Genomic DNA, 57,671 nt, shown 5'->3' on the forward strand with positions numbered 1-57,671 from the left:
GTGACGATATCGAGACGAAGACCTTCCATAGCGGTCTCCTCTTATGCCTGCTGACGCTTGTTGTACTTTTCAATGGCCATGTCGATGCTGCCCACGTTGAACACGTCGGTCTCGGAGAGATAGTCGTATTCGCCTTCAAGCAGACCCTTGAAGCCCTTGATGGTGTCTTCCAGTTTCACATACACGCCGGGAATGCCGGAGAACACTTCTGCCACATGGAAAGGCTGCGACAGGAAGCGCTGAATGCGGCGGGCGCGGGCCACGGTCATCTTGTCCTCGTCGGAAAGTTCGTCCATGCCGAGGATGGCGATGATGTCCTGAAGGTCCTTGTACTTCTGCAGCACCTGCTGAACGCGGCGGGCCACGGAGTAGTGTTCTTCGCCGACCACGTTCGGATCAAGGATGCGCGAGGTGGAGTCAAGCGGGTCCACGGCCGGGTAAATGCCCAGTTCGGCGATGGAACGGTTGAGCACCAGCGTACCGTCGAGGTGAGCGAAGGTGGTGGCGGGAGCCGGGTCGGTAAGGTCGTCGGCGGGAACGTACACGGCCTGCACGGAGGTGATGGAGCCTGCGGAGGTGGAGGTGATGCGTTCCTGGAGACCGCCGAGGTCGGTGCCGAGGGTGGGCTGATAGCCCACGGCCGAAGGCATGCGGCCGAGCAGTGCGGACACTTCGGAGCCGGCCTGCGTGAAGCGGAAGATGTTGTCGATGAAGAGCAGCACGTCCTGATGTTCTTCGTCACGGAAGTACTCGGCGCAGGCAAGGGCGGTGAGGGCCACGCGGGCACGGGCTCCCGGGGGTTCGTTCATCTGGCCGTAAACAAGCACGGCGCGTTCCAGAACTCCGGCTTCCTTGAGTTCGCCGTAGAGGTCGTTGCCCTCACGGGTACGTTCGCCAACACCCGCGAACACGGAGTTGCCGCCGTGCTGCTTGGCGATGTTGTTGATCATTTCCATGAGGATAACGGTCTTGCCCACGCCGGCGCCGCCGAACAGACCGATCTTGCCGCCCTTGGGGAACGGAATGAGCAGGTCCACGACCTTGATGCCGGTTTCCAGCAGTTCCACCTTGGTGTTCAGTTCGGTGAACGCCGGGGCAGGACGATGGATGGGGAAGTACTTGTCCGTTTCGATCGGGCCGAGACCGTCCACGGGACGACCGACCACGTTCAGAATGCGGCCGATGGCAGCCTTGCCCACAGGGGTCATGATGGGCTTGCCGGTATCGACCACTTCCATGCCGCGAACCAGACCGTCGGTGCTGTCCATGGCGATGGTGCGCACCACGTTGTTGCCCAGGTGCTGGGCGACTTCGCAGACGAGGTCCGTGGCGTTGGGGTTGTTGATATTATTGATCTCAAGCGCGTTGAGGATGTTCGGCAGCTGTCCCTCGGGGAAAGCTACGTCCACAACAGCGCCGATGACCTGCACAATATGGCCTTTGTTTGCTGTCATGCCCTAATGCTCCTACTGGCTTTGCTGCGCATTTGCGCCGCCAACGATATCGATAAGTTCGTTGGTGATGGCAGCCTGACGGGTCTTGTTGTAAAGAAGCGTCAGAGAATTGGTCAGTTCGTCGCAGTTGCGCGTGGCGTTGTCCATGGCGGCCATGCGCGCTGCGTTCTCGCTGGCGGAGTTGTCGAGAAGTCCGCGGTAGATCTGAACGTTCACATAGCGGGGCAGCAGTTCCGCCAGCAGAACTCCGACTTCGGGTTCGTACAGGCATTCGGCCGCCGGCTTGTTGCCGTCCTCTTCCTTGGCGGCTGCGGTCACGGGCAGAAGCTCCATCTTCGTGGGAATCTGGCGCGTCATGCCCGCAAACTCGCTGTACACGAGGTACACTTCATCGGCCTCGCCGCTTTCATAAAGCTGCGACACCTTTCCGCCCAGACGGGCCGCCAGGCGAAAATCAAAGGAACCCATGACGTCTCCGTACGATTCGATGATCTCGTAGGAGGTCTTGCGCACCGCGTCGCGGCCCTTCCGGCCCACGCAGATGAACCGGACGCTCAGCCCCTCGTCGGTCTTGGCGCGGGCCAGATCGAGAGCGGTAGATATCAGATTGACGTTGAAGCCCCCGCACAGGCCGCGATCGGAGGAAAGAAGCACGACCACCGCCGACTTCACCTCCTTGTGGACCTGAAGCAGCGGATGAGCCGCTTCTTCCGTTCTGGCGGCAAGGTCGCCCAGCATCTCGCCGAACTTTTCCGCGTAGGGGCGGAACCGTTCGATGCGGTTCTGGGCGCCGCGCAGCTTCGCCGAGGCGACCATGCCCATGGCCCTCGTGATCTGCTTGGTCTTGCCGACGCCAGCTATCTGGAGTTTTACATCTTTCAACGAAGGCATGAGTTACCCCCGCGCCTTGAAGGATACCTTGAACTCTTTGATGGCCGCGGAAAGACGGGCTTCCAGATCGTCGTCCAGCTTCTTGCGATCGCGGATATCGGCGAGGATATCGGGCTTTTCGGTGCGAAGCATTTCCAGCATGCCGCCTTCAAACGGCAGCACGTCTTTCACCTCGATGTCGTCCAAGAAGCCGCGGGAAGCCGCAAAGATGGAAGCCACCTGCTCTTCCGTGGGCATGGGATGATACTGAGGCTGCTTGAGCAGCTCCGTCATGCGGGCGCCGCGATCGAGAATGGCCTTGGTGTCCTTGTCCAGATCGGAACCGAACTGGGCGAAGGCGGCCATTTCGCGGTAGTGGGCGAGGTCCAGACGCAGCGAGCCTGCAACCTGCTTCATGGCCTTGATCTGGGCGGCGCCGCCCACGCGGGACACGGAGATGCCCACGTTGATGGCGGGACGGATACCGGCGTTGAACAGGTTCGTTTCCAGGAACACCTGACCGTCGGTGATGGAGATCACGTTGGTGGGGATGTAGGCGGAAACGTCGCCGGCCTGCGTTTCGATGACGGGCAGAGCCGTCAGGGAACCGGCGCCCAGCTCGTCGCTGAGCTTGGCCGCGCGTTCGAGCAGACGGGAGTGCAGATAGAACACGTCGCCGGGGAAGGCTTCACGTCCCGGAGGACGACGGAGCAGCAGGGACATCTGGCGATAGGCCACGGCCTGCTTGGAAAGGTCGTCGTAAATGATGAGCGCGTGTTCGCCGTTGTCGCGGTAGAATTCGGCCATGGTGCAGCCGGAATACGGCGCGATGTACTGCAGAGGCGCGGATTCCGAAGCCGAGGCGGACACGATGGTGGTGTATTCCATGGCGCCGTGCTGGCGGAGGGTTTCCGCCACCAGAGCCACGGTGGACTTCTTCTGACCGATGGCCACGTAGAAGCAGTGAACGCCGGTGCCCTTCTGGGCAAGGATGGCGTCCACGCAGATGGCGGTCTTGCCCACCTGACGGTCGCCGATGATGAGTTCGCGCTGACCGCGGCCGATGGGCGTAATGGCGTCGATGGCCTTGATGCCCGTCACCATGGGTTCATGAACGCTCTTGCGCTGCATGATGCCGGGAGCTTTAAGTTCCACGGGACGGATTTCCGTGCTTTCCACGGGTCCCAGACCGTCGATGGGCTGACCCAGCGGGTTCAGCACGCGTCCGGCGACGGCGGGTCCCACCGGCACAGAGAAGATGCGGCCGGTACGCTTGACCGGGTCGCCTTCCTTGATGCCGGTGTCGTCGCCGAGCAGGGCGACGCCGACGTTGTCTTCTTCGAGGTTGAGCACCATGCCCATGAGTCCGCCGGGAAACTCCAGCAGCTCCATCGACATGGCATTCCGCACACCGTACACGCGGGCGATGCCGTCGCCCACGTACATGACGGTGCCGGTCTCGCTCATTTCCACATGCTGGTCGTAGTTGCGGATCTGCTCCTCGATGATCTTTCCGATCTCTTCAGCCTTGATGTGCATGGCCTACTCACCCCTCTTGATGGATTCCCTGAGGTTGTCGAGCTGCGCGCGCAGGCTTGCGTCGTACACCTTGTCTCCCACGCGGAAGACGATGCCTCCGATGATGGAGGGATCGATGACGTATTCAAGCTCAAGCTTGCGCTCTGTCTGCGATTCCAACTTGTTCTTGATGCTGTCCTTGCGCGCGTCGTCCAGCTCCACGGCCGTGGTCACGACCCCGCGGGAGATGCCGCGGGCCTCGTCGAGCATGGCCGAAAAATCCGCCGCGATGGCGGGAATGAGCGGCAGCCGGTCCTTGTCGGCCAGCAGCGCGCAAAAACGTTGTTCCACGGCGCCGCCGCCCGCCACATCCAGCAGGGACAGCACCACTTTCTTCTTCTCCTCCGTGGAGAGGACGGGATTGCGAAAAGCCTCGGCCAGTTGAGGAGTCTTTTCCACAGCCTCGCCCAGAGCACTCAGAGACGCTCCATAGCGTTCCAATTCCGCCATGCCCGCCTCTTTTCCGATGGAAAAGAGCGCCGAGGCATAACGCCGGGACACGACATTGCCAATCACTGCAGCACCACCTTGGTCAACGATTTGTCGATCAGTTTCTGATGCGTCGTGGCATCCAGCCTGTCGCGAAGGCTCTTTTCCACCTCCGCAACGATGGTGTCGGCCATACGTTCGCGAATGGCTTCAAGCTCGGCCTTGCCTTCCTGCTCCGCGCCCTTCTTCGCCTGCTCCACAATGTGGGCGGCCTGAGCCTCGGCCTCGGACACGATGGCGGCCTTGATGCGTTCCGCCTGCGCGCGGCCTTCTTCCAGAAGCTTTGCGCATTCCGCTTCCACGTCGGCTATCTGACGCTCGACCTCGGCAAGCCGGGCCTCGGCCTCCTGCTTGCGTTTGGCCAGATCGTCCATTTCCTGAACGATTTCCTCACGGCGACCCGTGAAAAACTTTTTGATGAGCTTGCCTGCCGCGTACCAGATGATGCCGACAAAGATGGCGGCATTGATCACGCGCAGCAGAAAGTCTCCCCACGGCAGGGAATGCCCGTCGCTCGCGGACGCAACCTGGCAGGAAATCAGGACCAGAGCGCAGGCCGTCACTATACCATAGATTCTTTGCACGCCGTTCTCCTTGCTGCGATGATGCTATCCGAGCATGGCCTTGAGAGCCACCTGAACAAAATCGCCCACCCTGCCGTCGAGCTCGCGCCTGGCTTCCGCGCTCTCCGTGCGGACGCGCTCGGCGGCGGCTCTGTGGATGGCGCGGGCCTCGTCGCCCGCCTCGTTCAGACGGGCCTGAGCGGTTTGTTCCGCGGCAGCCTTCATGCTCTTGCGCACAGCCGCCACTTCCGCGCGGGCCTTTTCGATGCGGGCGTTGTAACCTTCCATCTTGAGCCCGGCCTCGCCTTCCAAGGAGGCGGCGGCTCCTCTCAGTTCATCGTTCTGCGAGTTGCGGCGGGCAATGATGCCGCGCACCGGACGCACGATAAGGTAATTTATGATCGCCAGGGCGATCAAAAAGTTCACCAACTGAATCAGGAGGGTTATGTCGATGTTGATCATTCCGAGAACCTCCAACCGAAGCTGTAAAAAGGGGCCACTCTACCATTGCATTCTAAGCCCCCAAAGTTCTGCGCTCCTGAATTATTGGGAGTAGAATCATTTTTTTTAGCTACCCCGTTTTTCGCACTTTGTCAAAGCCGAACGGCTTTTTTTTCAAGAAATAAACAGGTTCCGCCATGTCTTTTGCACAAAAAATTACAAAATATGCAGACAGGGCATATCATATTGGAAAGCCTCTTTCTTTTGTCTTTGACGGGGCTGCGCGTCTTCCGAAACGGGAACAAAAGCCGTTTGCATTTCATAATCCCCCCGCTTTTCGCCCCGGGAAAAAATAAATAAAATTCTTATCGAGCTTTTTTTCACGATTCAAAAAACGTCCCTGCTTTTCGTTGATACGCCTTGTTTTCACAGGAAAAGTCGTCGAAAACGCCTGTATTTTTCCTCAGTCGGGAAAAAACTCTCACGGCCGGGCAATTGTCACAGAACTGACACAATTCTCTCCGGGGTCACGCTGCACTTCGGCAACCGACCGTACCGAAAAGACCGACGTACGGGACTGCGGACGCCAAAAAGCGACGTCTGGACGTCCGCGACGGGCCGCCGCGACCTGCGGCTTTTGCGTGGGGCCATCCCCCTGCCCTGCGCGGAGGAACGAAGGTATGCGGGAAGCGTGGAAAACGACCGATGCGCCTCCGTCGGCAGAAGTCCCTGCCTTGCACGCAAAACGACGAACGCCTGCACCGCGGCTTTCCCGGTAGCTCTCAACAAACAGGAACAGCACCACACTCCCGGACAGGCCCGCATCCCGCACTTCTGCTCTTTGATTTTTGCAGGAACTTCTGCGCAAGACAGGTCCGACCGGACACCGCTCTGTCCGGGCGCACTGCCCGGAACAGGCAAAGTGCAGCACACCTGAACGGGCACTCCGCGCCGCCTGACCGGCCCCTTGGCTGCTCGCTCCTGCAACTAGCTCTTGAACACGAAACGGCGCATGGAAATGCTGAGCACGATGCCCACAAGGGCGCAGTTCACCACCAGCGCCGTGCCGCCGTAGCTGATGAACGGCAGCGGCATGCCCACCACGGGCATGAGTCCCACCACCATGCCGATGTTCACGATGATCTGCCAGAAGAAGTAGAAGAATATGCCCGCGGCCAGCGTGCTTCCGAAGCGGTCCTTGGCGTCGCGCACCGTGCTGTACATGGCCATGAGGAACAGACAGAACAGCGTGACCAGCGTCATGCATCCCGCGAATCCCCATTCCTCGCCGAACACGGCAATGGCGAAGTCGGTGTGCTTTTCCGGCAGGAAGCGCAGCTGGCTCTGCGTGCCCGCCAGAAAGCCCTTGCCGAACATCTCGCCCGAACCGATGGCTATCTGCGACTGAATGATGTGATATCCCGCGCCGCGCGGATCGCGCGTGGGGTCGAGGAACGTCAGAATACGCTCCTGCTGATAGTCGTGCAGCACGAACCAGCCGAGCGGCATGAGCAGAGGAATGACCACGAGGCACACGCGCAGCACCTTCCACTTCACGCCGTGAAAGAGCACCATGCCGCCGAGCAGCACCAGCACGGTGAGCCCGGAGCCGAGGTCGGGCTGCTTGGCGATGAACAGAAAGGGAACCACGCCGATGGCGAGCACCTGCCCGAGTCTTTTCCAGCCCAGCGATTCGCCGTCGCGGCAGAGTGCCTTGGCGCCCATCATGAGCACGGCGAACTTGGCCAGCTCGCTCGGCTGAAGGTTCATGACGCCGAGATCTATCCAGCGCTTGGCGCCGTACACGGTTTTGCCCACAATGGGCACCAGCATGAGCAGAATGAGCACAATGACGTAGCACGGCACCGCCAGCCGCTCGATGCGCCGGTAGTCGATGAGCATGCACGTCACCATGACAAAGAGCCCTATCAGCCCCCATACGAGCTGACGCTGATAAAAGGGCGAAAGCACGAAGCCGCCTTCGATGCGGGAGCCGCTCGCGGAATACAGGTTCACCATGCCCACGGCGAACAGCAGGATGGTGATGAAGACAAGCCCCCAGTTTATCTGGAAGAACATTCTTCTGTCGGGCATCTGCATGGGGAACCTCGGCGAAAAACGCCGGGAAAATCCCGGCGCTGAGAAAAAAGATGAGGGCGCAGGATGCGGCACGGCGCGTTTTCGCGTCGGCCGCGTTTCTCCGGTCCGCGCCCGGCAGACCGGAGAAATCAGCATAAGAACGTTATTTGCCCGCGGCCATTTCCTGATCGCGTTTCAGGGCTTCGAGCACGGCGTCGGTCACGTGACCGGGCACGGCGCAGCGTTCCATGTGGTTCACGCCGCGGATCGTGGTTCCGGAGGGCGAGCACACCTTCACACGCAGATCGGCGAAGCTTTCGCCGCTCTCCAGGGCAAGGCGGGCCGTGCCTTCCACCATGGCCGCGATGAGCTCGCGGGAGACGCCGGCCTTGAGGCCCATGGTGATGCCCGCATTGAGCAGGCCTTCCATGAACAGCAGCACGAAGGCCGGACCGCAGCCCACCAGCGAGGAGAACGCCGGGAACTGCGCTTCGGGCAGCACCACGGCAATGCCCATGAGCCGGAACATGGTCAGCAGCTCGTCGGCCGCGGCCTTGTCCAGCGAGGGATCGTCGAAGCAGAGGGCGAACACGCCCTTCCCCACGACCACGGGCAGATTGGGCATGCAGCGCACCACGGGGCAGCGGTTTTCCACGCCCAGACGCAGCTTTTCCTGCGAGAAGGCGGCCGCAAGCGACACCACCACCTTGGATTCATCCAGCGCGGGGCGGATTTCTTCCAGCATGGCTTCCATCTGATAGGGCTTCACCGCAAGAATGACGATGTCGGAACGCTGCGCGAGTTCCAGCGGCGTTTCCACGAAGGTCACGCGGCCTTCGGGCCCTATGCCTTCCACCTTGGCGCGGGTGTGATCGTGGCCGAGCAGTTCAAAGTCGTGCGGGACAAGTCCCTTGAGCACGCCTCCGCCCATGTTGCCGCAGCCTATGCAACCGATTTTCTTCATGGCTCAGCCTACGATTTCCGTCCGGCTGAAGAAGAAGGCGATTTCCCGAGCGGCGGTTTCGGGAGCGTCGGAGCCGTGAACGGCGTTGGCCTGAACGCTCTGGGCGTAGAGCTTGCGGATGGTGCCTTCCGCCGCGGCGGCGGGATTGGTGGCTCCCATGAGCGCGCGATAGGAGGCAATGGCGTCTTCCCCTTCCAGCACCGAGCAGACCACGGGGCCGGAAATCATGTATTCCACGAGATCCGCGTAGAAGGGACGTTCCTTGTGTACTTCGTAAAAGGCTTCCGCCTGAGCGCGGGTGAGCCGGATCATCTTCATGGCCACGATGCGCAGGCCGCTCTTCTGGATCATGGCCAGAATCTCGCCCTGCAGGTTGCGGGACACGGCGTCGGGCTTGATGATGGAAAGGGTTTGCTGAAGCATGAATTCCTCCGTCCTGACGTTGCGGGGCGGATGCACAACCGCCCCCGGGGAAAAAACGGGCACGCGGCCCTTTCGGAGCGCCGCGCCGGGCGGTCGCGCCGATACGTCCGCGGGCCGGAGCGCAGACCCGTCGAACGAAACATGTCATGCGCGCCCGACATGACGGCAGGCGCGCATCGCATCCCCGGGAACGCGGTCAAAAGCCCTTCCCCTGTTCCGGCCGAAGCGGCCCGGGGCAGAAAAAGCCTCCGCCTTCCCGCGCGGGGAGACGGAGGCGAAACGCTAATTTTTGAGCGTCTTCAGCACCGGCAGGGTCTTCACGAACTGAAGAGCCAGACGAAGCTGATTGTCTTTCGCGAGCATGGCGCTCATGTCTTCGGCGTCGCCCGTCTTTTCCTCGTCCTTGCGGGGTTCCGCCTTTTCGTCCTTCTGTTCCAGATGGCCGCGCAGATCCTTTTCGCGCAGGAGCAGCGCGGGTTCTGCGGCATCCTCGCGGGGGGCCTCCCAGGCCACCTCGAAGTCGGGCGTGATGCCCTCGGCCTGAATGGACTTGCCCGAAGGCGTGTAGTAGCGGGCCACGGTGAGCTTGAGGCCCGCGCCGTCGGCCAGCGGAATGAGATTCTGCACCGAGCCCTTGCCGAACGTGCGCTCGCCGAGAATAAGGGCCCGCTTCTGATCGCGCAGCGCGCCGGCCACGATTTCGGAAGCCGAGGCGGAACCGGAATTCACCAGCACCACGAGCGGACAATCCACGTCGTCGGGCTGGGCGTGCGCCTTGAAGGTGCGTTCGGAAGACGGATCGCGGCCGCGCATGGACACGATGACGCCGTCCTTGAGGAACTGATCGGCCACCTCGACGCTCTGATCGAGAAGTCCGCCGGGGTTGTTGCGCAAATCGAGCACCACGCCCTTGAGCGCGCCCCTGGCTCTGGCCTTGGACACGGCTTCGGCAAGTTCCTGCGCGGTGTGACCGCTGAAGCGCGTGAGACGAATCCACCAGTAGCCGGGCTCAAGCTCGCGCGACTTCACGCTGATGAGCGGAATGGCGTCGCGCTTGATCTTCATGGTCACGGGGCGGGAGCTGTTCTTGTGCAGCACCTGCAGTTCCACCGTGGTGCCGCGCTTGCCGCGCATTTTGGAAACCACTTCGGTGAGCGACATTTCCATGGTGTACTGACCGTCCACGGCAATGATGGAGTCGCCCGCGCGCAGACCGGCCTTGTAGCCGGGCGTGTCCTCGATGGGGCTCACCACCATGACCTGACCGTTCTCCATGGTGATTTCCACGCCCACGCCGAAGAATTCGCCGCTGGTGTTCTCCTGCATTTCCTGAAATTCCTTTTCCGACATGAGCGTGGAATGAGGATCCAGGTTCTGCAGCATGCCCTTGAGCGCGCCGTCGAGCAGTTCCTTCTGCGAAACATCATTAACATAGTACTGCTCCACCATGTCCAGAATCTGGCTGAAACGGCGCAGGGAATCGTAGTCGTTTTCCGCGCTGACGGCCTTCATCACGCCGCCGCCGGACAAAAATGTGACAAGGGCGAGCGCCGCCGTGGTCAGCACACGAATCTTTTGCATGGGAGCCTCCGATTGGGATGGAACATGCGGAACACGATAGAGCCGATCCCACCAAAACGCAACGTATTTCCTTCCCGTCCGGACGGGCGGCGGGCAAAGCGCCCCCGTTTTCCTTTATTTTTCCGCGAAGGCGCACGCCCGAGCCGCCCCAACATTTCATTTGACGAGCGCGTGAGAGAAACGTACCCCTTAAAGGAAAGGGAGATTGCACATGAGCCCCATTACCGACCTTCCCGCCTGGCTGGAGAGCTTCCGGCCGGACGACGACCTGTACGCCGACGCCTACGAAGGCACGCCCGCCCATCTTCGGGCGCTGCTCAAGACGGCCATCGCCTTTGCCTTCCACCGCTGGAAGCCGGATCAGGGCGAACGCTCCGTAACCGTGGAAAGTCCGCGCGCGGGATTTGCCCGCACCGAGCGCTCGCGTCCGGCCTCGTGGGTTCTGGCCGTGGCGGCGGAAGGCTTCGCCTCGCCGGCTCGTCTTCTTGCCGCGCTTGTTCCGGCAATCATCGCGGGCGTTGACCGCATCATCGTCGTTTCGCCCGCGCCCTTTGCTCCGGCCGTGGCCACGGCGCTGGAACTTTCCGGCATCGAGGACTCCTTCGTGCTCGACGACGACTGCGCCGCCGATCTCTACGAAGATCTGCGCGCAGCTTCGCCCGACGGCCGCGTGGCGATGTTTCCGGGAAGCGGCCCGCTCACCCCGGGGCAGAAGGATCTGCTGCACCGCGCCGCGGCCGACGGACTGCGCACGTTCCGCGACGCTCCGGCTCCGCGCATTCTCGCCCTCGGCGCCGAAGAAGGCCCGCTGCCGGAAGAGACCAGAAAACGACTTCTCTGGCTGCATCCCGACGCCGAACTCATCGACGCTCCCGCGCCGGAACTTCGCGCCGTGTTCACGCAGGGCGACGTTCCTTCAGGCTGCGCCGCGCCCCTTGTCGCAGGGCCGGGCATGGAAGCCTGCTGGCCCGGGCCCTCTCCCGAATTTTTCCGAACCCGCACCCTTTCCGCCTTTCTTGTCCAGGAGAACCAGTCATGAGGCAGGACACCATGAAAAACCTGCGCAACATCGGCATCATCGCCCACATCGACGCAGGCAAGACCACGCTCAGCGAACGCATTCTGTTTTACACGCGCAAGATTCACCGCATGGGTGAAGTGCATGACGGCACGGCCACCATGGACTTCATGCCCGAAGAGCAGGAACGCGGCATCACCATTGCGGCGGCCGCCTCGACCTGTCACTGGAAGGACTGGACCCTGAACCTCATCGACACGCCAGGACACGTGGACTTCACCATTGAAGTGGAACGTTCGCTGCGCGTGCTCGACGGCGCGGTGGGCGTATTCTGCGCGGTGGGCGGCGTGGAGCCGCAGTCGGAAACGGTGTGGCGTCAGTCGGAGTCGTTCGGCGTGCCCAAGATCGCCTTCGTGAACAAGATGGACCGCGTGGGCGCGAACTTTGCCGCCGTGCTCGACGCGCTGCACGCGAGGCTCGGGGCGAATCCCGCGCCCGTGACCGTGCCGCTCGGCGAAGGCCCGGACTTCTACGCCGTGGCCGACGTGATCGCCATGAAGAAGCTTGTGTTCGACGAAGACTCGCAGGGGCAGAACATGGAAGTGCTGCCGCTTGAGGAAAGCGAAAAGGAAGAGGCGCTTCTGTGGCGGGACAAGCTGCTGGAAACGCTGGGCGAGAACGACGATGCGTTCATGGAGCTCTACCTTGAGGAACGCTTTTCCGAGGACGACATTCATGCGGCGCTCAAGCGGGCGACGCTCGCGCGCAAGGTGACGCCCGTGCTGGCTGGCTCGGCCCTGAAGAACGCGGGCGTGCAGCCGCTGCTCGACGCCGTGGGCCGCTACCTGCCCTCGCCGCTGGACGTGCCCGCCCCGCGAGGCACCACCGTGGACGGCAAGGAGGAAAAGGTGCTCGACGTGAGCCCCGACGCGCCCTTCTGCGGACTGGTGTTCAAGGTGCTCATGGAAAGCGGCCGCAAGACCGCGCTCGTGCGCGTGTATTCGGGCCGACTGAAGGACGGCGACGTGGTGCGCAACACGGCCCTGAACAAGGAAGAACGCGTATCACGCATGTTCCGCATGGACGCCGATCAGCAGGAACAGCTTGCCGAAGCCTCGTCGGGCGACATCATTGCCGTGCTCGGTCTGCGCTCCGCGCGCACGGGCGACACCATGGCCGCGCCGGGCCTCGACATTCTGCTGGAGAATCTGGAAGAGGTGAAGCCCGTCATTTCCATGGCGCTCGAACCGCGCAACGCCGACGAAGGCAAAACGCTGGACGAAGCGCTCGCCCGCTACTGCGCGGAAGATCCCACGCTCGGCGTGACGCAGGACGAAGGCTCGGGCGACCGCATCATTTCGGGCATGGGCGAACTGCATCTCGACGTGGTGATGGAGCGCATGCGCCGCGAATACGGTATCAGCCCGCGCGCCGGACAGCCGCAGGTGGTGGCGCGCGAAACCGTGCGCGCCGAAGGCGAGGGCCGCGGCCTGTTCGACCGCGAACTCGGCACGGTGCATCACATAGGCGAAGTCGTGCTCACCATGTCTCCGGCCGGACGCGACAAGGGCAATTCCCTCTCGCTTGCCGAGAACGTCGCGCATCCCGCCGACCCGAAGGACGCGATTCCCAAAGTTCTCGTCGATGAAGTGCTTCAGGGCATTTCCGACAGCCTGCTCTCCGGCCCCCAGACCGGCTATCCGGTGCAGGACGTCAACATCGTCGTGACCTTCATCCGCAAGGAAGGAGCCACCGCGGCGGGCTGCCGCATGGCCGCCGCCATGGCCGTGCGCGACGCCATGGAAAAGGCCCGTCCCACGGTGCTCGAACCCATCATGAGCGTGGAAATCGTGGCGCCGGAAGAGGCGCTCGGCGCGTCCATCAGCCTGTTCCAGAACTGCGGCGGCAAGGTCGAGGAACTCGGCGAACGGGGCGGCATGCGCTATCTCGCGGGCATGGCTCCCATGCGCAAGCTCTTCGGCTTCTCCACCGCGCTGCGCTCCGCCACCCAGGGCCGCGCCGGATTCACGCTGCGCTTCAAGCATTACGACTCCATGTAGGAGCACGGCTCCCGGGCCGCCGCGAAAACCGCGCTTCTTCCGGCGGCCCGAGGCAGCGCGGAGCCTGGGCGTCGGCCGTTCCGCAAAAAAGGCTTCTTCCGAAAGCCCGCCGCGAGCTCCGGAGGTACCCTTTTGAGGAACATGCGCGACACTTCGCCCGGGCCCCCGCCGCGGAACGAAAACACGCTTCGGCGTTTGCAACAAAGCGCGAGCCGGAAGAACACGACGTTTCTCCGGAGCGTTGACACAAAACATCGGCATTCCGCCCCGCGCCCGACGCGAGCGCCAGCGTTCCGTTCACGGGCCCGTTCCGCAGAGAGCGTCCCCGCCCGGCGAGTCTTTGAAGAGCCTCAGCGACGCTTCGCCCGGAATACTGCCACGGAGCGGGAAATCTCATGGAGCGTTCACAACAAGGATGCGACGCCGCCCGCGCGCTTTCGACGAAGAAAGGGCAGGTCACCGACGCGCCCGCTTCCGGCAAGGCGTCCTTCCCCGGCTGCGGTTCCGGGGCTTGACCGTCCGCTCTTTTGCGGCATACTCTCGGCCCCGCGTCCGGTTCGGACGCCTTTTGCCAACCTTTCACGCAGGACAACATGAGCGACATCAATCTCTTCACCGCGGCCAGAGCCAAAAAAAGCCTCGGGCAGCACTTTCTGCGCGACGAACGCGTGGTTCAGCGCATCGTGGATCTGCTGCGCCCGGAAGAGGGCGATCAGATCATGGAAATCGGTCCCGGCCCCGGCGCGCTCACCGCGCTGCTGCGCCCCCTGCCGTGGAGCAGGCTTCTGCTGCTCGAAAAGGACGATCACTACGCCGCCGAACACGCGGCAAGGCCCCTGCCCGGCCTTGAGGTGGTGGCGGGCGACGCCCTGACCTATCCGTGGGAATCGCTGGAAGGCCCGTGGAAAATCGCGGGGAATCTCCCTTACAACGTGGCTTCGCCGCTCATGTGGGACATCGTCAGCCGCACGCCCCGCCTCGCCCGCGCCGTGTTCATGGTGCAGAAGGAAGTCGGCGACCGGCTCACCGCCAAGCCCGGCTCCAGGGACTACGGCGCGCTCAGCGTGTGGATTCAGAGCTTTGTCGCCGCGCGCAAAGGCTTCGTCATCGGGCCCGCGGCCTTTTCCCCGCCGCCCAAGGTCGATTCCGCAGTGGTGGTCTTCGAACCTCTGCCCGAGGAGAACAGGCCCCGCCATCCCGAAGAGCTCTCCCGCCTCATCAAGCTGTGCTTCCAGCAGCGGAGAAAACAGCTTCAGGGCATACTGCGCCGCGCCCTGCCGCAGCCCTTCGTACTCGAAGCGCTCGCAACTCTCGGCATCGATCCCGCCCAGCGGCCGGAAACGCTCTCCGTCCCGCAGTTCCAGGCGTTGGCGGACGCGCTTTTTTCAGGAAAAAATCACGCCTGAGCGCCCCGCCTCTCTTGACGATGGGCAGGAAACGTGTACCAAAAAGAAAACCGCATCCCTCATTTTCCTCTCACCTCTGCCGCACGGCAGAAAGGAGCAATCATGACCAAGGCCGAACTCATCGCCAAGATCGCCGAACAGGCCTCCATCAGCAAGAGCAGCGCGGAACAGTCCCTGAACGCCCTGCTCGAAGCCATTCAGGAAGCGCTCGCTTCCGACGGCAAGCTCTCCCTCCCGGGCTTCGGCTCGCTTGTGGTGGAAGAACGCAAGGAACGCAAGGGCCACAATCCCCGCACCGGCGAAACCATCACCATTCCCGCCGGCAAGGTCGTGAAATTCAGGGCTGGCATTAATCTGAAAAAGCAGATACAGTAGTCGGACGGTCCGTATCCCGGCCCTCGGGATATCCGACCGCCAGCCGTTCAAGGAGTCTTCATGCTTATTCATGGTGAAAATGGACATGGCCCCTTCCCCTGGGATCTGCCCCTGTGGCAGCCCGACTACGCCATCTTTTTCGGCGTGCTCTACTCGGTGATCCTCATTCTTGCCATCGGCATCACGCTGGCTTTCGCCCGCGCGATCAGAGATGCCAGAAACGGCGAGCACAAGGGGCACTAAACCGGCTCTTCATCGAAGAGCGCGCCCGTGCGGCAGCCTTCCCCTCAGGGAGGATGTTCCGCAATCTGCGGCGCTCTCTTCGGTCTGCCCTCTGCGGATCATCCCGCCCTGCGGCAGAAAAAACCGGCATCTCTGGAAAGAGCCGCGGCGCTTCGCCCTTCTCTTCCGGAAGGCGCATGCGTCAAAAACGCTCTCCGCGGGGAGGTTCCGAGGCAGGTGCAGCGTTAATTTTTTACTTTTTTTGCAGGTTTCCCCGGAGTGAGGCACCCCGGGGGCTTGCTTTTTGTCGCAAACTGTTTTAGTCTGCATCTCTCCCTGCGCTGAGGAGACCTGTCTGCGGCATGCCCCGCAGGCCTGTTTCCCGCAAGGGACACATTTCCGTTTTTCCCTTCGGTTCACTCCCTGAGAACTGGCGGATCGGACGGAACAAGAGATTCGCTGAAAAGGGGGTGATTTCTGTGCCCGGAGTTTTTCTCAACGAAGACGATTACAATTTCGACATTGCCCTGCGTCGCTTCAAGAAGCAGGTGGAAAAGGCCGGCGTTCTTTCTGAAATGAAGAAGCGTCAGCATTATGAAAAGCCCAGCGTCATGCGCAAGAAGAAGAAGGCCGCTGCCCGCAAGCGCCTCATGAAGAAGATGCGCAAGGTGAACATGGGTTAATCTTCGACGACAACGGTTCGCATGGGTTCTGAACCGTATGCAAGCCGGTACGGAGCCGGAAATTGGACCTTTCAGCAGGCTGATTTCCGGCTCTTTTGCCATTTCATGACGGTGCGGCCGCAAGGCTTCGCCGTCGTCCTTCTTTCCGCGAAGTTCCCTTCGCGACGGATGAAGATGACTGCTATGAGTATCGCTGAACAGATAGACAAGGACTATATCCAGGCCTACAAGGCCAAGGATCAGGTTAAGCTCGGCACGCTGCGCCTGCTGAAAACCGCGGCCAAGAACCGTCAGGTCGAGCTCATGCGTCCCCTTGAGGACGACGACTACATGGACGTGCTTCTGCGCGAGGTCAAGCAGCGTCAGGATTCCATCGAGCAGTACAACGCCGCCGGTCGCGCCGATCTGGCCGACAAGGAAGCCGCCGAAGCCGCGGTGCTTCAGTCCTACCTGCCCGCGCAGCTCTCCGACGAGGAACTTGCCGAAGTGGTGGAAAAAACCGTGGCTCCGCTGCTTGAAGGCGGCATGAAGAACATGGGCCGCGCCATCAGCGCCATCATGGCCGAATACAAGGGCCGTGTGGACGGCAAGGCCGTGAGCGCCGCCGTGAAGGCCCGTCTCCAGCAGGCCCGCTGATCGTATGGACGAAAGGACTCTTCACGCTCTCGAATTTCCCCGCGTGCTTGAACGACTTTCCGACTTCTGCCTCTCCGAGGCGGGAAAGGAAGCCGCTCTTCTCCTGCGCCCCATGAACGACGCGCAGACCGTGCGCGACGCCCAGCTTCGCTACGACGAAACGCGCTCCTGGCTGGCCGAAGGGGAATTTTCTCCGGTGTCGTTTCCCGACATTTCCGGTCTTCTCGCGCACGTGCGCACGCATGCCGATCCTATGCTCGACATGGACGGCCTGTGGGCCCTCAAGGAAACGCTCGGACTCGCGCGCCGCGCCGCCGAAAGCATTCACGCGGGAGCGTCCAGACGCCCCCTGCTCGACGCCCTCGCCTGCGAGCTCCCCATGCCGGAACTTTCCCTTTCCGCGCTGATGCGCTGCGTGAGCGACGACGGCTACCTTAAAGATGAAAGCTCTCCCGGACTTCTGCTCGTGCGCGGAGAGCTGCGCGGCATCCATCAGAACTGTCTGCGCCGCGTCAAGGAGTTCGCCGAAAAGTACAACATCGGCCGCTACCTTCAGGACGACTACATGACCCTCTCGTCCGACCGCTACGTGCTGCCGCTCAAGGCCAACTTCAAGGGACGCATTCAGGGCATCATTCACGACTATTCCAACACCGGCGAAACGCTCTACTTCGAGCCCATGTTCCTGGTGGAGCAGAACAACCGCCTTCAGGAACTCAAGCAGCAGGAACGCGAGGAAGAGCGCAAGGTCATGCGCATGATCGCCGACCTGCTCGTTCAGGAAATGCCGCAGGTCGAAGCCGCGTGGAAGCTGCTCGTGAAAATCGATCTCGGTCAGGCGAAGTGCGCCCTCGGCGCGGCCCTCAGCGGTCGCTGCGTGCCGCTGGAGGAAGACGCCCTGCTCAGTCTCCCGGGCGCAAGGCATCCGCTGCTCGTGCTTGAGGCCGCCCGCCACGCCGCAGACAAGAATTATGCCGGTCCGCGCCGCATCGAGCCCGCCGACCTCACGCTTCGCGAAGGCGACCGCGTGCTCGTCATCAGCGGCGGCAACGCCGGCGGCAAGACCGTGGCGCTCAAGACCCTCGGACTCATCACGCTCATGACCCTTGCCGGTCTCCCGGTTCCCGTGGACGGCGGAGCCACCCTCCCCTACTGGAACCGCGTCTACGCCTTCATCGGCGACGAGCAGAGTCTCGACGATCACGTGTCCACCTTCACCGGTCAGATTCACCATCTCGCCTCCATCTGGGAAAGCCTCGACCGCCATTCCCTGGTGCTGCTCGACGAATTCGGTTCCGGCACCGATCCCTCGCAGGGCGCGGCCCTTGCGCAGGCCGTGCTCGACGGCATGCTCGAAAAGGGCGCCTACACCGTGACGGCCACGCACTTTCCCGCGCTCAAGAGCTACGCGCTCACCCACGACGGCGTGCGCGCGGCCTCCGTGCTGTTCGATCCGTCCACCAAGAAGCCGCTCTTCCACCTGGCCTACGATCAGGTGGGCGCCAGCCAGGCCCTCGACGTGGCCCGCGAACACGGTCTGCCCGAATCCGTGCTCAAGCGCGCGGAGCACTATCTGCTCATGGACGGCGACGACGCAAGCGCCGTCATGGACAGGCTCAACGAGCTCGCCCGTCAGCGGGAAGAGGAACTCGCCCGTCTCAGGGACGAGGAACGCCGCATGCGCGACAAGCGCGAGTCTCTCCAGCAGAAGCTGGAAAAGGAACGTCAGAGACTCGACGAGGAAGTGCGCAAGATGTCGCAGGAGCTCATGCGCGACTACAAGAGCGGCAAGGCCACGGCCAAGCAGGCCCAGAAGGAGATGTCGAAGCTCCGGGCCGATCTCGCCCGTTCCGCGCGCGACATGGAGGAGGAAAAGCCTGCGGCCGATCCTTCGGCCTTCACCGTGGGCGGCGAAGTGCTGCACCGCATGTGGAACCGCAAGGCCGTGCTGCGCGAACTCGACGAAAAGAACGGCAAGGGCAAGATAGACCTGAACGGCGTGACCATGTGGGCCCCGCTTTCCGATCTTCAGCCCGCCTCCGGCGCGCCTTCCGCGCCCAGGGGAACCGTGACCGCCAGAGTTTCGAGACCAGTTTCCTTCCTGCGTCTTGACTTGAGGGGGAAACGTGCTGATTTAGCTTTAGCGGAACTCGAACAGTTTCTCGACCGCTCCCTGCTTTCCGGCGTGGAAGGCGTGGAAATCGTTCACGGACGCGGAACCGGCGCGCTGCGCAAGGCCGTGCATGAACTTCTGCGCACCTTCCCCGGCGTGGCCTCCTACCACACTGCGCCCGAAGATCAGGGCGGCGACGGCATGACTCAGGTTCTGTTCCGCTAAGACACGGGCTTATCGTCATGAAAAACAACGATGTGATACAGGCAATCAAGTCGCGCCTCAGCCTCGCCGACATGGCAAGGCGATATGTGGAGCTGCGTCCCGCAGGCTCCCGTCTTGTCGCGCCCTGCCCGTTCCATCAGGAGACCAAGCCCTCCTTCTCCATCAACGAGGAACAGGGAACCTTCTACTGCTTCGGCTGCCAGGCCTCCGGCGACATCTTCGATTTCTACGGACGCCTCAACGGCCTCGACTTCAAGGAAACCCTCGCCGCCCTCGCCGAAGAGGCGGGCGTGCGTCTCGACTCCTACCGCGCCGATCCCAAGGCCCGGGAACAGCGCTCCCAGAAGCGCGACATGCTCAAGATGCACGAACTCGCCGCCTCGCATTTTCACAGCAATCTGTCCTCGCCGACCGCCGCGGCCTGCCGCGACTACATCGGCGAGCGGGGCATCTCGCCCGAGCTCGTGGAAAAGTTCGGCCTCGGCTGGAGCATGGATTCGTGGCAGGATCTCGGCGACACGCTGCGCCGTGCGGGCTTCAATCTGAGCACCGCCGCGGAATGCGGCCTGCAATCCAAGAGTCAGGGCGGACGCACCTTCGACCGCTTCCGCAACCGGCTCATGTTCCCCATCCGCAACCTTTCCGGACAGGCCATAGCCTTCGGCGGACGCATTCTTCCCGCGCTCGCCAGAGACGACGACGCCAAGTACATCAACAGCAGCGATTCGCCCATCTACAAGAAGGGCGAACATCTGTTCGGCCTCTTTCAGGCCCGGCCCTCCATTGCCGTGAAGAAGAGCGTCATTCTCACCGAGGGCTACATGGACGTCATCACCCTGCACCAGTACGGCTACACGCAGGCCGTGGGCGTGCTCGGCACCGCGCTCACCCCGGATCAGATCAAGCGGCTTTCCGGCTTCAGCTCAAGCCTCGAACTCATGTTCGACGGCGACAACGCCGGACGCAAGGCGGCCTTCCGCTCCTGCGAAATGCTGCTCTCGCGCGGGCTTTCGTGCAAAGTAGTTCTGTTCCCCGACGACAACGACATCGACAGCATGCTCCACAGCTTCGGCGCGGACGCCGTGGAGGATCTGCGCGCCCACGCCCAGGACGGGCTTGAATTCTGCATTTCCGTGCTGCGCGGCATGGCTCCGCGCGACGCCGTGGAATGGGCGAGGCACTTTCTCTCGCAGGTGGACATGCCGGAACTTTTTCACCGCTTTGCGGCAGGCCTTGCCGCCGGACTCGGCCTCTCCGAAGCCGATCTTCGCGGAGGCGTTCTGGAAAGACGCAGCGCCGCCGCGCCCCGCGCGCAGGAGCGGCGCAGCACGGCGCCCCGCTCCATCAGCCGTGACCGGGAAATCATGACGTTCGCGGTGCGCTATCCGCACAGGCTGCCCGATCTTCAGGCCGCCGGCGCCGATCTTGCCCTGCGGGAACCCTGGGCGCTCAAGCTCTGGGACAAGCTGGCCGCCGCCTGCTCCGAGCAGGCCTTCGACGACCTGGATCCGAAGGAAAAAACCTTCTGGATCCGCTGCCGGGGCCAGGAAGCCCCCCCGCTCAACGACGAGGAAGGCGAACTGAACGCCATTCGACAAATGCTTATCAACTTGCAGAAGACATCACACATGGCTTCCGTGGTGGCGGCCCTTCGCCAGGGAACGGCCAGCCAGGAAACACAACGGGAATACATGCGCGCGCTTCTTGAAGCGCGAGGGAGGCGTAGTGACCAATAATCTTAAAGAAATCCAGCAGGTCAAGGCTCTTATCGCCAAGGGCAAGTCTGCGGGCTACCTCACGTTCGAGGAAGTCAGCAAATCTGTCCCCGCGGAGATGAGCACGCCCGAAAACTTCGAGGAAATCATTGCGATGTTCGATCAGATGGACATCGCCATTGTCGATTCCGAAAAGGAAGGCAAGTCCATAGTCGTCAACCACGCCGACGCGGAAAACGATCCCGTGGACATCGTGTTCGACGAGACCGACGACGGCGCGCTGGAATTTCCCCTCGATCTTTCCGCCGACGATTCCGGCGACTTCGCCGCCCGCAACACCGATCCCGTGCGCATGTACCTGCGCGAAATGGGCGCGGTGCCGCTGCTCGACCGCGACGGAGAAGTCGTCATCGCCAAGAAGATCGAGACCGGCGAAGAAGACGTGCTCTACGCCCTGGTGGAAGTGCCCGTGGCCGTGGAAGAACTCATCAACGTGGGCGAAGACCTCAAGCAGAACCGCATCAAGCTCAAGGACGTGGTCAAGACCATTGAGGAAGACGATCCCACCGAAGACGAAATGAATCAGCGTCAGCGCGTCATCCTGCTCCTCGACGAGATCAAGGCCATCTACAAGAAGAAGCACAAGATCTATCAGAAGCTCGACGCCTGCTGCACGCTGGAGCGCCGCGTGGCCTCCACGCAGAAGGAAATTCTCCAGTACAAGGAGGAAGTGGTTTCCCGTCTGCGCGAAATCAAGCTGGAAAAAACCCTCATCGACCGCATCGTGGAAACCGTGGAGGACTACGTGCGCCAGATGAAGAACTATCAGCGCGAACTCGACGCCTACGCGGCCACCACCGGCAAGACGCAGGAAGAGCTGCAAGCCCTCTTCGAAGCGCTCGACAACCGCACCCGTTCCATGCAGGACGTGGCCGCGGAACTCGACATGAGCGTGGACAAGATGTTTTCCTACAAGGAACTCATCATGGGCAAGATCGAAAGCCTTCAGCGCCTGCGCGAAAAGTGCTGCCACAACGTGGAAGACCTCGAAGAAGTGCTGTGGCGCATCCGTCGCGGCATGTCCGCCTCCATGCGCGCCAAGCAGGAACTCATCCGTTCCAACCTGCGCCTCGTGGTGAGCATCGCCAAGAAGTACACCAACCGCGGACTCCAGTTCCTCGATCTCATTCAGGAAGGCAACATCGGCCTCATGAAGGCCGTGGACAAGTTCGAGTATCAGCGCGGCTACAAGTTCTCCACCTACGCCACCTGGTGGATCCGGCAGGCCATCACCCGCGCCATCGCCGATCAGGCCCGCACCATACGCATTCCCGTCCACATGATAGAAACCATCAACAAGCTCATCCGCACCTCGCGCTATCTGGTGCAGGAGCTCGGCCGCGATCCCACTCCCGAGGAAATCGCCGAACGCATGGACTATCCCGTGGACAAGGTCAAGAAGGTGCTCAAAATCGCCAAGGAACCCATCTCCCTCGAAACCCCCATCGGCGACGAAGAGGATTCCAGCCTCGGCGATTTCATCGAGGACAAGAAGGCCGTGGCCCCCGCCGAGGAAGTGGTGAACACCAAGCTCTCCGAACAGATCGCCTCCGTGCTCGCCGACCTCACTCCCCGCGAGGAACAGGTGCTGCGCAAGCGTTTCGGCATCGGCGAGAAGTCCGACCACACCCTTGAGGAAGTGGGCAAGCTCTTCAACGTCACCCGCGAACGCATACGTCAGATCGAAGCCAAGGCCCTGCGCAAGCTCCGCCATCCGGTGAGAAGCCAGACCCTGCGCTCCTTCTACGAAAACTGATCCGTCAGCGGAAGTCCGCTTCGTTCCGATCTCTTCGGCGCGAGGCGGCTTCCGCTTTTTCGTCATGAGGCCGCCTCCGGTGATCCGGCAGCGCGGCCTCACGCGTACCGGAACGGCAAACGCGCTTCGCAGCGCCCTGCCCGCAGAGGAAACGGCGCGCCTTCTGAACACGGCGGGCCCTTGCGCCGCAAGCGTTCTGCCGCAGTTCCGCTTCTTCCGCGGGCGATTGTCCGACAAGGTCCGGCTCTGCCGGGGCACGGGGCGGCACCTGCGCGCAGGACTGATCGCCCGAACGTCCAACCTCGCCCCGGACGCGCTTTTCCCCCTCCGCCGCAGCAAAGGCGGGCCCTGTTCAACCTCCAGATTTCTTATCACCATGACACATTATTCCTGCATCGTCGTCGGGGCCGGACACGCCGGCTGTGAAGCGGCCATGGCGCTCGCCCGTCTGGGCCACAACGTGCTCGTCGTCACCAGCAACGTGGACCGCATCGGTCATCTTTCCTGCAATCCCGCCATCGGCGGCCTGGCCAAAGGGCATCTGGTGCGCGAAATCGACGCCCTCGGCGGCTGCATGGGCAAATGGGCCGACGAAGCCGGCATTCAGTTCCGCATTCTGAACGCCAGCAAGGGCCCGGCCGTGCGCGCCCGCCGCGCCCAGATAGACCGCGAATCCTATCTTGCCGCGGTCAAGCGCGACATGTTCGCGCAGGAAGGCCTCACCATCTGGCAGGACATGGTTACCGACATTCTCGCGAAAAACGGCAAAGTCGTCGGCGTGCGCACACAGCTCGGCAAGGAATTTCTCGCCGATCACGTGCTGCTCACCACGGGCACCTTCCTGTGCGGGCTCGTCCACGTGGGCCTCGTGCATTACAGCGCCGGCCGCTTCGGCGACTCCGCCGCCATGAGTCTTTCCGATTCGCTGCGCTCGCTCGGCCTCACCCTCGGCCGCCTCAAGACCGGCACCACCCCGCGCCTTCTGGCAAGCTCCATCGACTTCGACGCCATGGAAGCCCAGTACGGCGACAATCCGCCGCAGGGCTTCAGCTTCAGCGGCCCCGGCCCGGTGCTGCCGCAGGTGCCCTGCTTCATCACCTGGACCAACGAACACACCCACGACATCATCCGCTCCGGCATGGACCGCTCGCCGCTCTTCACCGGCGTCATCACCGGCGTGGGCGCGCGCTACTGCCCTTCCGTGGAGGACAAGGTGGCCCGCTTCCCCGAACGCGAACGCCATCACGTCTTCATCGAACCCGAAGGTCTGAACCGCGAGGAATATTACGCCAACGGCATTTCCACCAGCCTGCCGCTGGACATTCAGGAAAAGATGGTCAACTCCATCCGCGGTCTCGAACACGCCAAAATCGTGCGTCCGGGCTACGCCATCGAGTACGACTACGTGAATCCCGTGCAGCTGCGTCCCACCTTTGAAACCCGCAAGGTGGACGGCCTGTGGCTCGCCGGTCAGATCAACGGCACCTCCGGATACGAGGAAGCCGCCGCGCAGGGCCTGTGGGCCGCGCTCAACATCGACGCCAAAATCAGGAACAGAGAGCCCTTCCTGCCCGCCAGAAGCGAAGCCTACATGGCCGTGCTGGCCGACGAACTGGTCACCAAGGGCACCAACGAGCCGTTCCGCATGTTCACCTCGCGCGCGGAATACCGCCTTCTGCTGCGCGAAGACAACGCCGACGCCCGCCTCACCCCGCGCGGCCGCGACATCGGCCTTGTGGGCGACGAACAGTGGCGCGTCTTCCGCGACAGGCAGCAGAACCTGCACTCGCTCATGGACAAGCTGACCTCCGTGCGCCTCACCCCCGACGCCGCCACGCAGGCCGCCTTTGCCGAACTCGGCGAGCCCTGCCCCACGCAGGCCGTCACGCTGGCCGATCTCGGCCGCCGTCCGCAGCTTCCGCTGCGCCGCCTCTCCGTGTTCCTGCCGGAACTGGACAGCGCCCCCGACGACGTGCTTCAGGAAACGGAAATCATTCTGCGCTACTCCGGCTATCTGGAACTTCAGGACGAACTCGTGCGCCGCGCGGCGCGTCAGGAAGCCATACGCCTGCCCGAAGACATGGACTACACCGGCATTTCCGGGCTGTCGCGGGAAATTCAGGAAAAGCTGAACGCCATTCGTCCCCTCACGCTGGGGCAGGCCGGACGCATTTCCGGCGTCACGCCCGCAGCGCTGGCCTGCCTGGAAATCGAGCTGAAAAAGCGCGGTCTTCTCCGGACGGAGCATCAGCGCTGACGCGCCCTGCGCAGCGCAGGCTTTTTTGCGGGAACATCCGCCTTTTCAGAGCTGTTCACGGTCTTCGTGGGCAGCTCTTTGTTTTCCGCTGACTACGCGCGCCCCTGCGGCCAGAAGGCGTCTTCCGCGGGCAGTTCACGCCTTCCGGCAGCCGCACGCCGTGAACGGAACTTGAAGCGGCCCGGTCCCGGAGGATGCGCCACGCTGCCGCGCGGTTCCGGCAGACGCCGTGAACGGCAAAAACACCTTTCCTGAAAGACGCTCTTCCCTCCGCTTCCGCAGGCAGACGGCGATCGCTCAGCGCTGCTCTTCCTCGTCTGCACCACGCCTGCCCGGCTCTTCCGACGCGCCCGCCTCGACCGTCCAGAGGCCGCAGGGCCCGACATCAAAAAGACCACGACCGAAAAGCCTGCCATGCCGTTTTTCGGCAGCTTTTTGCATGAAAACAATAAAAATAAATAATATCAGTATATTAAATATTATCATCGCACTTTTTTCAAAAAAAATTGCGAAGAGGGCAAATTTTCTGTTGACAGACGGGGGCATTTTCCATAAACACATACCTGCGCATGGGCAGTTAGCTCAGTTGGTAGAGCATCGCCTTCACACGGCGGGGGTCACAGGTTCAAGTCCTGTACTGCCCACCATGCGAAAAGTGGAGCGGTAGTTCAGTTGGTTAGAACGCCGGCCTGTCACGCCGGAGGTCGTGGGTTCAAGTCCCATCCGCTTCGCCACTTTTGTTTAAAAGGGTTTTTGCCCACTCCATATTTGGAGCGGTAGTTCAGTTGGTTAGAACGCCGGCCTGTCACGCCGGAGGTCGTGGGTTCAAGTCCCATCCGCTTCGCCATTCAAGGTCCTGCAAACATGTTTTGCGGGGCTTTTTTTTTTACCCTGCGGGGGAACGGCTCCGTGCGTGAACGGCGAGAGCCGTTGCGGACGGCCTGATTGCAGGACTGCGCCCGCCGGAGTCCGCCCCCGCCGCGTTTTGGGAGAAAGGCCGACGACAAGCGCGGAGTGCCGCTCCAGGGCGCTCGCGACACCTCCCTGAGCGGGCACGGTACCCACGCGTGCGCCTGCGCGGAGCGCGTCCCCTGTTTCTGCCGGACGTCGTCCTTCTTTCCGAGGCGGACGCGGCGCATCAGTTTCGGACGCGCAACGCGCTTCAAGAAAACACAACGCACACATGTCTGCACGGAACGAGTCGCTCCACTCTTGTCTGCTCCAGACGCCTCCCTTGATAAACACAGAGTAAAAGCAACTGCGCCGGGTGCAGCGCACGGCTTCTGCGCCGGACACTCTTCTCGGCTTTCCCCAGTCACCGCTCCAGAAAAAACGTCGGTCCGAACTTCAAACCGACGTTTTTTTGCCCGAATCTTCATCCCCGTTCCGGGGCGGCCGACTCATGACTTCTCGAACGGCGCGGAAAGGCCGTAGGCGGCCACCTTCTTGTACAGCGTCGTGCGCGACATGCGAAGTTCGCGCGCCGCGCGGGCCATGTTGCCGCCGCTGCGGCAAAGCGCCTCGCGGATGATCTCCCGCTCTCCGGCATGCGTCGGGGAGAGGCCGCCAGCGTCCTGCATCGCCGCCGGCGTACTCTTCTCCTCCAGCAGAAACGACGGCAGATTCCGCCTGACGATGCGCCCGTAGCCGGAATTCACCGCCGCGCAGATGACCGCGTTGCGCAGCTCGCGCACGTTGCCCGGCCAGTCGTAGCGCATGAGCACGTCGAGGCTCTCCTCGTCAATGGACACGTCCGGCACCGGCAGATGCTCAAGAAAATGTCGCACCAGAAGAGCGATATCCTCCCTGCGGCTCGCCAGCGGCGGAATGTCGATGCTGAGCACGCTGATCCGGTAGTACAGATCCGCCCGGAACAGCTTTTTTTCCACCATGGCCGGAAGATCGCAGTTGGTGGCGGAAATCAGCCGGAAATCCACCTTGCGGGGATGCAGATCGTTCACGCGCTGAATGGTGTGCGTTTCCAGCGCCCGGAGCAGCGAGCCCTGCACTTCCAGCGGTAGTTCGCCTATTTCATCCAGAAACAGCGTGCCCCCGTCGGCCAGCTCCATGAGGCCCATCTTGCCGTTGCGGGAAGCCCCGGTGAACGCGCCCGGCGCATAGCCGAACAGTTCGGAATTGATGAACTCGCGCGAAAGCGTGGCACAGTTCAGGCTGATGAGCGGCTTGGCGGCGCGGCGGCTGCCCCGATGCACGGCATGGGCGAAGAGCTCCTTGCCCACGCCCGTCGGCCCGACGATCATGACCGCTTCATCCGTGGCCGCGTACAGTTCGGCGCGGTCTATGCGTTCGCGTATCACCGAGCTCGCCCCGATGATTTCATGCCGCTCGTCGGCGCTTCCCCCTTCGCCCGACGTCGTGAACTGAAACTTCCGCAGCGCGTGTCCGGCCACGTTCAGGCGACCGAGGATGTCCGTCCAGCCGTGATCGCCGATGCTCATGACCTGCGAAATGTAGCCGAACACCTCGTCGTCCGCGTTGATGAGCGGAATGCGGTTGACCAGAATTCTCTCGTTGGTCATCTCGGGCCGGACGGAACTTTCGTCGTACAGTTCGCTCCTGCGGCTGCGCATGACCTGACGGGCCCGGGAATGCTCAAGAAATTCGTAGATGCTGTGCCCCGCAACCTCCTCCGGCGACTTGCCGAGGTAGGCCGCATACGCGTCGTTGATGTACCGCACGATGCAGTTTCTGTCGCACACGTACACGCCGAACGGCAGAGAACGCAGAACGGCAAGACATTCCTCCGACAACTCAAAGGCTGCGCTCATAACACCTCCCGAGCGGCAACATCCTCAAGCTTCCTTTCTCGACAATGACGCGAACGTTCACGCCTGCCGGGCTTCCCAAAACGGCTGCCCGGCGCGTGCCGCGCCGCGCGTGAAAATACGCGCCGTGCTTCGTGAAAAGCTGTTCATGTTGTGAACACTGAACAGAAAGTGTTCACTATCTGAACAGCATACAATCTTGACCTTGTCTCGACAAGGCAAAAAACATCCAGTTATTCCAAAGGATAGACAAAAAACATCGCCTTGGCACGATACTTGCTAGATAAGGAACAAACACCAAGGAGGTTTTGCCGTGAGTTGCGTAGCCTGTCTCACCCCCCAGGAAGAAAGAATCCAGCTCGGACACCTGTATGATATTCCCAAGGAAGGTCTCACCCCCGGCCGCAAGCGCGTCTATCGCATGTTGCAGAGACTGCGCGATCAGGAACTTCCCCGCATCAGCATGGAACGCGCCGTGCTGTTCACGGAAACGTTCAAGCAGACCGAAGGGGAGCATCTGAGTCTGCGCTGGGCCAAGGCCATGATGAACATCGCCAAGAATCTGCCCATCTTCATTGAAGACGATCAGCTTCTGGCCGGACGCTGCGACGGCAAGGCCGGACGGCACGGCATCATCTTTCCCGAACTGGAAGGCGGCTTCCTCGACCGCGTGGCCGACGCCTTTGAAGGCGAAAACCCCTACTACGACCTCTCCCACGAAGCCGCGGCCCAGATGCGCGAAATAGCCCCGTACTGGCGCGGCCGCACCATTCTCGACAAGCTTTTTGAAGCCGTGCCCGCGGAAACCCGCCGCCTCATCTTCAAGGATGAAGACTACTACGGCCAGAAATACATCATCACGCAGACCGCCTCCACCCGTTCCTCCCTCCAGTGGGTGCCCGACTACGCCAAGGTGATCAACAAGGGCTTCAGCGCCATCCGCGAAGAGGCCAGAGAAAAGCTCTCCCGCTTCGATCCTCTGGACGCGAGCAACTGCCTGAACGAAATTCCGTTCCTGCAGGCCGTCATCATGACGTGCGACGCGCTGGAAATCTTTGCGGCCCGCTATGCGGAACTTGCCCGGAGCATGGCCGACAAGGAAGGCAACGCCGCCCGCGCCGCCGAACTGCGCCGCATGGCCGACGCCCTGGATCAGGTTCCCATGAAGCCCGCCCGCACCTTCTACGAGGCCGTGCAGTCCCACTGGTTCTTCCAGTGCTTCTCCCGCCTGGAACAGCGCACGAGCTCCGTCATTTCCAACGGCCGCCTCGATCAGCTCTTCTACCCCTTCTACAAGGCCGAAAAGGACGCCGGAACCCTCACCGACGACGACGCCCTGGAAATTCTCGAATGCCTGTGGATCAAGATTGCCGACTACATCAACATCAGCGTGTCCCCGCAGGCCAAGGCCTTCTATGAAGGCTACGCCCACTGGGAAGCCGTCACCGTGGGCGGCAAGACTCCCGACGGGCACGACGCCACAAACGAACTTTCGTATCTCATTCTGCGCTCCAAGCGCGAAGTGCCGCTGAACTATCCCGACCTCGCCGTGCGCGTGCACACGCTCTCCCCCGACCGCTTCCTCATGGAAGTGGCCGAAACCGTCAAGGAAGGCTCCGGCTTCCCGAAAATCTTCAACGACGAGGAAATCATTCCCCTGTACCTGGAAAAGGGCGTGCCCATCGCCGTGGCCAACGACTGGGCGGCCTCCGGCTGCACCGAAGTGCGCCTGCCCAACTGGGATACCTGTCTGACCCCGCATCCGTGGCTCAACCTGGGCTCCGTGCTGGAAATGACCCTCAACAACGGCCGTCTGCACTACTTCAACAACGCTCTCTACGGCCTTGAAACCGGCAATGCCGCCGACTTCAAGAGCTTCGACGAGCTGTTCAACGCCTTCAAGGCCCAGCTCTTCAACATGCTCAAGCACGCCTACATCCTCGTCATGTGCGTGGAAAAGGTGCGCGCGGCCAATCTCGCCACGCCGCTCTTCTCCATGCTCCACGACAAGGCCTTCGAACAGTGCATCGATCTGCACTCCAACAACGTCAAGGGCGGCTGCAGCATCGGCTTCTTCGACATGATAGGCCTCGGCACGGTGCTGGATTCCTTTGCGGCCATCAAGAAGCTCGTCTTCGAGGAAAAGAAGCTCACCATGGACCAGATCTGCAAGGCCGTGGACGCCAACTTTGAAGGCTACGACGACATTCTGCACATGGTCGAGCTCTGCCCCAAGTACGGCAACGACGATCCGTACGTGGACCAGATAGGCTACGATCTGGAAAAGGCGGCCACGGAATTCGCCCACGCCCACAGAACCGGCAACAACACCGAGCTCGACGTGCGCTACGTGCCCGTGACCTCGCACATTCCGCTCGGCAAGGTGGTGTGGGCCACGCCCAACGGACGCCTCGCCGGAACCTACCTTTCCGAAGGCTCCTCCGCCTCCCACGGCGCAGACGTGAACGGCCCCACCGCCGTGCTGCTCTCCAACGCGCATTCCAAGTTCGTGGGCCTGCCCGAACGCGCCTCCCGCCTGCTCAACATCAAGCTGAGCCCCAACACCGTGGCCGGCCGCGAAGGCAGCCGCAAGCTGGTGGGCTTCATACGCACCTTCTGCGCCCTGAAGCTCTGGCACATGCAGTTCAACATCGTCAACCGGGAAACCCTCTGCAAGGCGCAGGAGGATCCCAAGACCTACAAGAACCTGCTGGTCCGCGTAGCCGGATACAGCGCCTACTTCGTCGATCTCTCCCCCTCGCTGCAGAATGAAATCATCGCCCGAGTCGAGCACACCACTCTGTAGCCTTCCCTGTGCCCGCGAAAGCGGGCACAGCCCTCTTTTTCCGGCCGCGGCGCTCCGCCGGCCCTTCTGGACACGCCCATGATGCACGACAGCGAACTTGAACAGGTCACCGGCACCATCTTCAACGTACAAAAATTCTCCGTACACGACGGACCCGGCATCAGAACGACCATCTTTCTGAAAGGCTGTCCGCTGCGCTGCTACTGGTGCTGCAACCCGGAATCCCAGACCGCCTCGCCGCAGATTTCCCGGCGCGTGACCCGCTGCCTCGGCGCCGAACGCTGCGGCAAATGCATAGACATCTGTCCGCGCGGCTGCCTGAGCCGCAACGGCAACGCCGTGGTCTGGAACCCCGCCGCCTGCGTCAACTGCCGGACCTGCGCCGCCGTGTGCCCCTCAGGCTGCATAGAAGTCATCGGCAAAAGCGTGTCGGCGGGCGAGGTCATGCGCATGGCCGCACGCGACGCGCTCTTCTACAACTACAGCTCCGGAGGCATCACCCTCTCCGGCGGCGAAGTGCTCACCCAGCCGCGCTTTGCCGAAGCCGTCTGCCGCCTGGCCAACAGAGAAGGCATTCACGTCGCCATCGAAAGCTGCGCCTACGCCGAATACGACACCCTGCATCGTCTGGCCCAGTATCTCGATCAGGCCATCATCGACGTCAAGCACATCGATCCTGAAGCCCACCGCCGGGGAACCGGCGTCGACAACCGGCTCATTCTTCAGAACATCACCAGTCTGTGCCGCGACATGCCGAACCTGCCCGTGCTCATACGCACCCCGATCATTCCCGGCTTCAACGACGATGACGACACCATCGCCCGCATCGCCGAATTTGCGGGACAATTCCCTCAGGCGTCCTACGAGCTTCTGCCCTATCACCGCCTGGGCGAAGAAAAGTACGGCAACATAGGCCGGGCCTACTCCCTTGCCGGCGTCTCCAGCCCTTCCGCGGAAACCATGGCCGCCCTGCGCAAAACAGCCTCAAGCCGCGTGCGCGTCGTCTGCCCGACCGACTAGACAAGGCCGCGCCGTCTTCCGGCCGCACGGAGCGCCCCTTCTGAGGAGTCTCCGTCCTTTCGACCTTCTTCCCGGCACGCCGCCCGACGCCGCCGGCTCAGCAAGGAGCTTTTCATGACGCTCAATCCGCTCCGCAGAAAAATCAGCGAAGGCGGCGTTTCTCTGGGAACCATCGTGTTCAGCGGCAACAGCCACATCACCGAAATGCTGGCCTGCCTGGGCTACGACTTCATCGTCATCGACGCCGAGCACACCTTCACCTCGCCGGAAAACATGCTCGCCCAGGTGCGGGCCGTGCAGGTGTGCCCCGGCTGCACGCCCGTGCTCCGCGTGCCCGGACACGACCCCGACGCGCTCAAGGGCGTCATGGACTTTCTCGGCGTGGACAACCTCATGTTTCCGCTGGTGCAGAGCGCGGACGAAGCCCGTGCCCTGGTTTCCGCCTGCACCTATCCGCGCAAGGGCATACGCGGTTACGCGGGAACCACCCGACTCACCCGCTTCGGCACGCTGAAGGACTACGCGGCCACGGCCAACGACCGGCAATGCCTCATCGCGCAGATAGAGTCGGAAGAAGCCATGAAGCGCATTCTCGACATCGGCCGGGTGCCCGGCATCCACGCGCTCTTCATCGGCCTCGGCGACCTCGCGCAGGAAATGGGCGTGCCGCGCGGCATGGCGGATCCTGAATTTCGCGAATACGTGGGCCGGGCCGTCGCCGAATGCGCCGCGCACGGCATCAGCGTGGGATCATTCCAGTTCTCCCTTGACGGCGCGCGATACTTCCGGGAAAAAGGAGGGAACATCATCTCTCTGGGCTCCGATCTGCGCTACGTTGCCGACAACGCCAAACACGATCTGACCGCGCTTCTCGCCGCAGCCGGGCATTAATTCTTCACGGAGTGACACATGGTGCAGGCGCTTTACGCTTTCTGCATGGGAATACGTCCCGCAAACATGCAGAACATGCTCTATCAGTACCGGCAAAAAAAAGGCGAAACCATCTATTCCGCCTACTTCAACTGGTGCATCGTGGACGATGATCTCGGCCCCGTGCTCGTGGACCAGTCCTTTACCCCGGCATGCACCGAGGCTCTGCACATCGAATTTAAACCGCAGATTCATCCCGTCGATTTTCTCAAGAGCCTCGGCTTCAGCGCCGAAGACGTCCGCCACGTCATTCTCACCCATCTGCACTGGGATCACTACGCCGGCGACAACTTCTACCCCAACGCCGTCTATCACGTGCATCAGAAGGAAATCCACTACGTGACAAGCGCGTGGATGAAGTATGAAACCTACGCGAAGCACTACTATTTCCCGGCGCTGAAAAACTTCATGAACCTGCTTTTCGACGGCAGAGTCCGCATCATCGAGGATGATCTCTGCCCCATTGCCGACGGCATCACCGCCGTGCGCCTCGGCGGTCACACGCCGGGACTTCTGGCCGTCAGCGTCCGGAAGGACAACGAAATCCGGCTTCTGACCAGCGACGTCTGTCCGCTTCTCAGAAATCTGGAAGAAACCATTCCCTGCGGCATCCACTACGACGTGAACGAAGTATTTCAGGCGCTGGAAACCATCCGCCGCACGGCAAAAACGGCCGAAAACGTCATCCCGGGGCACGACCCCGGCGTGCGGGAACGCTTTCCCGAAGTCGCTCCGGCCGTGTACCGCCTGCTGTAGCGAAGGCCGACACCGTCGCCCAGGAACCGGAAGCGCCCAAAGACGACCGGCGCAGACCACAGGCGACAGGGCTCCGAACGGCTGTGACCGACGCCTCCGGCAAAAATCCGAACCGGCGGGATCAGTGCTTCCGCCGGTTCCGCCGCGCTCGAAAGCCGTAACTTCGCCACCGTCTCCGCCGTGTCCGACAAGGCGGATCTGCCGGGCAAAACGAACCAGCGCCTTTACAACACAAGAAAATTTATGTACCTATTAAATAAATATTTTCAGGTAGTTTTCATGTAACAAGCACCAGCGGCGCCAAGAGGGCCGAGCGTTCCGGGCAAGAACGGCGGGAGGAGTGCGGCATGCTGTATCAGAAACTCTCCAAAAACATCTTCAAGGTTCCCAGCGACGCCGACTGTCAGGAACAGGTAAAAAATCAATGGGAAATGTTCATCCGCGGCGAAAACATCGACAAGAAGGTACTGCGCAACTCCATTTACAATTCCTGGAAAAGAAGCAAGGTTTACAACGTCAACTATCAGTCGCTGCAAACGGTCATCGTTCCGCAGAAGGAACTCGACAAGGCCGTCAAGAAAAACGACGTGCTCATTTCCTGCTCTTCCGTCATCCTGTCCGACATCTTCTATTTCAATGAAGACATCATCCGCACGGTCATTCTCACCGACGCCTCCGGAACCGTCATCGACCTGCGCAGCCAGGACGACAGCGTCTGCCTCGGCATGACCTTCGACGAACGCCACATCGGCACGCACGGCATCGCCACCTGCCGCCACGAAGAAAAGCTCATCACCGTCATCGGCAACGAAAACTACTGCATCCAGAACAAAAACATCGCCTGCACCGCCTCCCCCGTCTGGAACGCCACCAGAACCCATGTGCTCGGCTTTCTCGGCGTCATCGTCAGGGCCGACGAATTCAAGCCGTTCATCCGAAGCATCATCGAAATTTCCGTCAACGCCATCACCGAACAGATCAAGGCCTACACCCTCCTGCAGCGGCAGAACACGCTCATCAGCGTGCTCACCGACGGCCTCATCTTCCTCGAACACAACTTCTCCGTCTATCTCGTCAACAAGTACGCCAAAAAACTGCTCGACCTCGACAGCGAAAGCATCTCGAAGAACATCTTCGACCTCATGTCGTTCAACAGCGTGGTCACGGAAAAAATCGTCAACAAAACGCCCTTCATCGACGAAAAGTCCGTGTGCGTCAACGCCCTGACCGGAATCTCCATCACCTGCGTGATTTCCATGTCCATCTCCGAAAATCAGGACATCGTGCTCACGTTCCGGGAAGTCTCGCGCATCAAGGATCTCAAGAAGGCCCCCGTGCCCCGGGCCGTGTACAGCTTCAAGGACATCGTCGGCCGTTCGCCCGCCGTGCTGGAAACCGTCGATTACGCCAGACGCGCGGCCCTGAACGACTTTCCCGTGCTCCTCATCGGCGAAAGCGGCACCGGCAAGGAACTGTTTGCGCAGTCCATTCACAACGCGAGCGCGCGTTCCGGCAAGCCCTTCATCGCCGTGAACTGCGGCGCTCTCCCCCACGAGCTCGTGCAGAGCGAACTGTTCGGCTATTCCGAAGGCGCGTTCACCGGCGCAAGCCGGCACGGCAAGGCAGGCAAATTCGAGCTTGCGGACGGAGGCACAATCTTTCTGGACGAAATAGGCGAAATGCCTCTGCACATTCAGGCAAACTTGTTACGAATTTTGCAAGACGGCGAACTTTGCCGCATAGGCGGGCAGCAGAGCAGAAAAATCAACGTCAAGATCATTGCCGCCACCAACCGGAACCTGCACAAGGCGATTGCCGAAAAAATGTTCCGCGAAGACCTCTTCTATCGTCTGAACGTGTTCAACATTCACATTCCCGCGCTCAGGGAGCGCATGGAAGACGTGGAAACGCTGGCGAATTACTTTGTTTATAAAATATCCAACAACTTCAACACCGATATAAAAAAAATAGACGACAGGGTACTGGAAGCCTTCAAAAAATATTCCTGGCCCGGCAATGTGCGCGAACTTGAAAACGTCATCACCCGCGCCGTCTATGTCTGCCGCTGCGACACCATTCGTCTTGAGCACATTCCCTCTTCCATAGTGAGCGAATACGTTGCCTTGGACGACACGGCTCCGGCGCATTCCTCCACCATGCACGACTTCAGCAGTCAGTCTTTGTATAAGACCGAGGAAGCCATCATACGGAACATTCTCTCGCAACAGCGCGGAAACGTGTACGGAAGTTCAAAAATATTGAACATCTCCCGAAGCTCGCTCTACTACAAGTGCGCAAAGTACGGCATTGATCCGAAAATATACAAATAGTATTCATGTATATGTATATTTTCAATGATGTTTCCAAAGATGTACGCAAGATAATGCTTCTTATTGCAGAAATATCATCTCCCCTATCATACTCCAAAAAACGAATATTCAGGGACAGTATGGATCATGCTGTCCTTTTTTGCGCTGCCGTATTCTCTGCCGCCCGTCATGCGGCGCAGTTTACCCTTTCCAGGCGGGGCGTCTTCGCCACGCGCGCCTCGGCGAGCGCCTCGACCGAACGCGCCCGGACGCAGGACAGGCGGCCACCTGGCGGTAGACGCTGCGCATGGATTTTGTACAACGGCCGCATGTCGGACCATACCTCTTTGTCTGTTTTTTGGAATTTCCGTGTCTGTTTTTCAAAAAACAGACACAGATAAAAAATCACATGCCGCCCCGGACGTTCCGTCGGCGGGACTTTTTGCGCAACGCGCAGGCTTACCGTTTATAATAAATAATAATATCAATAGATTATAAATATCTCTTCTTCACGTCTCTTTTTCTGCGGAAATCGCGGTTGTTGGCACGCTATTTGCTACATAAAGGGCATAATCCGACACCCCATGTGCGCACGGTGCTCACAACGCCGGTGTCACAGGCAACTTTATTCTTGTAAGGAGTATCAGATGATTATTGATGCAAGACTGCGCCCCGCGACGGAATCGTATCTCCATTCCACCGTGTACAATGGTCACGCCTATGAATTCCACAAGCGTTTCGGCGTGGGAATGGCTCCTTCCGTCCGGGAAAAATCCCTGGAACTCTGCCTGCAGGAAATGGATGAAGCCCGCATCGATCTGGGTCTGGCTCCCGCCCGCTGGGGCGCGGCTCCCGAGCCCTACGTCACTCCGGAAGAAGTGGCCCAGATCATGGCCGACTATCCGAAGCGCTTCTACGGCGCCATTGCCCTGGACACCTGCCAGCTCCGCCGCTCCATGGAACTCATTGAAAAGTGGGTCGTGAACGGCCCGGTCAAGGCCGTCTGTCTGGAACCCGGCCGCGGCCCGAAGCCCATGTATTTCAACGACGCCAGAATTTACCCCATGTATGACTACCTGCAGGAAAAGAACATTCCCGTGTTCATCATGGCCGGCGGCATGACCGGACCCGACGTCAGCTATTCCGACCCCGTCTATCTCGACAGAATGCTGAACGACTTCCCCAAGCTGACCGTCATCAACATTCACGGCGGCGTTCCCTACGTCGATCAGTCCATCTTCTGCGCGCTGCGTCATCCCAACCTTTTCCTGTGCCCCGACATGTATCTGAACCACACCGCCTGGTGGCGCCGCTACATCGACGCCGCCAACTGCATGATTCAGGATCAGTTCCTGTTCGGCAGCTCCTATCCCTTCGTGCCCATGAAGGAAGGGCTGGACATCTTCAATTCCTTCCCGCTCAGAGAGGAAGTGCGCGACAAGGTCATGTACAAGAACGCGGCTCGTGCGCTTGGTATTGATCCTGAAGACTACCGTCGATTCTGATAGCCCGGCACGTCAACGTGCCCATCAATACGCCACAGGCCCCGGCGTGCATCCGAAGAAGGACGCAAAGGCCGGGGCCTCGTGCATGACAGCAGGAGTTCGCCATGTCGTCAGACACCTTTGAAAAGAAAATCATCACGCCGCTGACCAATGCCATTTGCATTGTGTTCGTCATCTATCAGATAGTGACCATCTCCGGTCTCTATGTGCTGGACACCTCCATACAACGAGCCTTCCATCTCGGCTTCGTCATGGCGCTTACATTTCTTATCTTTCCCATCTACGGCAAGTCGAACTCCTTCCGATTTCTGCGCGTCGTCGACTTTATCTGCTGCATTCTCGCCTTCGTCATTGCTTCGTTCTTCTACGTTTACTTCGACTACATCTTCGACAGGCTGCCCTACGTCGATCCGCTGACGGACGTCGACATGTTCATCGGCGTGGCCGCCATCCTCCTCGTTCTTGAAATCACCCGCCGCACGTCGGGCATTGCGCTGGTCATCGTGGCCACGTGCGGTCTTCTCTATACCTATTTCGGCGACTATCTCCCCGGATTCCTGCATCATTCGGGCAAGTCCGTGGAAGAAATCGTGGAACACGTCTTCCTGCTCACCGACGGCATTTACGGCGTGCCCCTGTCGAACGCCGCCACCATCATTTTCGCCTTCGTGCTCTTCGGCGCCTTTCTTGAAAAAAGTGGCATGAACGATCTGTTCATGAACCTCGCCTGCTACTGGACCAAGAACGCCAAGGGCGGCCCGGCCAAGGTGGCCATTTTCGGCAGCGCCATGTTCGGCACCATTTCCGGCAGCGCCGTGGCCAACGTGTACGGCACCGGCAACATCACCATTCCCATGATGCAGAAGGTGGGGTACAAGCCCGCCTTCGCAGGCGCCGTGGAAGCCGTGGCCTCCACCGGCGGTCAGATCATGCCCCCGGTCATGGGTTCCGCGGCCTTCATCATGGCCGACATCACCGGCGTCGGCTACCTCGCCGTGGCCAAGGCCGCCCTGCTGCCCGCCATCCTGTACTACGCCAGCCTCTTCTTCATGATCCACTTCGAGGCCTGCAAGCACAATGCCGGCACCATTCCCCCGGAAATGATTCCCGACGTGCGCCGCATCTATCGGCAGATATACTATGTTTCCGCCATCCTGCTGCTCATCGTGCTCATGGTCATGGGATGCAGTCCGGTATTCTCCGCCCTGCTTTCCACCCTTTCCATCTATCTCATGTCCTTCATCCGCAAAGACACCAGAATGGGCATCCGCAAGCTCTACGACACCTTCGTCTTTGCCGCCAAGAACTCCCTCATGATCACTTCGTGCTGCGCCTGCGCGGGCATCGTCGTCGGCGTCATCACCCTCACCGGCCTCGGCTTCACCTTCATCAACTTCGTCTCCTCCGTCGCCGGCGACAACCGCTTCATCATCCTCGTGCTCATCATGCTCGTGTGCATCATCATGGGCATGGGCGTGCCCACCGCTCCCGCCTACATTCTGGTGGCCAGCCTCGGCGCGCCGCTCATCATCAAGTCCGGCTTCAGCGTGGTGTCGGCCCACCTGTTCGTGCTCTACTACGCCGTGCTCTCCGTCATCACGCCTCCGGTCTGCCTGGCCTCCTACGCCGGAGCGGCCATCGCAGACGCCTCGGCCATGCGCACCGGCATGGTGGGCATGAAGCTCGCCTGCGTATCGTTCATCATTCCCTTCATGTTCATCTATCAGCCCAACCTCCTGCTTGAAGGCGACTGGTTCTCCCTGATCCAGGCGGCCTGCACCTCCTTCCTCGGCGTGATAAGCATCGCCGCCGGCGTGCAGGGCTACTTCAAGACCAACGCCAACATCGTGGAACGCGCGCTGTTCATCGTGGGCGGCTTCATGATGGTGGATTCCGGCAAGATCACCGACGTCATCGGCATAGCCTGCATAGTTCTCGCCGTCGCCTCCCAGATCATCAAGTGTCGGGCGGCAGGCAAGTGCAGCATGGAAACTGAAAACATCACCAAGGGAGCCTAGTATGAAAAAGCTGATAACCGGCGCTCTGATGGCGCTCATGATGTATGCCTCCCCCGCTCAGGGTGCGGAAAACATGAATATCGTCGCCGTGGGCGCGGCTTCCGGCGGAACCTTCACCATCGGTCTCGCCGCCGTGGGCAAGATCGTGACTCGGGAATGTCCCGGCGCGGAATTCCACCTGCTGCCCGGCGCGGCTTCGGGCAACATCGTGCGGGCCTCCCAGAACAAGTGCGATCTCACCGTCACCCAGCATGTGCTCGGCGTGGCCGCCGTCAACGGCACCGCTCCCTACAGAAAGAAAATAGGCAACGTCTGCTCCATTCTGAATACCGGCGATCTCGCCCGCCTGCACATCGTCGCCAGGGAAGAGAGCAAGATCGAGTCGCTGGAACAGCTGTTCAAGGAAAAAAGAGGCGTGTCCATCGGCGTGGGCCCCCGCGGCGGCATGGCCGAAGTGGCGTTCAACGGCATTGTGGAATCCTGCGGCCTCACCTACGCCGACCTGCGCAGCAGGGGCTGGAAAATCATGACGAACGCCACCAGCGACTCCGTGGCCCTCATGCAGGACGGCCTGCTCGACATCTTCCTGTGGTTCGGCCCCAATGAAGGCCCCTTCCTTCAGGAACTCGTCAACAGCACCAATCTGAAATGGATCTCGCTGGCGCAGGAAACCGCCGAGTTCATGAAGACCAAGTACGGCTTCTCCGCACACATGCTCCCCGACGATCTCTTTCCGGGCAAGCACGGCGACGTGCTCTGCATAGGCAACTCCACCGAATGGATAGTGAGCGCCCAGCTTCCCGAAGAAAAGGTGTACAACCTCATCAAACTCATCATGACGCACCGCGCCGACATCGCCCTGGCCCTCCCGGAATGGGACACCATCGATCCCAAGATCGGCTGCACCAATCTCGCCTTCCCTCTGCATCCCGGAGCCGAACGCTACTACAGGGAAATAGGCAGTCTGCAATAAGACAAATATCTGCGACCAATATGCCGCTCACCGCGCTTTTCCAGCAATGACAAGACACTACAAGGAGCCTCAGCATGTACAAAGAAACGTATGAGCACATCTTCACCCCCCTGCAGGTCGGATCCGTCACCATTCCCAACCGTCTTTTCGTCGCCCCCATGGTCTCCGACTTCTGCGACGACGACGGCATGGCCACGGAACAGTACATTGCCTATCACGAAGAAAAGGCCAAGGGCGGCTGGGGCCTCATCATCACCGAAGACTACGCCGTGTGCAAAAGCGGACGCGGCTACATTACCGCCGGGCTCTGGAAGGACGAACAGATCGAAAGTCACAGAAAGCTGACCGAACGCGTCCACGCCCACGGCAGCAGGATATTTGCGCAGATCTATCACGCCGGTCGTCAGGTTCACGGCAAGGTGCCGCACGAAGGACTTCCGTTTGCGCCGTCCGCCGTGTCGTGTCCGCTGGTGCAGCAGGGCGCGCAGGCGCTGACCATCGACCAGATCAAGACCATCGTTTCCCAGTTCGGCGACTGCGCCCTCCGCGCCAAGAAGGCCGGTTTCGACGGCGTGGAAATCCACGGCGGCCACGGCTACCTGATTGCCGAATTCATGTCCTGGCACGCCAACAAGCGCATCGACGAATACGGCGGCCCGCTGCCCAACAGAATGCGCTTCCCGCTCGAAGTCATCGCCGACATCCGTGAGAAGTGCGGCAAGGACTTTCCGGTGACCATACGCATTTCCACCGAGGAACTCATACGCGACGGCCGCGTGCTCGAAGACTCCATCTATGTCGCGCATGTGCTGGAAGAAGCCGGCGTGGACGCCATTCACGCTTCCGTGGGCCTGTACGGCTGCAAATACTCCATCGTGCCGCCCCTGAACATTGATCCGGGCTGGGTGATCCGCTACGCCGAAAAGCTCAAAACCGTGGTGAAGATTCCGGTGTTCACGGTGTCGCGCATCACGGAGCCGGGCATGGCCGAACTCATTCTGAGCATGGGCCGCGCCGACGCCGTCGTCATGGGACGAAACTCCCTGAGCGATCCGTACCTGCCCCGCAAGCTGGCCGAAGGACGTCCGCAGGACATCAACCGCTGCATCGGCTGCATTCAGGGCTGTCAGGGCCGCCTGAGAAACAACGAGAGCATCCGCTGCCTGGTCAATCCCGAACTCGGCTACGAAGCTTTGCATGAAAAGCAGCCCGCGCTGAACAAGCGCCGCGTCTTTGTCGCCGGCGGCGGCGTGGCCGGCATGGAAGCGGCCATCATCGCCGCGGAACGCGGCCACGAAGTCACCCTGTTCGAGGCCTCCCCGGCCCTCGGCGGACAATTCGTGCTGGCGGCCGTGCCGCCCTCCAAGGGCAACCTTTCGAGCTTCCCGGCCTGGCAGGTCGAACAGCTCAAGCGGCTGGGCGTGGAAGTGCGCCTGAACACCCCGCTCACCAAGGCCGTCTGCGTGGCCGAACATCCCGACAACGTCATCATCGCCACGGGCAGCACGCCCTTCCTGCCCCCGATTCCGGGCATCGACGGCCCCAGGGTGGTGCTGGCCTCCCAGGTGCTGAAGGGCGAAGTCGCCTGCAAGGGCAAGGTGCTCATGGCCGGCGGCGGCATGGTGGGCTCGGAAACGGCCGACTTTCTCTGTGAATACGGCTGCTCCGTGACCATCGTGGACATGCTCCCCGAAATCGCCGCCGAAGAAATCGCCACCAGACGCACCTTCCTGCTCGATTCTCTGCGCGAACACGGCACGCGCTTTGAAACCTCCTGCAAGATTCTTTCCATCGACGAAGACGGCACGGTCACCTGGAGCCGCAAGGACGGCTCGACCCAGAGCGACCGCTTCGACTACGTCGTCATCGCCCTGGGCTCCCGCCCGGTGAACAAGCTCGCCGACGAACTCGAAGACGTGGTCAAGCTGAGCGTGGTGGGCGACGCCTTCAAGGTCAGCAACGCCATGGTCGGCGTGCGTCAGGCCTTCCTCGCCGCCTGCGCCGTCAACTGACGCAAAACAACAAACTCCTTGGATGCGGAATCCCGGCAGGGAGCAGGTCAGGCACGCCATGCCTCTGCCGGATCCGCAACGGCGGGCACGGGAGCCAGCTCCCGCCTTCTGCCGAACAGCGCACGACGCTCCTGCGCCGCACGGCCTGCCCGTTGCCACGTCGGTCCGAACTTTCGGGCCGACGTTTTTTTTGCCCGAATCTTCGTCCGCGTTCCGCGGCGCTCCGGAGCGGCAAGCTCATGGATTGTCAAAGGCGCGGAAGGTATCCCGCGACATCCTCCGCGCCTCCTTTGACCGTCGTCTTGAAGATCATCGTCACATTCTTCGCGCTGCGCGTCTTGACATTTATTTAGTAATCACTAAAAATTTATGCAGACAAGATCTTCAACCTTCACGGGAGTGTTCTCATGACGTTCACGGAACCAGCCATGCGCCCGCCGCAGGAAGCCCGTTCCCTGCTCCTGCGCGCCACCCAGGGCTGCACCTACAATAAATGTCACTCTGCTACGTGTCGCGCGGCTACCCTTTCATGGCGGTCACGGAAGATGGTCTCGAACGCGAGATTCTTTCCCTGCGGCCCCGGTTCTCCGACCATACGCCCGTGTACATGACCGGCTCCAATCCCTTCGCCCTGCCCACGGAAAAACTGCAGGCGTACCTGCGCGTGCTGCGCAGACTCGTGCCGCACTTCCAGCGCGTGAGCATGCAGAGCCGCATTGCCGACATCGCGCACAAAAGCGACGAAGAGCTGCGCGAACTGCGCGACATGGGCCTCACGCATCTCTACATCGGCACGGAAAACGGCGACGACAGCGTGCTTGCGCTCATGAACAAGGGGCAGACCTCCGCCGAGGTCGTGGAGCAGCTGCTGCGCCTCGACGAAGCCGGTCTCACCTACACGACCTTCTACATTCTCGGCATGGGCGGCAAGGGAAAGGGCCGCTCCAGCGGCAGCGCCACGGCCGCCATGTTCAATCAGGTGCATCCGCAGCTCATCACCACCACGGGCATGACGGTCTTTCCCCACACTCCTCTTGCGGACATGGCCGTGCGCGGGGAATTCATCGAGGCTTCGGAGCGCGAAAAAATCGAGGAACTGCAAACCTTCCTTTCCGAACTGACCATAGATGTCTTTTACGACGGCGTGCATTACCTGAATCCGCTCAACTACCGCTTTTCCAACAAGGACGCCGAAGCCAGGCGGCGCGTGCTGGAAGACATCGACGACGTACTGCGCTCCTGCTCGGATGAAGAACTGGAAGCCATGGTCAGCCGCCGCTTCAAAACCTCCCTGTAAACGGAACCTGCCATGAGCGACACGAATTCTTCCCCCAACGGCAAAAAAATCCTTTCGCGGCGCAACCTCTTCTTCGGCGCGGGAGCCTCCCTGCTTGCGGCGGCAGGTCATGCGCTGTACCGGCATGTATCCTCCACCTCGTCCGTGAAGGTGGAATCCTTCTCCACGCCCGCCTCAGGCAAGAAAAAAAATATTCTGGTCATTACCGGAAGCGCAAGGCAGGGCGGCAACAGCGACGTGCTGGCGGAAGCCTTCGTCAAGGGCGCGCGCGAAGCCGGGCACGACGTGAACGTGTTTGCCGCGGGGCGGGAACGCATGAGCGCATGCCTGCACTGCGAAGGCTGCTGGAGCACCGGACGCCCCTGCGTTTTGGAGGACAACTTTGAAAAGCTCTGGCCGCTGCTGGAAAAGGCGGACATGCTGGTGTTCTGCAGTCCGCTGTACTGGTACAACTTCAGCGGTCACATCAAGTGCGTCATGGACAGACTCTATCCCTATTCCAAAAAACAGAAGCTGCGCGACATGCCGGTTCGGGAAGCCATGCTGCTCATGTGCGGCGAAAGCCTGTTTCTGCGGTCCTTTGCCGGACCGGCGGAAGCCTATCGGCAGATGCTCGGCTTCAAAGGCTGGAAGGACAGAGGCCGTCTGTTCGTCACCGGCGTGAACGACGCGGGCGACATGGCTGAACACAAGGCGCTCGCCACGGCCGAAGCCATGGGGAAAAACGCCTGATTTTCCCCCTTCCGCTCCGCCTCACCACTGAAAACCCGACTACAGTCACCCATGCAAGGAGCAAAACATGAAATCCATTCCTCTTCTCGATGTGGCCAAGGTGACCTCGCCCAATCCGGTAACGCTCATCTGTTCCCGCAACGACGCGGGCGTCACCAATCTCGCGGCGGTGTCCTGGTGGACCTATCTCAGCATTGAACCGGCCACCATAGGCTTCGCCATGATGAAGCCCTCCTACACCGGAGAAACCGTGAGAGCCAACAAAAACGTGGTGCTGACCATTCCGGGCGAAGCGCTGGCCAAACAGGTCATGCAGTGCGGCTGCTCCACCGGCAGAACGAAAAGCAAGGCCCGGGACTTCGGCATCGAACTCAAGAGTCTGCCCGACTGCGACATTCAGATTCCCGTTCACAGCGCGGCGGCCATTCAGTGCCGTCTGCGGGAATTCGTCGATGTGGGCGATCACTACTTCTACATCTGCGACGTGGAAAACGTGTACGCCGACGATCAGGAGCGTCCGCTCTTTGCCTGGAACGGCTACTCGAAAATCGCTCCGCTCCAGAAGTAGCGGCGCATCATTGCGCCCCATCTTCCGCAGCGGCGTTCAGGAGGCAAAGCGCTCCTCGCCGCGCTCCGCCGGTCGGCGCACCGGACAACAACAAGACGGACTCCCCTTCCACAAAAACGAGGGTGAGTCCGTCTTTTCGTTTCTCAGCGCGGCGCAGCTTTTCCGCCGTCTCAGGCTCTCTCGCGCAGCTCGGCAAGAAGCAGATCCGCGGCTCTCGAAAAGAGCTGATTCTTTTTCCACACGACGTCCACATGAGATTTCAGCGTCGGCGTCAGCGGACGAAAGCACAGCGCCGAATCTCCCGCCGTGTTCACAATGCCGTCGAGGCAAAGAACGTATCCCGTGCCCGCCTCCGCCATCATCGCGGCGTTGAACAGCAGATTGTACGTGCCGACGATGCAGAGCTTGTCCGCAGGAACGCGCAGCCAGCTCAGGAGCTGTCCTCCGGCCAGCGCCTGACGGGAACAGATGAGCGGCAGATTCCACAAATCCTCCGCGCGCACGGCGTCGCGCGAGGCCAGCGGACTGTCCCGACGCATGAGCACGCCCCACCGGTCGGCAAGCGGCAGCCGCAGATAATGATATTTCGTCACGTCGTGCGGCTCGATGAACACGCCGAAATCCAGCAGCCCCTTGTCCAGACGCTCCGCCACGTCGGCCGCGTTGCCGCTGTAAAGATGATACCGTACTCCGGGATGCCGAGCCATCAGATCCCGCACGGCCGCAGCCAGCGCCCGGAAGGCCTGCGTTTCCCCCGCGCCGATGTGCAGCACGCCCGACACTTCCTCTTCGGCCGCGGTCACTTCCTCCCGCGTCTGCTGCACGAGATCCATGATCTGCCCGGCGCGCTTGCACAGCAGCATGCCCTGCCGCGTCAGCGTCACCTTCCGGCTGCCGCGCTCCAGCAGCTTCACGCCCATTTCCTCTTCGAGTTCCATGATCTGCCGGGAAAGGCTCGGCTGCGTGATGTTCAACGATCTGGCCGCCCCGGAAATGCTCTGCTCCCGCGCCACGGCGAGAAAGGAGCGCAACGTACGGAATTCCATGCTGTTACCCTCGTGTTCAGCCGAACATAATCCATGCTTTAAAACTATGTCAACGTATTCGCTATAACTATTTGCTATCGTTCTTCCATCGTTTTATCATGAAGGCAAACACCGGACGCCGCTTGGAAAACATGCGCGCCGAGCTGCATTCCGCGGCATTGTCGGACAATTCCGTCTGTACACGCCTCCGACGCGGACTGCGTGCAGGCGTGCGCAGACGGACGGAAAAAACGACGCGCCGTCCGGCAGGCAAGGCCGACGCGTTTCGGCGTCGCTTTCAGGGAGAACATCATGGCCATGACACGAAGAGATTTTTTGAAAGGCGGCATCATGACGGCGGGCGTCTGCACCGGCTCATCCCTTCTGCCCGGACGTGCCGCGTCCGGGCGGGAAGTCTCGCCCTTTCCCGCGCATGCCCCCTGCGGCACGGGCGTCGGCGTGTTTCCCGGGCGCGTGGTCTGGACGCACGACCCTGCCGCCGTCCGCTGGGACGGGCAGGGCTACTGGTGGCAGCCGGAACATTTTTCCGAACCCGCCGTGCTCGCCATGGTGCGTTCGGGCATCGCCGCGCTAGCCGGAACGTCCGACGCCGCGGCCGGATGGCAGGCCCTGTTCCGGCATCACAACGAATCGCGGGGAAGAAGCGGCGGCTGCGCTCCGGGGCAGCGGCTTGCCGTCAAGGCCAACATGAACGGCGCCGGAGCCTATTCGGACGACCCGCACGGCAGAACCCACGAAAGCTACACAAGCCCCGTGCTGCTCAGGGCGCTGCTGCTTTCCCTGATCGAAGACGCCGGCGTCGCGCCGCAGGACATAACGGTGTACGACGCAGGACGCGTCATTCCCGAGTACATGCGGCGTCTGTGCTCCTCCGGCCCGCTGACGGGCGTGCTCTTCCGGCATCGCGATCCGAACGGCCCGCTGGACGCCCTGCCGGACAGGCGCTGTCCCGTGCGCTGGTCCCGGGAGATTGCCGGAGCGGTCAACTATCTGCCCGCATGCGTCACGGAAGCGACATACCTCATCAATCTGGCCAGCCTGAAGGGGCACTGCTACGGCATGACGCTGTGCGGAAAAAACCATTTCGGCAGCATTATCAACGCCGACCGCATGCGCGCGCCGCAGGCCGCGGGACTTCATGCGCTGGTGTCGTCGAGCCGCATGGGCGACTACGCCGTGCTCGCGGATCTGACGGCGAATCGTCATCTCGGCGGCAAAACCGTGCTCTGCATGCTCGACGGTCTGATCACCGCCCCGGGAGAAAGCGTGAACATCACGCGGGAAAAGGCGCTCTGGCGGCAGCCGCCGTTCAACGGAACCTTCTGTTCCAGCCTGTTTTTCTCTCAGGATCCCGTGGCGATAGATTCCGTGGGCGCGGATTTTCTGGTCAACGAACCCGTCATGCGCGAGCACAACGCCCTTCTTCGGCACTATCGCGGCATGGAAAACTATCTGCACGAAGCCGCGCTCATCGCCGCGCCGCCTTCCGGCACGATCTACCGCGACGGCTTCGGCGGCGTCGTGAACAGTCTCGGCGTTCACGAACACTGGAACAACCCCGAGGAAAAACTGTACAGCCGCAATCTGGGCGGCAAGGAAGGCATCGAGCTTGTCCGCGCCTGACAGAGCGACAAGGCGGCCTTCCCAACGACAACGGAGAACATCATGAAGATACTGGGCATCAACGGAAGCTCAAGAAAAGACGGCAACACGGCCCTGCTCATGCGGGAAGTGTTCAAAGGACTGGAAGACACAGGCATGGAAACAAGCCTGGTTCAGCTGGCCGATCACACCATCGAACCCTGCCGCGCCTGCTTTTCCTGCGCGAAGACGGGCTCCTGCGTGTTCGGTCAGGACGACTTCAACGAACTTTTCGACCTCATGACGAAGGCCGACGGCATTCTTCTCGGATCTCCGGTCTATTCGGCCGATGTTTCCGCCAGAATGAAGGCCTTTCTTGAGCGCGCGGCCGTGGTGGCCGACATGCGCCCCGGCCTGCTCAGGCACAAGGCGGGCGCGGCCGTGGCCGCAGTGCGACGCGGCGGCGCACTTGCGGCGGTGGACGCCATGAATCACTTTTTTCTCAATCATGAAATGTTCGTGGTCGGCTCCACCTACTGGAACATGGCCTACGGAAAAATGCCCGGCGACGTGCTGAACGACGCGGAAGGCATGGAGAACATGAGAAATCTCGGCCGGAACATGGCCTTTTTGCTGCAGCGTCTGGCCTGACGGCGCTCTCCCTTGTGCGGACTTGCCCGGAGGCGTCCGCACAAGCGCCGGGCGCGGCGAGAGCGGCGTCGGCTTTTCCCGCCCTCCCCCGCGAGCGAGAAGAAGGCGGCACGGCAGCCGCACGCCCCGGCCTGCTCGACGACATGCGGCGTCCGTGCCCCTTCCTTTCCCCGACTGACAATATCAGGCAAGTTTTTGCCACAAATGCATCTTCATCCTCCTGCGGGCGTCGTCTATTCTGATCATCAGAATAGAATATTTCCCGAATCCGGCTTCCGGGAAGGGCGACTTTCCCGTCGGCCGTCGCGCCCCGGAGTCAACGATGAACATGCCCGCAACCGTTCTCACGGATCTTGTGCTCCTTCTGCTGTTTCTTCTGCTCATGGCCGCCCCCCATACCGGCGGCGCGGTCCATGAGTGGCTGGGCGTTCTGCTGACCTTTGCGCTTCTTCTGCACGCATGGTTCAACCGCGTCTGGTACAAATCGCTGCTCAAGGGCCGGTACAACGTCACGCGGGCCGCCCGGCTCGCGCTGAACGCCCTGCTTCTTCTCATGCTGCTCGGCACTCTGGCCAGCGCCGTGCCCATTTCCCGAACGGTGTTCGCCTTTCTCGGACTCGAGGGCGGGCTCTCCGCAAGAACCGTCCACGTCTTCTGCGCCCACTGGTGCTTCCTTCTCGCAGCCGTCCATCTCGGCGTGTACGGCAAACGATTCTGCGCCCCGTTGGCGCGACTTTTTTCCGCGCCCCGCCCACTCGGCTATCGACTGACCTCCTCCGGCCTGAGCGTCGCCCTTGCCTTGTACGGCCTGCACGCCTTTTTTCAGAGAGAACTGACCTTTCCTCTGACCATGCAGAGCTCCTTCATGCTGTGGAGCGAAAACGCCGCCCTCTTTCTTCTGGACTACGGCGCGGTCTTTTTCCTGTTCGCCTGGACAGGCTTCCGTCTGACCACGATGTCGCGCACATGGCGCTCCCACGCCTCGCTCTTTCTCCGCGCCGGGGAGAAACGCCCCTCGCCTTCCGATCAGACCACGCATCCCGAAAAACGTGCATGACCTCCTGCCGTATCGCCGGGCTCTTTCCGAGTGTGCTGCAAGGGCCCGCATCATCCCGTCGCCGCGTGATGCCCCCAAGGCGTCTGCCTTCCGTCATGATGCCAGAGCCTCACAGCCACGCCTCCCTCGCAAACCCGCGAAGCGGCGGACCTGCCCCTGCTGATGCTGCATCGCATCTATGGCCTTGAAAAAATATGAACGCATGACGCATGGAAAACATCGCCCATTTCTTCACCAAGCTTATGCACAACATCGAAAAAATCTTCCCTCTTCCCCCTTTTATTGTCCATAAAGACAGAAAAATATCGCTGTCATCAGAAAAAATGCATATGTTCATGCGCCATAAGAGGAATGCATTGACAGGCCCATGAAAAATTATCATGGATTAAAGAAACCCTACTGAGGATGCCATGCTGACTTTTCTTTTTCCTCCGGATGAGCCGGATGCTTCGTTTCCATCTCTTTTCACCGAGATGAAACAGTTCTTCCAGAAGGACATGCCTCTGCCCGAGGGCATGGCGGAACTTCACCGGATATTGAAGAAATACTTTCCCGTGGAATACATTCTGGTCACGGCGGCCACGGAGCGTCAGGGCGAAGAGCGCATGTTCCTGTTTCCCGAAATCACGGGCATGCGCAAAGTGGCGCTGAACAGCACGCCCGAGCAGCTGCTGGCCCTGAGTCACGGCCCCGAACGGGTGGTGCGTCTCGGCGATCAGGACGATCACGGCATCACCCTCGGCGTGATTCACAGACTCTTTCCCGAACGCAGGTTTTCCGCACTCATCATCCGGGCGGTGATGGCGAGACGCCTGATTGTTTCTCTCTCGCTCATCGTTCTTGAGCACCGCGGAGAAAACGTGTTTCACGCAGGGCACGTGAACGCCGCCTTTGCGCTTCTCGACGATCTCATGCGGTATTTCGGACGGCATGTCTCCTTGGAAGCCGCGGGGAAAAAGCGGGAGGATCCGGGGCGGTATCTTCCGCTGGTGCAGCTTCCGGGCATGCATCAGGTGTGCGAAATGATATGGCAGGTCTCCCGTCAGGACTGCCCCGTGCTGCTGCTCGGCGAAACCGGCACCGGCAAGGAGGCCGTGGCGGAAACCCTGTACCGCTCTTCCGGACGCCTGGATGCACCCTTCATCAAGATGAACTGCGGCAGCCTGCCGGAATCGCTCATGGAAAGCGAACTTTTCGGCCATGAAAAAGGAGCGTTTACCGGCGCGGTCGCTTCCCGCAAGGGCTTTTTCGAGCGCGCGCACAGGGGCATGCTGCTGCTTGACGAAGTGGGCGAACTTTCGCTTCCGGCGCAGACCAGACTTCTGCGCGTGCTTCAGGAAGGCGTGCTGGAACGCGTGGGCGGCGACGAAGAGAGACGCATCGACGTGCGCATCATTGCCGCCACGCACAGAAATCTCGACAAGATGGTGCAAAGCGGCAGCTTCCGCTCCGATCTGTACTTCCGCCTCAGCGTGTTTCCCATTGCCATTCCGCCGCTGCGTCGCCGTCCGGAAGACATTCCCGTGCTGATACGGTTTTTCATCGCCCGAAAATGTTCCGAATACTGCGTGCAGAACCTGCCCGAGCCCTCCCCGGAAAACATGAAGGAACTGCTCTCCTACCCGTGGCCCGGCAATCTGCGGGAGCTCAACAACGCCGTGGAGCGGGCCGTCATTCTCTGGATGGGCGACATGCGCCGTCCGCTGGTGATTTCTCCGACGGCCCGGTTCATGCCGCAGGAACAGGCTACGGATCATGCTGCCGACTCCTGGGGCGCTCCCTCCGTTTCCGAACGATTCGAAACACTCAACGAAGCCATGACTCGGCACATCCTCCGCGCGCTGGAGCGCTCCGGCGGCAAGATAAGCGGCAGGGGCGGCGCCGCCGAGCTGCTCGACGTGCATCCCAACACCCTGCGCGCCCGCATGCAGAAACTGGGCATCCGTTATGATTCACAAAATATGGTGAAACATTGACACGGTATTTAGTGAAAAATACACGAAATATCGTTAAATAATATTTTATCTCATTGATATTCCTAAATATTTAAAAATGGCATGCTTTTTGCTTTTATTCCGGTAAAAGCAAATTCCCGGCCACACCGCCGGCTATACAGGAGTATGCCATGATCCGTGCTTATCCCCATCTTTTTGAACCTCTTCAGGTTGGAAAGATCCGCTTCAGAAACCGCATCTGGACCGCGCCCACGGCGCAGGCCATGCACTTCATCACGCCCGAAGGCTACATCCGCCCCGAGTCCATCGCGCATTTCCGCAACAGAGCTCTCGGCGGCGCGGCCTGCGTGACGCTCGGCGAAGCGGCCGTTGATCAGGATCGCGGGCGTTCTCACTTCCACAACGTGAATCTGCAGGACATCAACAACCTGCCCTATCTGACCCAGATGACCGACGCCATCCATCAGGCCGGCGCCATCGCCTCCATTGAAATCGAGCACGGCGGCAAGTACGCCTTCCCGCTGGTCAACGGCGGCAGAAATCCCATTGCGCCTTCCGGCTGCGTGCTCCCCAACGGTCAGGTCGTGGATGAAATCACCGAAGAGCAGATGGATCAGGTGGCCGATCACTTCGCCGAAACCTGCCACTTCCTCCAGAACGCCGGCTTCAAGATGTGCCTCGTTCACGGCGCGCATCAGTGGCTGCTCGGCGAATTCCTTTCCCCTGCGGAAAACCACCGCAAGGACAAGTGGGGCGGCAGTCTGGAAAACCGCGCCCGCTTCCCCATCATGGTGCTGGACAGAATCCGCAAGCGCGTGGGCCCCGACTTCCTGCTGGAATACCGCATTTCCGGCACCGAAGGTCAGCCCGGCGGACTGGAAATCGATGAAGCGTGCGAGTTCATCAAGATGATCGAAGACAAGATCGATCTCGTCCACTTCTCCCGCGGCAACCGCGGCGTGCTGCGCAGCCGTCCCGAAATGTTCCCCTCCGAATTCATGCCCAAGTGCCCCAACGAATACATGGGCGTGGCGGCGAAAAAGCACGGCATCAAGATCCCCGTCATCATCGTGGGCAGCATCACCGACCCTGAAGACGCCGAACGCATGATCGCCGAAGGCCACTGCGACGCCGTGGCCATGGCCCGCACCGTCATTGCCGATCCCGAATGGGCCAACAAGGCACGCCTCGGCAAGCGCGAAGAAATCCGTCCCTGCATCAAGTGCTTCAACTGCCTCGATGAAAAGAACGCCCGCGTCTTCGGCGGCGGCATCACCGGCTTCACCAGAGACGTGGTCAAGCGCTACGCCTGCTCCGTGAACCCCCGCATCGGCATTGAAACCGACATCATTCCTCCGGCCACCGAAAAGAAGGTCGTGGCCATCATCGGCGGCGGTCCCGCCGGCATGCAGGCCGCCATCACCGCGGCCGAACGCGGTCACGAAGTGCGCCTCTATGAAAAGAGCGATCACCTCGGCGGTCAGATTTCCTTTGCCGACTACGTGTCCTTCAAGTATCCGCTCATGGAATTCAAGAACTGGCTCATCCATCGCGTGGGTCAGCTCGGCATCAAGGTGTTCCTGAACACGGAAGCCACCCCCGAACTCATCGAAGCCGCCTACCCCGACGTGGTCATCGCCTGCACGGGTTCCGTGCCCGCCCTGCCCAGGATTCCGGGCATCGACGGCAAGAACGTCATGCTGGCCACGCAGGCCTTCGTGAACCGCGACGCCGTGGGGCAGAAGGTGGTGATCGTGGGCGCGGGCGACACCGGCTGCGAATGCGCTCTGCATCTTGCCGAAGCCGGCCGCGACGTCACCATGGTGGAAATGGATGAATTCATCGCCCGCCGCACGGGCTACACGCAGCGCATCGTGCTGGTGGAAAAAATCGACACCAACGAGCACGTCTCCTATCTGACCAGGGCCTGCTGCAAGAAGATCACCGACAAGGGCGTGGAAGTGGAAACTCCCGACGGCGTCCGCTTCCTGGAAGCCGACACCGTGGTCATCGCCCTCGGCACCCGCGCGCTTCAGGATCAGGCCGAAGCCTTCCGTGACTGCGCCCCCACCTTCTGGCTTGCCGGCGACTGCGCGGAAGGCCCGAAGAACGTCCGTCACGCCATCCGCAACGGCTACGACGCCGCCTGCCGTCTGTAATTCCCGGAACGTCCGATAAAAAAGCCTGTTCCGCTGGCCGCTTCCACCGGCGGAACAGACTTCCTTGCAAGCAGACACAACGTTGCAATCTTCTCCTCCATATCCTTATGACGAAGGAGTCAATTATGTCGGCAGACGCTCAGGCAGGCACAGGATCCGAAGAAAAAAAACGGCTTCTGAAACTTCTTTTCTGCCTCATCTTTCCGCTGATATGCTTTGCCATGCCGGACAGCACGGGCATCACTTCCACCATAAAACTCTTCCTGTACATCACCTTTGCTGCAATTCTCATGTTTGCAGTGGATGTTACAAGTAATTTCATTGTATCCATATTCCTTATCTTTGCTTATGCCGCAAGCGGTCTTGTTCCTTTAAGTACAATTCTGGCTTCATGGAAAAGCGACATTCCGTGGATCACGCTGGCGGCGCTGCTCATCGTCACCATCGTACAGAGAACAACGCTCCTGCAGCGCATGACGTATCATACCGTCATACGGGTCGGCGGCAGCTACATGGGAATCATTTTCGCCGTCACCATCATTTCCGTTCTGGCGCGCATTTTCCTCACCGGCACCATGGCTTCCGTGAGCGTCATGATGGTGGCCTTCGGCCTCTGCACGGCGCTTCATCTCGGCAAGAGCCGGGCGTCGGCGGGCATCATGCTCATGGCGGTCACCGCCTACCGCGACGCCAACTTCTTCGTCTATTCTCCCGACTTCATCGCGCTCCTGTACAGCGAATCCTCAAAAGTCGCGCCCATTTCCACGAGTTATCCCGAATTTTTCATGAACAACTGGGTCTTTGTTTTCGAGATCCTGCTCTTTGCCCTGGTCATAGGAAAGTTCATGGCTCCCAAAACGCCCATCGAGGGAAAAGCGGCCATGAGAAAAAATCTTGAAGCCCTTCCCCCCATGACCAGAGACGAAAAGCATATCTGCATCATACTTTCGGCACTCGTCATTTTTCTCCTCACCTATCAGATCCATCACATTCCCATGGTGTACGGGTTTATTTTCACCGCCATCATATTCTATCTTCCCTATGTCAACATAGGCACAAACAACGACATCAAAAACATCAACTATTCATCCATATTCTTCATCGTCGCCTGTCTCGGCATCGGAACCGTGGCGCAGTCCATCAACGTTGCCTCTTCCCTGTCCGCCATCATCTCTCCGTGGCTGAACGGCGTTTCTGAAAAAATATTCATGAGCATCGTCTATGCCATCGCCGTGTTTGCCAACTTCTTCATGACGCCGCTTGCGGAAATCGCAACGTTCGGCGCTCCCATCGCCCAGATCTGTCAGTCGCTCGGATTCAACCTCAACACCATGATATCCTCCTTCTTCCATGGCACGCAGCAGCTGCTGTTCCCCTACGAAACCGCGGTGTACCTTGTGGCGTTTTCCATGGGCGTCATGAAGCTGAACGACTTCACGCTTATCATGGGAATCAAAATGATTCTCAACACTCTGTTCCTCGTTACTGTTGGTTTTGCCTACTGGACTTTCATCGGAATTCTTTAAATGCACCAAATAGGAGGCAGTATGATCTTTCCCACCGTCAAAGTTGCCGCCGTGCAGGCCGCGCCCGTCTTTCTCAATCTGAAGGCGTCCGTGGAGAAGGCCTGCGCGCTCATCGACGAAGCCGGACGCAACGGCGCCGAGCTCATTGACTTTCCCGAAGCGTTTCTGCCCGGCTACCCCTGGTGGATCTGGATGGGCGCCCCGTCGTTCGGACACAAGTTTCTCATGAAGCTGCATCAGAATGCGCTCACCTACGGCAGCCCGGAAATGCGTCAGATAAGCGAAGCGGCAAGACGCAACAACATTTTCGTGTGCATTTCCGCCACGGAAGCCGACGGAACCACCCTGTACCTCACGCAGTTCTGGTTCGACAACAAGGGCAATCTCATGGGCAAGCACCGCAAGATGTCGCCTCCCGGATGCGAAAAGATCATCTGGGCCTGCGGCAACGGCAGCACCATGCAGGTTTTCGACACCAAAATCGGCAAGATCGGCGGTCTGCAGTGCGGCGAGCATCTGAATCCCATGAATCTTTCCTGCCTGCTCGGTCAGGGCGAACAGATTCACTGCGCCGGCTGGCCGCCCATGCACACGCCCCGCGAAGGCCAGATGCCGCTGTTCTCTCCCTACGACATGTCGCGCACGGCCACCCGCTACGCGGCCATGGGACTGAGAGCCTTTGCCCTGTACTCCACACAGATGATGGCGCAGGACGTCATCGACATGCTCTGCGACGGCACGGGACATCCTGAATATATCGAATGCCTGCCCAACGGCGTGGACGGAACGCTCGGCGGCGGACGGGCTGCCGTGTTCAACGTGGCGGGCGACTGCATCAGCAACTCGCTCCCGCACGACGTGGAAGGCTGCGTGTATGCCGAATGCGATCTCATGGAAACGCTGGGACGCAGACTCGTCATGGATCCGCTGGACAAGGACGCAAGACCCTTTGCCCTGCGCATGACCCTGGACAGAACGGACTACAAGGCCATGAACTTTGAGGGCGTGCAGCCTGACAACTCCGTTTCTTACGAAAATATTCAGAACTTATAATCGATCAGAGCCGGAGAATGAGAGGGAGGGGAACTCTTTTCCGGCTCGTTTTGTATCCGGGAGACGACGAAATGAAAGAAAATCTCCATGAACTTCTCAAAAACTGGGGACTCGAAGGCAGAACGATTCAGGAAGCCAAGGACACCGGAGCGGCCATTGCCACGGGAGTCTGGCATCTCGGACCGGACTACAGCCTGAAGACCGGAGGAAACTTTGAAGGTCTCCGGCATCACATTCATATTTCCCGCGTGCTGGCGGATCAGGGCATCACGGCTTCCTGCCCACTTCCCACGCGGGACGGCAAGGACTTTCTTACCTGCGGCGACCACTATTTTGTGATTACGGAACGCGTTACGGACAATTTCCTCAGCACGAAGCCGACGCCGCAGGGCAAGGAACCCTTCTATCTGGAACGCTACGCGCGCGAGGTACGCAGTTTCGACGCCGCGCTGCACGGCGGAAACAGGGATTTCGCCGAAGTCATGGCCTGGGCCGACAAGGAAAGCGCCCGTACGGCAAAGGCGTTCGGCATGCCGTGGAACGGCATTCCCAGGGACTGCGCGGAACGTTTTTCCGCCCTTTCCACGGAACCTTCGGAATTTTTCGTCTGCGCGACCAAGGTAGAGGCGTCGCCCTTCTCCGTGGCGGACGCTCTCGACGCCCTGTCGCGTCCCCGCGGCCTCATGGCCATGCTTGCGGTGTTCGTGGCCTGGACGGCGGGCCAGACTTCCCTTTCTGCGCTCATTCGCGGCAATCTCAGCCTTGCAGCGGCACTTTCGCACGGACTCTGCGTCCGTGCCGACGCCTGATGCCGACCGTGGAGTGTTCTCATGTCTGAATCTTCCAGTCGCGTGACCAACATCAAATGGGCTGTTAATTTTCTTCTTCCTCTTTCTCTGCTGCTGCTTCCCGAAAGCGAGGCGTTCACCTGGAACATCAAGGTGTTTCTGGCCATCACGCTGTGGGGCGTCATGGGCTACGCCATGGAGCTGACCGACAATCTGGTCGTTTCGCTCATCATGATGTTCATGTACGGCCTGTCGGGCATCGTGCCGCTGCAGGCCGTGCTCGGGCCGTGGACGGCCGATCCCGCATGGATGACGCTCGGCGCGCTCATCATCGTCTCCATCGTGCAGAAGACCACCATTCTCAAGCGCATGGCCTACTACGCGGCCATTCACACCAACGGCAGCTATATGAAGCTGGTGCTTGCCATGGCCACGCTGGCGCTCATCGCCCGCGTGTTCCTTCAGGGAACCATGGCGTGCATTGCCGTCATCGTGGTGGCCTACGGCATCTGCGAGGCCCTCAAGCTCGGCAGAAGCCGCGCTTCGGCGGGCCTCATGGTGGCCACGGTCATCTTCTACATGGACGCCAACTACTTCATCTACTCTCCCGATTTCATTTCCATTCTCTACAGCGCCGCCGCGCCCGTGGCGAACATTGTTCCCTCGTATCCCCGGTTCTTCGCGGACAACGCGGTGTTTCTTGTGGGCAACTATCTGGTGGCCGCGGCCATCGGACGCTACTGCCGCCCGTCGTCTCCGCTGAGCGGCAGGGAAAAGTTTGAGGAAGCCCTCGCCTCTCTCGGCCGCCTCAGCGTGAAGGAGTGGAAGATCATCGTCGTTCTGGCGGCGCTGGTCATCTTTCTCTTCACGCATCAGTATCACCACATCAACATGGTGTACGGCTTCATCTTTGCGCCCATGATCCTCTACATGCCCGGCGTCAACGTGGGAACGCAGCAGGATCTGAAGGACGTGCAGTTCTCGGTGCTCTTCTTCATCATCGCCTGCATGGGCATAGGTTCGGCGGGCAGCGCGGTGGGCTTCGGCCAGTACGTGTCGGTGAGCATCGTGCCCATGCTGCAGAACGTGAGTCAGACCACGTTTCTCTGCGCCACCTATCTTTCCGGCGTGCTTCTGAACTTCCTCATGACGCCGCTTGCCGTGCTGGCCTCCTT

The 57,671-nt window shown here is 60.8% G+C and carries 45 protein-coding genes and 3 tRNA genes (1 of these 48 running past the window's edge); 35 read left to right on the forward strand and 13 right to left on the reverse strand.

Annotated features, from left to right (window positions below):
* Positions 1–41 precede the first annotated feature (41 nt).
* From atpD to Q0K02_RS04535, 10 genes are all read right to left on the reverse strand, one after another.
* On the reverse strand, positions 42–1,454 hold the full coding sequence (gene atpD, locus Q0K02_RS04490; RefSeq protein ID WP_294485448.1) for a F0F1 ATP synthase subunit beta: 1,413 nt from the start codon (positions 1,452–1,454) through the stop codon (positions 42–44).
* A 12-nt stretch (positions 1,455–1,466) separates the two neighbouring features.
* Complete coding sequence (locus Q0K02_RS04495) at positions 1,467–2,345, reverse strand: F0F1 ATP synthase subunit gamma (protein ID WP_294485449.1); 879 nt, start codon at positions 2,343–2,345, stop codon at positions 1,467–1,469.
* Positions 2,346–2,348: 3 nt separating this feature from the next.
* On the reverse strand, positions 2,349–3,863 hold the full coding sequence (atpA, locus tag Q0K02_RS04500; protein ID WP_294485450.1) for a F0F1 ATP synthase subunit alpha: 1,515 nt from the start codon (positions 3,861–3,863) through the stop codon (positions 2,349–2,351).
* Between the two features lie 3 nt (positions 3,864–3,866).
* Positions 3,867–4,418 carry an ATP synthase F1 subunit delta gene (gene atpH / locus Q0K02_RS04505; RefSeq protein ID WP_294485452.1) on the reverse strand — a complete coding sequence of 184 codons (552 nt, stop codon included), beginning with the start codon at positions 4,416–4,418 and terminating at the stop codon, positions 3,867–3,869.
* On the reverse strand, positions 4,415–4,975 hold the full coding sequence (locus Q0K02_RS04510; RefSeq protein WP_294485454.1) for an ATP synthase F0 subunit B: 561 nt from the start codon (positions 4,973–4,975) through the stop codon (positions 4,415–4,417). Before Q0K02_RS04510 ends, atpH begins: the two co-directional genes overlap by 4 nt.
* Positions 4,976–4,999: 24 nt before the next feature.
* A complete protein-coding gene (locus Q0K02_RS04515) occupies positions 5,000–5,416 on the reverse strand; it encodes an ATP synthase F0 subunit B (protein WP_294485456.1) in 417 nt (138 codons plus the stop codon).
* A 966-nt stretch (positions 5,417–6,382) separates the two neighbouring features.
* On the reverse strand, positions 6,383–7,495 hold the full coding sequence (rodA, locus tag Q0K02_RS04520; RefSeq protein ID WP_294485458.1) for a rod shape-determining protein RodA: 1,113 nt from the start codon (positions 7,493–7,495) through the stop codon (positions 6,383–6,385).
* A 142-nt stretch (positions 7,496–7,637) separates the two neighbouring features.
* The gene (gene proC / locus Q0K02_RS04525) at positions 7,638–8,438 is read right to left on the reverse strand and encodes a pyrroline-5-carboxylate reductase (protein WP_294485460.1); all 801 of its coding nucleotides are present in this window, start codon (positions 8,436–8,438) and stop codon (positions 7,638–7,640) included.
* 3 nt (positions 8,439–8,441) lie between these two features.
* Complete coding sequence (ndk, locus tag Q0K02_RS04530; RefSeq protein WP_294485461.1) at positions 8,442–8,861, reverse strand: nucleoside-diphosphate kinase; 420 nt, start codon at positions 8,859–8,861, stop codon at positions 8,442–8,444.
* A gap of 282 nt (positions 8,862–9,143) precedes the next feature.
* A complete protein-coding gene (locus Q0K02_RS04535) occupies positions 9,144–10,373 on the reverse strand; it encodes a S41 family peptidase (protein WP_294485584.1) in 1,230 nt (409 codons plus the stop codon).
* 280 nt (positions 10,374–10,653) lie between these two features.
* On the opposite strand from Q0K02_RS04535, the gene Q0K02_RS04540 reads away from it, so the two are divergent.
* The 11 genes from Q0K02_RS04540 (at position 10,654) to mnmG (ending at position 24,968) form a co-directional block, all read left to right on the forward strand.
* Positions 10,654–11,481: a histidinol dehydrogenase gene (locus Q0K02_RS04540; RefSeq protein ID WP_294485463.1), complete on the forward strand. Its 828-nt coding sequence runs from the start codon at positions 10,654–10,656 to the stop codon at positions 11,479–11,481.
* On the forward strand, positions 11,478–13,520 hold the full coding sequence (gene fusA, locus Q0K02_RS04545) for an elongation factor G (protein ID WP_294485465.1): 2,043 nt from the start codon (positions 11,478–11,480) through the stop codon (positions 13,518–13,520). The genes Q0K02_RS04540 and fusA overlap by 4 nt, the downstream gene beginning before the upstream one ends.
* A 593-nt stretch (positions 13,521–14,113) precedes the next feature.
* The gene (rsmA, locus tag Q0K02_RS04550) at positions 14,114–14,926 is read left to right on the forward strand and encodes a 16S rRNA (adenine(1518)-N(6)/adenine(1519)-N(6))-dimethyltransferase RsmA (protein WP_294485467.1); all 813 of its coding nucleotides are present in this window, start codon (positions 14,114–14,116) and stop codon (positions 14,924–14,926) included.
* Positions 14,927–15,028: 102 nt separating this feature from the next.
* A complete protein-coding gene (locus Q0K02_RS04555) occupies positions 15,029–15,301 on the forward strand; it encodes an HU family DNA-binding protein (RefSeq protein ID WP_294485469.1) in 273 nt (90 codons plus the stop codon).
* Between the two features lie 60 nt (positions 15,302–15,361).
* Positions 15,362–15,544, forward strand: a complete 183-nt coding sequence (locus Q0K02_RS04560; RefSeq protein WP_294447463.1) for a hypothetical protein — start codon at positions 15,362–15,364, stop codon at positions 15,542–15,544.
* A 458-nt stretch (positions 15,545–16,002) separates the two neighbouring features.
* A complete protein-coding gene (gene rpsU / locus Q0K02_RS04565; RefSeq protein WP_077074093.1) occupies positions 16,003–16,206 on the forward strand; it encodes a 30S ribosomal protein S21 in 204 nt (67 codons plus the stop codon).
* 183 nt (positions 16,207–16,389) lie between these two features.
* Positions 16,390–16,842, forward strand: coding sequence for a GatB/YqeY domain-containing protein (locus Q0K02_RS04570; protein WP_294485471.1), 453 nt, complete (start codon positions 16,390–16,392; stop codon positions 16,840–16,842).
* Between the two features lie 4 nt (positions 16,843–16,846).
* A complete protein-coding gene (locus tag Q0K02_RS04575) occupies positions 16,847–19,180 on the forward strand; it encodes a Smr/MutS family protein (protein ID WP_294485473.1) in 2,334 nt (777 codons plus the stop codon).
* A 17-nt stretch (positions 19,181–19,197) separates the two neighbouring features.
* Positions 19,198–20,916, forward strand: a complete 1,719-nt coding sequence (dnaG, locus tag Q0K02_RS04580) for a DNA primase (protein WP_294485476.1) — start codon at positions 19,198–19,200, stop codon at positions 20,914–20,916.
* Positions 20,906–22,711 carry an RNA polymerase sigma factor RpoD gene (gene rpoD / locus Q0K02_RS04585; protein ID WP_294485477.1) on the forward strand — a complete coding sequence of 602 codons (1,806 nt, stop codon included), beginning with the start codon at positions 20,906–20,908 and terminating at the stop codon, positions 22,709–22,711. The genes dnaG and rpoD overlap by 11 nt, the downstream gene beginning before the upstream one ends.
* 376 nt (positions 22,712–23,087) lie before the next feature.
* Positions 23,088–24,968, forward strand: a complete 1,881-nt coding sequence (mnmG, locus tag Q0K02_RS04590; RefSeq protein WP_294485478.1) for a tRNA uridine-5-carboxymethylaminomethyl(34) synthesis enzyme MnmG — start codon at positions 23,088–23,090, stop codon at positions 24,966–24,968.
* A 297-nt stretch (positions 24,969–25,265) separates the two neighbouring features.
* On the opposite strand, the gene Q0K02_RS04595 is transcribed toward mnmG, so the two are convergent.
* On the reverse strand, positions 25,266–25,529 hold the full coding sequence (locus tag Q0K02_RS04595; RefSeq protein WP_294485479.1) for a hypothetical protein: 264 nt from the start codon (positions 25,527–25,529) through the stop codon (positions 25,266–25,268).
* A gap of 10 nt (positions 25,530–25,539) precedes the next feature.
* Here Q0K02_RS04595 and Q0K02_RS04600 point away from each other — a divergent pair.
* The 3 genes from Q0K02_RS04600 to Q0K02_RS04610 all read left to right on the forward strand — a co-directional run bounded on the left by Q0K02_RS04600 (position 25,540) and on the right by Q0K02_RS04610 (position 25,815).
* Positions 25,540–25,615, forward strand: a tRNA-Val gene (locus Q0K02_RS04600).
* A gap of 10 nt (positions 25,616–25,625) precedes the next feature.
* A tRNA-Asp gene (locus tag Q0K02_RS04605) sits at positions 25,626–25,702 on the forward strand.
* 36 nt (positions 25,703–25,738) lie between these two features.
* Positions 25,739–25,815: transfer RNA gene (locus Q0K02_RS04610), tRNA-Asp, on the forward strand.
* 553 nt (positions 25,816–26,368) lie between these two features.
* Here the strand turns inward: Q0K02_RS04610 and Q0K02_RS04615 are convergent.
* Positions 26,369–27,757 carry a sigma 54-interacting transcriptional regulator gene (locus tag Q0K02_RS04615; RefSeq protein ID WP_294485480.1) on the reverse strand — a complete coding sequence of 463 codons (1,389 nt, stop codon included), beginning with the start codon at positions 27,755–27,757 and terminating at the stop codon, positions 26,369–26,371.
* 310 nt (positions 27,758–28,067) lie between these two features.
* Between Q0K02_RS04615 and Q0K02_RS04620 the strand changes: the two genes are divergently transcribed.
* The 12 genes from Q0K02_RS04620 (at position 28,068) to Q0K02_RS04675 (ending at position 44,680) form a co-directional block, all read left to right on the forward strand.
* Positions 28,068–30,560, forward strand: coding sequence for a pyruvate formate lyase family protein (locus Q0K02_RS04620; RefSeq protein WP_294485481.1), 2,493 nt, complete (start codon positions 28,068–28,070; stop codon positions 30,558–30,560).
* 78 nt (positions 30,561–30,638) lie between these two features.
* Positions 30,639–31,580, forward strand: coding sequence for a glycyl-radical enzyme activating protein (locus Q0K02_RS04625; protein ID WP_294485483.1), 942 nt, complete (start codon positions 30,639–30,641; stop codon positions 31,578–31,580).
* Positions 31,581–31,694: 114 nt separating this feature from the next.
* Complete coding sequence (locus Q0K02_RS04630; RefSeq protein ID WP_294485485.1) at positions 31,695–32,471, forward strand: aldolase/citrate lyase family protein; 777 nt, start codon at positions 31,695–31,697, stop codon at positions 32,469–32,471.
* Between the two features lie 18 nt (positions 32,472–32,489).
* Positions 32,490–33,266: an N-acyl homoserine lactonase family protein gene (locus Q0K02_RS04635; protein WP_294485487.1), complete on the forward strand. Its 777-nt coding sequence runs from the start codon at positions 32,490–32,492 to the stop codon at positions 33,264–33,266.
* A 347-nt stretch (positions 33,267–33,613) separates the two neighbouring features.
* Positions 33,614–35,596 (forward strand): sigma 54-interacting transcriptional regulator, encoded by a 1,983-nt coding sequence (locus Q0K02_RS04640; protein WP_294485489.1) that lies wholly within the window; start codon positions 33,614–33,616, stop codon positions 35,594–35,596.
* A 626-nt stretch (positions 35,597–36,222) separates the two neighbouring features.
* The gene (locus tag Q0K02_RS04645; protein WP_294485491.1) at positions 36,223–37,080 is read left to right on the forward strand and encodes an amidohydrolase family protein; all 858 of its coding nucleotides are present in this window, start codon (positions 36,223–36,225) and stop codon (positions 37,078–37,080) included.
* 104 nt (positions 37,081–37,184) lie between these two features.
* On the forward strand, positions 37,185–39,098 hold the full coding sequence (locus tag Q0K02_RS04650; RefSeq protein ID WP_294485493.1) for a TRAP transporter permease: 1,914 nt from the start codon (positions 37,185–37,187) through the stop codon (positions 39,096–39,098).
* Position 39,099: 1 nt separating this feature from the next.
* Positions 39,100–40,071 carry a TAXI family TRAP transporter solute-binding subunit gene (locus tag Q0K02_RS04655; protein WP_294485495.1) on the forward strand — a complete coding sequence of 324 codons (972 nt, stop codon included), beginning with the start codon at positions 39,100–39,102 and terminating at the stop codon, positions 40,069–40,071.
* Positions 40,072–40,145: 74 nt separating this feature from the next.
* Complete coding sequence (locus Q0K02_RS04660) at positions 40,146–42,083, forward strand: FAD-dependent oxidoreductase (protein ID WP_294485496.1); 1,938 nt, start codon at positions 40,146–40,148, stop codon at positions 42,081–42,083.
* A gap of 493 nt (positions 42,084–42,576) precedes the next feature.
* Positions 42,577–43,380, forward strand: coding sequence for a radical SAM protein (locus Q0K02_RS04665; RefSeq protein ID WP_294485497.1), 804 nt, complete (start codon positions 42,577–42,579; stop codon positions 43,378–43,380).
* A 12-nt stretch (positions 43,381–43,392) separates the two neighbouring features.
* Positions 43,393–44,112 (forward strand): flavodoxin family protein, encoded by a 720-nt coding sequence (locus Q0K02_RS04670; RefSeq protein ID WP_294485498.1) that lies wholly within the window; start codon positions 43,393–43,395, stop codon positions 44,110–44,112.
* A 67-nt stretch (positions 44,113–44,179) separates the two neighbouring features.
* Positions 44,180–44,680: a flavin reductase family protein gene (locus Q0K02_RS04675; protein WP_294485500.1), complete on the forward strand. Its 501-nt coding sequence runs from the start codon at positions 44,180–44,182 to the stop codon at positions 44,678–44,680.
* Between the two features lie 170 nt (positions 44,681–44,850).
* Here Q0K02_RS04675 and Q0K02_RS04680 read toward each other — a convergent pair whose 3' ends face one another.
* Complete coding sequence (locus Q0K02_RS04680; RefSeq protein WP_294485502.1) at positions 44,851–45,726, reverse strand: LysR family transcriptional regulator; 876 nt, start codon at positions 45,724–45,726, stop codon at positions 44,851–44,853.
* A gap of 291 nt (positions 45,727–46,017) precedes the next feature.
* Between Q0K02_RS04680 and Q0K02_RS04685 the strand changes: the two genes are divergently transcribed.
* The 9 genes from Q0K02_RS04685 to Q0K02_RS04725 form a co-directional block, all read left to right on the forward strand.
* Complete coding sequence (locus Q0K02_RS04685) at positions 46,018–47,349, forward strand: DUF362 domain-containing protein (protein ID WP_294485503.1); 1,332 nt, start codon at positions 46,018–46,020, stop codon at positions 47,347–47,349.
* Between the two features lie 42 nt (positions 47,350–47,391).
* Entirely contained in the window at positions 47,392–47,958 is a 567-nt protein-coding gene (locus Q0K02_RS04690) for a flavodoxin family protein (protein ID WP_294485505.1), read from the forward strand.
* Positions 47,959–48,280: 322 nt separating this feature from the next.
* The gene (locus Q0K02_RS04695; protein WP_294485506.1) at positions 48,281–49,015 is read left to right on the forward strand and encodes a DUF4405 domain-containing protein; all 735 of its coding nucleotides are present in this window, start codon (positions 48,281–48,283) and stop codon (positions 49,013–49,015) included.
* 410 nt (positions 49,016–49,425) lie between these two features.
* Positions 49,426–50,991, forward strand: a complete 1,566-nt coding sequence (locus Q0K02_RS04700; protein WP_294485508.1) for a sigma-54 dependent transcriptional regulator — start codon at positions 49,426–49,428, stop codon at positions 50,989–50,991.
* Between the two features lie 149 nt (positions 50,992–51,140).
* Positions 51,141–53,129, forward strand: coding sequence for an FAD-dependent oxidoreductase (locus tag Q0K02_RS04705; protein WP_294485511.1), 1,989 nt, complete (start codon positions 51,141–51,143; stop codon positions 53,127–53,129).
* Positions 53,130–53,254: 125 nt separating this feature from the next.
* Entirely contained in the window at positions 53,255–54,655 is a 1,401-nt protein-coding gene (locus Q0K02_RS04710; protein WP_294485513.1) for an anion permease, read from the forward strand.
* Positions 54,656–54,676: 21 nt separating this feature from the next.
* Positions 54,677–55,708, forward strand: coding sequence for a carbon-nitrogen hydrolase family protein (locus tag Q0K02_RS04715; protein WP_294485515.1), 1,032 nt, complete (start codon positions 54,677–54,679; stop codon positions 55,706–55,708).
* A 71-nt stretch (positions 55,709–55,779) separates the two neighbouring features.
* Positions 55,780–56,517, forward strand: coding sequence for a hypothetical protein (locus Q0K02_RS04720; RefSeq protein ID WP_294485517.1), 738 nt, complete (start codon positions 55,780–55,782; stop codon positions 56,515–56,517).
* Positions 56,518–56,538: 21 nt separating this feature from the next.
* On the forward strand, positions 56,539–57,671 hold the 5' portion of the coding sequence (locus tag Q0K02_RS04725; protein ID WP_294485520.1) for an SLC13 family permease. 247 nt of this gene lie beyond the right edge of the window; the window shows 1,133 of its 1,380 coding nt (coding positions 1–1,133); its start codon is at positions 56,539–56,541; the stop codon falls past the right edge of the window.

Origin of the sequence: uncultured Mailhella sp., from assembly GCF_944324995.1 — a bacterium.
In the GTDB taxonomy this organism is placed as follows: Bacteria; Desulfobacterota; Desulfovibrionia; order Desulfovibrionales; family Desulfovibrionaceae; genus Mailhella.

Coding starts and splice junctions, on each gene's coding strand:
- atpD (WP_294485448.1), bottom strand. CDS start 1,454: ATGACAGCAAACAAAGGCCATATTGTGCAGGTCATCGGCGCTGTTGTG.
- Q0K02_RS04495 (WP_294485449.1), bottom strand. CDS start 2,345: ATGCCTTCGTTGAAAGATGTAAAACTCCAGATAGCTGGCGTCGGCAAG.
- atpA (WP_294485450.1), bottom strand. CDS start 3,863: ATGCACATCAAGGCTGAAGAGATCGGAAAGATCATCGAGGAGCAGATC.
- Q0K02_RS04515 (WP_294485456.1), bottom strand. CDS start 5,416: ATGATCAACATCGACATAACCCTCCTGATTCAGTTGGTGAACTTTTTG.
- rodA (WP_294485458.1), bottom strand. CDS start 7,495: ATGCAGATGCCCGACAGAAGAATGTTCTTCCAGATAAACTGGGGGCTT.
- proC (WP_294485460.1), bottom strand. CDS start 8,438: ATGAAGAAAATCGGTTGCATAGGCTGCGGCAACATGGGCGGAGGCGTG.
- ndk (WP_294485461.1), bottom strand. CDS start 8,861: ATGCTTCAGCAAACCCTTTCCATCATCAAGCCCGACGCCGTGTCCCGC.
- Q0K02_RS04535 (WP_294485584.1), bottom strand. CDS start 10,373: ATGAAGGCCGTCAGCGCGGAAAACGACTACGATTCCCTGCGCCGTTTC.
- Q0K02_RS04540 (WP_294485463.1), top strand. CDS start 10,654: ATGAGCCCCATTACCGACCTTCCCGCCTGGCTGGAGAGCTTCCGGCCG.
- fusA (WP_294485465.1), top strand. CDS start 11,478: ATGAGGCAGGACACCATGAAAAACCTGCGCAACATCGGCATCATCGCC.
- rsmA (WP_294485467.1), top strand. CDS start 14,114: ATGAGCGACATCAATCTCTTCACCGCGGCCAGAGCCAAAAAAAGCCTC.
- Q0K02_RS04555 (WP_294485469.1), top strand. CDS start 15,029: ATGACCAAGGCCGAACTCATCGCCAAGATCGCCGAACAGGCCTCCATC.
- Q0K02_RS04560 (WP_294447463.1), top strand. CDS start 15,362: ATGCTTATTCATGGTGAAAATGGACATGGCCCCTTCCCCTGGGATCTG.
- Q0K02_RS04570 (WP_294485471.1), top strand. CDS start 16,390: ATGAGTATCGCTGAACAGATAGACAAGGACTATATCCAGGCCTACAAG.
- Q0K02_RS04575 (WP_294485473.1), top strand. CDS start 16,847: ATGGACGAAAGGACTCTTCACGCTCTCGAATTTCCCCGCGTGCTTGAA.
- dnaG (WP_294485476.1), top strand. CDS start 19,198: ATGAAAAACAACGATGTGATACAGGCAATCAAGTCGCGCCTCAGCCTC.
- mnmG (WP_294485478.1), top strand. CDS start 23,088: ATGACACATTATTCCTGCATCGTCGTCGGGGCCGGACACGCCGGCTGT.
- Q0K02_RS04595 (WP_294485479.1), bottom strand. CDS start 25,529: ATGTGTTTATGGAAAATGCCCCCGTCTGTCAACAGAAAATTTGCCCTC.
- Q0K02_RS04615 (WP_294485480.1), bottom strand. CDS start 27,757: ATGAGCGCAGCCTTTGAGTTGTCGGAGGAATGTCTTGCCGTTCTGCGT.
- Q0K02_RS04625 (WP_294485483.1), top strand. CDS start 30,639: ATGATGCACGACAGCGAACTTGAACAGGTCACCGGCACCATCTTCAAC.
- Q0K02_RS04630 (WP_294485485.1), top strand. CDS start 31,695: ATGACGCTCAATCCGCTCCGCAGAAAAATCAGCGAAGGCGGCGTTTCT.
- Q0K02_RS04635 (WP_294485487.1), top strand. CDS start 32,490: ATGGTGCAGGCGCTTTACGCTTTCTGCATGGGAATACGTCCCGCAAAC.
- Q0K02_RS04640 (WP_294485489.1), top strand. CDS start 33,614: ATGCTGTATCAGAAACTCTCCAAAAACATCTTCAAGGTTCCCAGCGAC.
- Q0K02_RS04645 (WP_294485491.1), top strand. CDS start 36,223: ATGATTATTGATGCAAGACTGCGCCCCGCGACGGAATCGTATCTCCAT.
- Q0K02_RS04650 (WP_294485493.1), top strand. CDS start 37,185: ATGTCGTCAGACACCTTTGAAAAGAAAATCATCACGCCGCTGACCAAT.
- Q0K02_RS04655 (WP_294485495.1), top strand. CDS start 39,100: ATGAAAAAGCTGATAACCGGCGCTCTGATGGCGCTCATGATGTATGCC.
- Q0K02_RS04660 (WP_294485496.1), top strand. CDS start 40,146: ATGTACAAAGAAACGTATGAGCACATCTTCACCCCCCTGCAGGTCGGA.
- Q0K02_RS04665 (WP_294485497.1), top strand. CDS start 42,577: ATGTCACTCTGCTACGTGTCGCGCGGCTACCCTTTCATGGCGGTCACG.
- Q0K02_RS04670 (WP_294485498.1), top strand. CDS start 43,393: ATGAGCGACACGAATTCTTCCCCCAACGGCAAAAAAATCCTTTCGCGG.
- Q0K02_RS04675 (WP_294485500.1), top strand. CDS start 44,180: ATGAAATCCATTCCTCTTCTCGATGTGGCCAAGGTGACCTCGCCCAAT.
- Q0K02_RS04680 (WP_294485502.1), bottom strand. CDS start 45,726: ATGGAATTCCGTACGTTGCGCTCCTTTCTCGCCGTGGCGCGGGAGCAG.
- Q0K02_RS04685 (WP_294485503.1), top strand. CDS start 46,018: ATGGCCATGACACGAAGAGATTTTTTGAAAGGCGGCATCATGACGGCG.
- Q0K02_RS04690 (WP_294485505.1), top strand. CDS start 47,392: ATGAAGATACTGGGCATCAACGGAAGCTCAAGAAAAGACGGCAACACG.
- Q0K02_RS04695 (WP_294485506.1), top strand. CDS start 48,281: ATGAACATGCCCGCAACCGTTCTCACGGATCTTGTGCTCCTTCTGCTG.
- Q0K02_RS04700 (WP_294485508.1), top strand. CDS start 49,426: ATGCTGACTTTTCTTTTTCCTCCGGATGAGCCGGATGCTTCGTTTCCA.
- Q0K02_RS04705 (WP_294485511.1), top strand. CDS start 51,141: ATGATCCGTGCTTATCCCCATCTTTTTGAACCTCTTCAGGTTGGAAAG.
- Q0K02_RS04710 (WP_294485513.1), top strand. CDS start 53,255: ATGTCGGCAGACGCTCAGGCAGGCACAGGATCCGAAGAAAAAAAACGG.
- Q0K02_RS04715 (WP_294485515.1), top strand. CDS start 54,677: ATGATCTTTCCCACCGTCAAAGTTGCCGCCGTGCAGGCCGCGCCCGTC.
- Q0K02_RS04720 (WP_294485517.1), top strand. CDS start 55,780: ATGAAAGAAAATCTCCATGAACTTCTCAAAAACTGGGGACTCGAAGGC.